Here is a 41,564-nt window from a genome sequence, read left to right as displayed (position 1 = left end):
GGCGCTGGACTAAACAAAGGCCCCCTTTTAGGGGGCTCACACAAAGCCACCTTCTTTAGAAGGTGGTAATTTACTTTCGCTACTTAATTAGTGAATGTTATAAGCGATCACAAAGTCAATAAAGAGGCGAACTTTCTCTGGCAGGTGGTCTTTGTGGTTGTAAAGCATATAAATGTCGCGCGGGTTTGCACTCCAATCTGGCAGTACGCGTACCAAATCGCCGCTCTCGATGTACTCTTTGATCATGACATCTGGCATTAGTGTGATGCCTAAACCTTCGGAACAAGCGCTGCGCACCACATTGAGCGCGTTTGCTTGAAAACGACCACGATCAACATTCACCACAGACTCGCCTTTGCTATTAATCAAGGTCCACTTAATAAGTGGGTACCCTTTTAGCAATGAATGGTTAGAGAGCTCTTCTGCATGATGTGGCGCAGGATTCGAGGTTAGATAGTCAGGGCTTGCAACGAGAATATCCTTCACTTCGCCAATCTTACGCGCGATGAGGCTAGAGTCGCGTTGCGGTCCCACTCGAAAAATTACATCCCATTCAGTAGGGTCAAGCTTGTCCGCATTATTCTCTGTCGTTAGCTCAATGTTGATGTCCGGGTACTGCTTCATAAAGCTGTTGAACATCGGCATCATCATTCGTTTAGTTAAGTTATAAGGCGCGGATATCTTAATCTTGCCGGATGCTCCTCGGCAGTCGTCAGTGATTTCCTCTGCTGCGGTTGTTAGCCTTTGTAGTAAAGGAGAGCACTCATGGTAAAAACGTTCCCCTGCTTCAGTGAGCGAGAGTTTGCGAGCATGACGGTTCAATAGTCGAAGATTGACAGAGTCTTCTAGCGCTTGAATGCGTCGGGTGATGGTCGCAACCGGGATCATGGTTTTTCGCGAAGTTGCGGTGTAGCTCCCATTTTCGACAACCAGTCGAAACAGGTTTAAGTCATCTAATTTCATATTTCCAGACACATTAAATTACCGATTACGGTTAATTTATAATTAACTTTGTGATCAAAGCTTGCTTTAAGTCAACATGTTGCATCATTTGAACACAGCAACCCTGTTTGAGTAAATACTGTTATACGCCGTAATATTTGTATTAATGCAGTTTCCGAGCTAAGTTTTATAACAAGGCAAAGCGGCCTCAGGTCTTGCTGTGACACGTTTTGCTGGAAGTAAACACAACAAAAATAATGACTTAATAATAAATCTGTTTTTTTGACTGAGCTTTGTGAGGGATAAAGGTATGTTTAAGACTCACAGTCAAACGGCAATGGTCTCGGCACAGGAAGTGATTAATCAAAAACTAATAATGTTGGTGGACGATGATCCAATATTTCGTAAAGTAACCAATGCCTATTTAGAAAGTCAGGGTTTTAAAGTAGTAGAAGCAGAAAACGGCCTAGAAGCGCTTCAACAACTCAGGGAATGCCAACCCGATCTTATCTTATGTGATTTATCGATGCCGGTCTTAGATGGTATCGAGTTCGTCGAAGAAGTTAGTCTCGAATACCCATATATGCCGCTTATCGTGGTATCAGGCACGGATGAAATGTCCGATGTCGCGAAAGCGTTGCGATTTGGTATTAAAGATTTTCTTCCTAAACCGATAGGTAATTATGAGCACCTATCTCAGGCGATAGAGAATACGCTAGAAGATACCGATAGCCACTTCTCAGAACAACGTGACTTTTCAAGTCAGTGGTTCAGGGTTGATGATGGTGGTGAAATCCCAGATGAACAAGAGCTATATTGGCATCTGGAATATTTACAACAGAATCCGAGTGCGGCAAGAGATTTACTGCAAGCGCTATTGCCAGAGAAGGATGCTGCTCAGGGAGATTGGCGCTGCTCGTACCGTTTATTGCAATCAACGGATGTGATGCCCTTGGTTTTCGATTATCGTTGGTTAATGAATGGTCAATTTGCGTTTTATCTAGTTGATTCTGCTTCTCAAGCTAATGATGGAGTTGCGACGACATTGCTCGTTAGGGCATTGTTTGACGACTATCTCCGTAACTTGAAAAGTTTCAGTGCTGATCTCAAGGACATGGTAGGGATCATTGAAAAAGGAATTGAGTGTTCGGAGTGTGCGGGTGCAGTCAATGCTGTGTTTGGTGTCGCCGACCTCGCTTCATCCTCGGTCTCTATATTGCCTGCGGGTTTAGATAGCCATTGGTCTGACGGAAATACGAATCAACACATCGCAGCAGGTAACCGTTTAGGGGGAGGAAGTATGAAAAACTTCATCACCCGCGATTTACCGCTTAGTGTTGCAGGACAGTTATCTATCGGGTGTTTAGGTTCTTCAAGTTTTAGTTTAAGTATTACCCGGAAATCCCGACTAGTATAATTATGACTTGCAAACCAATAAGCAGCGTCCTTACGCTGCTTATTATCTTTTTAGAACCACCAACACAACATACGTTTAGTTTAATAACCTTACTTTTTACTGGTGTTTAGATTTGGCTGTTTAATGTATAGTCAGCGCTTAAAACAATAATGACCCATTTGTGCAACGATAATTTAACGCTGTGCCTTGGGAGAAGCAAAGTCAACTAGTGAGAAGACACATCATGGCAGACAAAGATTTTAAAGAGCCTTATAATATTTTTTACTTTTTAGGTTTTATTGCAGTTCTTTTGATCCCAACACTTCCTGCAACGCTAACCTGGCTTCGTGTAATGAATGGTTACGCAGGCTTTTAATCTAGCTATTTTGTACCGGAGTTCACCATTCGTATTAAGCGTTACTTTTTCAATACTGTTGGTGGACTCTGTATTGTGCTCGGCATAGCCGGCATAGCCGGCATAGCCCTTCCACTGTTACCCACCACACCTTTTATTTTGCTTGCTAGCGCATGTTTTATGCGTGGTAGCCCCGCATTTCATCAATGGTTACATAACCACAAAACGTTTGGACCCATTCTCGACAATTGGCATAAGCATCGGGCTGTTACTTCAAAAGTAAAAAAGCGTGGTGCGATTTTTATTGCGCTTAGTTTCATGGTTTCAATCGTTGTTGTCCCCCTCGTTTGGGTAAAAATTGGTCTTTTAGTGATGCTAATCGTTTTACTCAGCTGGTTTATGCGTCTGCCTGTGATTGAGTTGGTTGCTGACCGAGAAGAAAATCACTAAGATTGTAGAGAATAGTGTGCCCGCTCTTCGAGTGGGCGTTTGTATTTTCAGCGCCTGTGACTTTTACGAAAATAAGCACATAGTGGTGAAAACCTATTGTTCGTTGCCCTCGTGATACTGCGATTAGAGAGGGCGATGAGCCAATCTAAGTAAATCGGTATTATGACTACAGAAACAATTTCACTGATCAAATCTAGCATCAAAAGCATCCAAGACTACCCAAAGCCAGGCATTCTATTTCGTGATGTGACGAGCCTTCTTGAAGACGCAAAAGCATACCAAGCGACGATCAACTTACTTGTTGAACGTTACAAAGATATGGGCTTTACCAAGGTTGTGGGTACGGAAGCTCGTGGCTTTCTATTTGGCGCGCCTTTAGCGCTTGAGCTAGGTGTTGGTTTTGTACCAGTGCGTAAACCAGGCAAGCTACCACGTCCTACTGTTGCTCAATCTTATGAGCTTGAATACGGCGTTGATACACTAGAAATCCATACAGATGCCATCGTTGAAGGCGACAAAGTACTGGTTGTCGACGATTTATTGGCAACGGGCGGTACTATTGAAGCGACGACTAAGCTGATTCGCCAACTGGGTGGTGAAGTTGAGCACGCTGCGTTCGTTATCAACCTACCAGAAATCGGTGGCGATAAACGTTTAGAAGCACTAGGTCTAAACGTGTACAGCATCTGCGATTTTGAAGGACATTAATACATTCAATGAGTTATTTAGCTTTAGCGCGAAAATGGCGTCCTAATCAGTTTGACCAAGTTGTCGGACAAAAACATGTCCTGACGGCGTTGGAAAACGCACTGGCGCAAAACCGTTTACACCATGCTTATCTGTTCAGCGGGACTCGTGGTGTGGGTAAAACGAGTATCGGTAGGCTGTTTGCCAAAGGCTTGAACTGCGAAACCGGCATTACCGCGACACCTTGTGGTAAGTGTGATACTTGTCGTGAAATTGATGAAGGTCGCTTTGTCGATCTTCTTGAAATCGACGCAGCATCACGTACTAAAGTTGAAGACACTCGTGAACTGTTAGACAACGTTCAATACAAACCTGCTCGTGGACGTTTTAAAGTGTACCTCATCGATGAGGTGCACATGCTATCGCGTCACTCTTTCAACGCGTTGTTGAAAACCCTGGAAGAGCCGCCAGAGTATGTGAAGTTCTTACTCGCAACAACTGATCCACAAAAGCTGCCTGTCACTATATTGTCGCGTTGTCTTCAGTTTCATCTGAAACCAATCAGCGTTGATGAGATTCACCAGCAACTTGATTACATCCTAGGTCAAGAGCAAGTTTCAGCAGAGCCAAAAGCGTTGGGTATGATCTCACATGCTGCAGATGGCAGTATGCGTGATGCTCTCAGCTTGACTGATCAAGCAATTGCATTAGGTAACGGTGCGGTGCAAACCGATATTGTCAGCCACATGTTGGGGACGATTGATACCGACCAAGCGATTCACTTACTAGAGTCAATCAGCAGCAAGCAACCTCAACAAGCCATGGATAAAATCCAGCAATTAGCAGCAAATGGTGTTGAGTGGGATGGTTTGTTGCAGCAAGTCGCAACACAGCTTCATCGAATTGCGATGTATCAAGCGCTGCCAGCGTCGCTAGACCGAGCGCAGCCAGATGCAGAAAAAATCGAGTTGTTGAGTAAAGCACTAAGTCCGCAAGACGTTCAGCTTTACTACCAAATTGCATTGAAAGGTCGTGAAGATTTGACTCTCTCGCCAAATGGGCGAGTCGGTCTGGAAATGATTGTGCTGCGTATGATGGCGTTCCGCCCATCAAGTAACAGTGGGGCAAATGTTGTTTCCAGTAACTGCGAATCAGCTTCAGCCCCAGTTCAAAGTGCCAGTCAATCAAAGGCTGCGCCAGCTCAGACCGCCGCTGCCCCTCGAGCTCAACAGCCGAGTCCAGCACAAAGCACACCACAAGTGGCGCCTCAACCTTCATCCAGTTCGCAACCTGAGTATCAAGCGAGTGGATATGAGACGGTTCCACCACAGTATGATATGGCGCCGCCGATGAGTGAAAACCCAGCGCCGCAGCATGAAACGCCACCTCAACAAATGCAAGAGAGCGTTTCAACACCAGCGCGCGGTGGTCTAAGCGGTTTACGTCACCAATTACGTTCTCAGCGTCAAGGCCTACAACAGAATACTCCTCAAAATGGTGGCTCAAAAAAGCCTAAAGCGGCATCTGCACAACCAGAATCGGTTATCGACCGAGTAGCGCAATTGCATGGCAATTCCGCGCAGGTGTCGCCAAACTTAGCTCCGAAGTCGACGGAGCCACAAGTTGAGGAAGCGTATCGCTGGCGTCCAAGCAAGCCTGTTGAGACAAAAGTAAATACAAAACTGACACCTACGCAGCTCAAGCAGGCACTTGAGCATGAGAAAACGCCTGAAATGGCACAAAAGCTCATCGATGAGTCATTAGAACATAATGAATGGGCGAAGCTAATCAGCTTAATGGAGATCCCTAAGCTGGTAGAGCAACTTGCGCTAAACTCTCATTATAGTAAGGAAGGAGCAACCGTTTCGTTACTATTGAGAAGCAGCCAAGCTCATTTGAATACTGATAGAGCTCAAGCCGAATTGCTCAAAGCACTTAATACCGTGTTAGGTGAAGAGTGCCACATGAGCATCGAAATAGGGGAGAGTGGAGAAACACCACTTGAACTGAGAGATAGGCTCTACCAAGAGAAATTACAGCAAGCGCTGAACAGTTTAGAAAACGATCCAAATGTTCAATTTATTGAACGTCGTTTTGCTGCAGAGCTTGATAAAGATAGTGTGCGCCCTATCTAATAATCGAATGGAATGGGGTTGAAAACCCAAAGGTATAACCCCATTAATTGATGCAACACCTCATTAAACCAGAGAGATAAACATGTTTGGTAAAGGCGGTATGGGCAACCTAATGAAGCAAGCCCAGCAAATGCAAGATCGCATGCAAAAGCTTCAAGAAGAAATCGCGAATATGGAAGTAACTGGCGAGTCTGGTGCTGGCCTAGTTAAAGTTACTATCACTGGTAGTCACAGCGTACGTCGTGTTGACATCGATGAAAGTTTGATGGAAGACGACAAAGAAATGCTTGAAGATCTGATCGCTGCGGCGTTCAACGATGCAGCCCGTCGTGTTGAAGAAACTCAAAAAGAGAAAATGGCTTCTGTAACTGGCGGTATGCAACTACCACCAGGCATGAAAATGCCATTCTAATCTGCTGATATTTAATTAAGCGGACTTTTAATGCGTACCAGTCATATGCTGGAGCAATTGATGGAGGCCTTACGTTGTCTACCTGGGGTTGGCCCCAAGTCAGCGCAGCGTATGGCGTTTCATTTGTTACAGCGCGATAGAAAAGGCGGTTTGCAGCTTGCAGATGCGCTGAGTCAGGCAATGACAGAAATAGGTCATTGTACTGAGTGTCGAACCTTCACCGAAGAAGAAGTCTGTCACATTTGTACCAACCCAAAACGCCAAGAAAATGGTCAAATTTGTGTGGTAGAAAGCCCGGCAGACATCGCAGCCGTTGAAGCAACAGGCCAATATTCTGGTCGGTATTTTGTTCTTATGGGGCATTTGTCGCCATTAGATGGTATTGGTCCAAGTGATATTGGATTGGATGTCCTTGATTACCGCTTACGTCGCGGTGATATTACCGAAGTGATTTTGGCGACAAACCCAACAGTTGAAGGTGAAGCCACTGCCCACTACATCGCAGAGCTATGTAAAGAGCACCAAGTTGATGCCAGCCGCATCGCGCATGGTGTGCCTGTCGGTGGGGAGCTAGAGCTTGTTGATGGCACGACGTTGTCACATTCGCTATTAGGTCGACACAGAATTTAATAAAAAGCCGCTGAATTCAGCGGCTTTTTTGATTTTGGGAGTTAGGAACGATTAATCGTTCGATTCTTTACCAAGAAGATTTTTGTAGATAACCGCACCAAACACGCCACCCACAATAGGAGCAATCCAGAACAGCCATAGCTGAGAAACCGCCCAGTCACCCACATATACTGCGACTGCCGTGCTACGAGCAGGGTTTACTGACGTATTGGTGACAGGAATGCTGATCAGGTGAATGAGAGTCAAACACAGGCCAATTGCGATAGGTGCAAAGCCTTGTGGCGCACGTTTGTCTGTTGCACCCATAATGACAATCAGGAACATCATCGTCATGACAACTTCAGTCACAAGTGCAGCGATCATCGAGTATTGGCCTGGAGAGTGTTCACCATAACCATTGGCGGCAAAGCCAGAACCCACAACATCGAATCCTGCTTGTCCAGATGCAATAACGTAAAGCACGCCACCTGCGATAAGCCCGCCGATAACCTGTGAGATGATGTAGGGAGCAACGTCTTTTGTCTCAAAACGACCGCCAGTCCAAAGGCCAACTGTCACTGCAGGGTTCAAGTGACAACCTGAAATATGACCGATAGCAAATGCCATCGTCAGAACGGTTAAACCGAATGCCAAAGAAACGCCCAACAGACCAATACCCACTTCAGGGAAACCCGCAGCCAACACCGCGCTACCACAGCCGCCTAACACTAGCCAGAACGTGCCAAAAGCCTCAGCCAAATACTTATTCATGTTCTTTCCTGATCTTTAATTAAATGACCCGCTGAACATAGTCGAGAATTGTCAATAAATTGTGAGGGAGATCGCGCAAAAACCGCAAATGGAACGCTATGTGGCAAGAGTTCTCAAGGGTGAGATAAAAGGCTGAGGGGGAGTGCTAAATCTTGAGTTTGCTTTGATTACTGCCTCGGAGAGAAACAACCGAGGTACTAACTTTAAACGTGTGGTCTAGAGTCGCGTTACGTCAATTGTTCTAATTCAGTGATGTTGTCGAGTGCTTCTTGATTGGTGTTGCCGCATACAATCGGACACGGTTTAAAATCGTGACAGACTTTGGGGCGTTCAGGCTTACCAAATAGCTTGCACAAATTGTCGTCGTTGAGTTGCACACAACGAACTCCTGCAGGTTTGCCCTTGGGCATTCCAGGTATTGGTGAAGAGATACTTGGCGCAATACAGCACGCTCCACATCCTAATCGACAATCCATAATGTAAACCTCTTAAAAATTAAGGGGGCAATTATGGTCATTTTGACGTGGATTGGAAGAGTGAAGAAAGAAAAAAATAAAAGGGCGCGCTTAACATTACGCTCCCTTTTTGGTTTTTTGCTTTTAAATCATCGTGATTATTTTAAGAAACGGTTATAAACAAACAACAGAATAAATGCGCCTAGTGTTGCGGTAATGATACTACCAATGTTGACGCCAGTTGCTCCGCCGAAACCGAGAATGCCGCCAAGGAAGCCACCTACAAATGCCCCAGCAATACCAAGTAACATTGTTGCAATCCAACCGCCCCCATCTTTTCCTGGCATGAGCCATTTAGCAAGTGCGCCGGCGATTAAGCCCAAAATAATCCAAGAAATAATACCCATGAAAACTCCTTAATGCCTTCTTGATCAATTGAGTAATGGAAACTTGTTTAAGGATAGAACAGTAAAACGAAAGTAGTTGAATATCTCCACCGTTATGTGGGAAGGATGCAAGATCTTCTCAAAACTTGAACTTTTGCGTTGAGAAGAGTATAAATCGCCCCCTAAATTCCCTTGGTGAGACTTGAAGTATGAGCACTCCATTTTGGCAAAGTAAATCGTTAGAGCAGATGACAGAAGAGGAATGGGAATCTCTCTGTGATGGTTGTGGCAAATGTTGTTTGCATAAGCTTATGGATGAAGATACCGATGAAATCTACTATACCAATGTGGCTTGTAGCTGGCTGAACAGTAAAACGTGTTCGTGTAAGGATTACCCAAACCGTTTCACTTCGGGTGAAGAGTGCACCAAGCTGACCCGAGAAGACATTGACGATTTTACTTGGCTGCCACACACGTGCGCTTACCGTCTGTTGGCTGAAAAGCAGCCTTTACCAGAATGGCATCCGTTGATTACCGGCTCTAAGTCCGCAATGCATGCGGCAGGGGAAAGTGTCCGTAACAAAGTTGTTTACGAGATTGATGTGGTGGATTGGGAAGACCATATTTTAAATCATCCCAACCGTCCTTAGTCGAATAAAAACAAGCCTTTCATTGATTAAATGAAAGGCTTGTTTGCTATTGGGGCTCCCAACTTTGACGTCTCGCTAACGAAATGCTGCTCAGTTTATTATTTAGTGTTGTAAACTTAGGAGTATGATTTCAACGCTTTACACTTCTATTTCTGATTGTTTTGATCAGGATTGTTCCCTATGAGGTAAACATGACGTTTCATTTCCCCCAGAAACTGCGCCTGACATCTTGGGTGACATTATTCGCACTTGCCGTCATTATGTTCTCCCCAATGGCTGTTCATGCGACTGCTACTGACGATATCCAAGAGCCTTCTGCTGCCGAAATCTCGATTGACAACTTGAACCGAGAGATTGTGGGTTTATCCCAAAGCCTCTCGCAAGCGAGTGGCGACGAGCGTGATGCCCTTCAACTGCAACTATTCCAAAAGAATGAAGAATTAAGAAGCCAGTTAGCGTCAGCGATTGAACGTGAAACTATCTCTCGCGACAAGCTGATCTTGCTAGTTAAAAAACAAGAACAATACTCTGAGGACGCGACGAACTATCTATCGGAAAAAATAAAGAAAGTCGTCGAGGATTTAAATAAGGCTAAGGATGAAGAGAAGCTTGCTCTTGTTAATGATTATCGAGAGCTACAGCGTTATCTTGATGTTAGCTTCGATTCGAGCTGGCAAAATCTCGCTTGGTTGAAGGAGCTAGGGGCCCAAAACGAGCGCGCAGAAGCGGAACTAAAAGATAAAATTGATAAACGTATGCGCTTACTGTCTGCTTCAATTGAGTACTTGAGTCAGCAAAGTGAGATCATTGGCTCCCAACTTTCGTCTAGCCCAGAGTCGGAAAAAGCGTCGTTGCAACTTAGTCAGCTCATTACTAAACAAAGGCTAAATATTGCGACAGAAAGCTTACGCAACCTGATTTCAATTGGTGATAAAGTCGGTTTAGAAACGTCTGAATACAAACGCCAAATTTTTGAAGTGACGGGTAATATCACCCATGATTTACTGAATACCAAAGTTGTGTGGTCAATACTGAGTCACTGGTCCAACTCGGCACTGGATTGGTTTGCCGAGAATGCACCGCAGCATATCTTCCAGTTGTTTGTTTTTGCGCTGATTTTATTGATCGCTCGCGGACTGGCTAAGTTAACTCGCAAAGTCGTCCGTAAAGCAGTTGCATCGAAAAACTTAAAACTTTCCCACTTGATGCAGGACTTCTTTATCTCGATGTCCGGCAAATTCGTGTGGGTGATCGGTATCATGGTGGGCTTATCTCAGCTTGGTTTGAACCTAGCGCCAATCCTAACCGGTTTCGGTATTGCTGGTGTGATTATTGGTTTCGCGTTGCAAGACACGTTATCCAACTTCGCGGCGGGTATGATGCTGCTTATTTATCGCCCATTTGATGTTGGTGATTTTGTGTATGCTGGCGGTGTGGATGGCAAGGTAAGCCATATGAGTTTGGTGAACACCACAATCCGTACATTTGATAACCAAATTATTATTGTTCCTAACAGCAAAATCTGGGGAGATGTTATTAAGAACGTCACGCATGAACGCATTCGCCGCGTGGATATGGTGTTTGGCATTGGCTATGCGGATGACCTCTTAAAAGCGGAGTCAGTATTGTCTGATATCATTACCTCTCACCCGTCGGTACTTCGCACTCCAGAGCCAATGATCAAAGTTCATACATTAAATACGTCTTCTGTAGATTTTATTGTGCGCCCTTGGGTAAAAACGGATGATTACTGGGATGTATACTGGGATGTGACTAAAGAAGTGAAACTACGCTTCGACCGAGAAGGTATTTCGATTCCTTTCCCACAACAAGATGTGCATTTGCATATGGTGGAGAAGCAAGACGCTTAATCACAGATCCCAACTAGTGAAAGGCACTCTAGATAGAGTGCCTTTTTTGATCTTCGGTTAGCGCTATAGTTACAGTTCGTTAAAGAACACCAGTTTCGGCTCGCATTCTAACAAGTTGTCGATCTGGCTAATCAAAAGAGCAAAGTGTTCTGTTTTACCATGAAGCTCAAATGCTTGTTGGTCTTTAAATTGCTCCTGAAAAACGAAGTGGCATGCATTGTCTTTATCTTGGAACAATTGATAACGAACACAACCTTCTTCATTGCGAGTAGGTTCAAGCGCTCGGGTAAGTACCTCTTTCAACTCTTGTTCTTTTCCCGGTTGTGCATGAAAGGTAGCCGTCAAGTGAATCATAATGTTTACTCTTTTTGTTATAGGTAACGCCCTTGGCGTTGCAGGAACTCAATTTTGTAACCATCAGGGTCGGTTACAAAAAAGAACGTTGCTAAATGCTTTTGTTGATGGTCAAAGGCTTTGATGTCACCAGTTTCAATGCCGAGAGATTTAATGCGTTTGTGGGCTTGTTCAATGTCCTCCACGCTGACGGCAAGGTGGCCGTAACCTGAGCCGTGAGTGTAGGGCTCACTTTGGTCGTGATTGTGCGTCAGTTCCAATTCAAAGCCAGTTTCTTGGTTGGCTAGATAGGTTAGAGAAAAGCCATCAAAGATGTATTGATCAGCGACTTCTAGTTCAAGTACGTCACAGTAAAATTGTAGAGAGCGGTCCAGATCACTTACTCGGATCATGGTGTGAATCATTTTTGTCATAGGTACTCCTTGATAGTCCGCACAGGTTAGCGATTTCAAAAGGAGTCTGGGTAGTACTCTAGTACGACAAATTAGAAGATGCTCAAGGGTTTATAATACGGATGCATAGCCTAGGATGGTTATTGGTCGGTTGGTTGCTATTAACTGTTAAGTTGCGCAAGTGCTTGACGAGTGGTCTCTTGAGGTTGGCGGGCGTAAGTGAGGCAAGCGCATCGAAGTAAGGAGGCAAAGTTGTTCACTTCACCATTGTATTCGAGTGCTTCTTGATAAACAGTGCTTATGAATTTAGGAACCGTCATGTTTTGAGCACTAGCGATTTCCTCAAGAATTGTCCAAAAGCTCGCTTCAAGTTTTACACTGGTCGCGTGACCATCAATACGGATAGAGCGGGTGATGAACTGATAGTTGTCTTGGGGTTGCTTAGCAAAGATTTCGCACATTTTCTTTATTCATATAATTAAAGACCCATAATTATTGTGGTGTACGATTTAAAACGTCAACTGTTTTCATGCATAAAAAAACGCTCCCTTGCGAGAGCGTTGAAACATCACGAGTTGTGAAGTAAGTGCAAGTTGATTATTTAATTTGTTGCTTCAAGTACTCGCCTAGTTGCGAGTGGTGCATGATTTTTGATACTGGAAGGATAGTTTCTGCAGGTCCCCAAGCAAATACGTTGACAGGAGTATGCGTATGAGTACCCGTCCCCCATACTGTGTTTTGCTTTGTTGCATGCTCACGCGCTAGCAAGTTGCCACGGTCGTTGTAAGGAAAGAAAGCATCAAAGTCATTGATTGTCGGTACGTTCTCTTCGCTTAAGTATTTGTGTCCAGCGAGTCGGTATGGATTTGGTTTACTTGCTAATACGCGTTCTGCTTGTTCAGGCGTAATAGAAAAATCGCTATTTGCGTTCACGACTTCCGCAAACTTCTCTGGAGTTTGCTCTTTCTTATCAAGCGCTTGGAATTCACTGATCATGCCGTAGTAACTTTTCTTTTGGTTGTATAAACCATCGAGGATCTCGAACTGACCAAAGTTGAAGTTTGGCGCGTAATCCTGATTTTTGAATGCTTCGCCGTCGCGTTTTTGTGGTTTAGGCAAGTTTGCTGATGAGTAGCTAAAGCCAAAAGAGCCGGTTTCGTGGTCAGCAGTAACAATGATCAGGGTGTCATCACGGCCTTTTGCCCACTCATAAACTGAGTTTACCGCTTCATCGAATTTAAGCATTTCATGCAGCATCGTACCTGCATCGTTACTGTGGCCAGCCCAGTCAATTTGGCCGCCTTCAACCATCAAGAAAAAACCGTCTTTGTCTTTTGAAAGAATGTCGATTGCTTTGGTGGTCATTTCTTTCAGCGATGGCTGCGTGCGTTTTGGATCGTTTTTGCTTTGACTGTAGGCAATACCATCGTTCATGCCCGAGTAAGCAAAAAGTCCAAGTAATTTGTCACCTTTAGCTTGTGTGAGCATATCGCGGCTGAAAGCCAGGTTGTAACCTTGGTCTTGCGCCTCAGTAAGCAAGTTGCGTTCGTCTTTGCGTTTCGATTTTAGGTAGACATTTCCTTCAGTGAGCTTTTCAAGCTGCTCGTATGTCTCTCCCTTGTCGTTTGTCGACTTTGGAATCCAATGACGAAGTCCCCCAGACATCATCACGTCTACGCCTGTTTCGAGCATATCCGCCGCAATACTGTTTTCTAGGGAGCGATGTGGTTGATGAGCGGCAAATGCTGCTGGCGTTGCGTGGGTCATACGCGTATCAGAGACGAGCCCAGTTGCTTTACCTTTACTTTTGGCTTTTTCTAAAATAGTTTCGACATGGTTGCCTTGGCTATCAATGCCAATGACTTCAGAAGCGGTAGGGATTCCTGTCGCTAGCATCGTAGCTGAGCACGCAGAGTCGACGACAATTGCGTCTTCTGGATTGGTCAGTGATGATCCAATCACACCTTCTTGAGCGAGTTTGTATAACGCTGTGCTTTCGCCTTTGTAAACCGAGTTAGGTGCGTGTTTTGCGTAGGTCTCGAGTAAACCAACTTGTTGAGGACCCATGCCGTCGCCGATCATCAAAATGACGTTTTTGATTTCAGCTGAGAGTGCGTTGAAAGAGAGGGTAGATGCAGCCACTGCCGTAACGATTGGAGATACTAAGCGCTTCATTATATTTTCCTTGTTTATTGAAAGCGCAGGCATTAAAGCAATGATTTATGAAGGTTTTGTGTCGGTAATAAAAGTTTAACCAAATTGTCGTTTTTGTTTGGTTTTGCAGAAAAAATGAGTCGCTCTCTAACGTTCGTTAGTTTGGAAAGAAGAAAGCCCACAAACGTGGGCTTGGATTACGCTTAGGAGTTGAAAGCATGGACTAAAGTTATCCATTCAGTGCTTTCACAAGAAACCTAGTTTAGGGAGCAATAAACGAGCATGTATTATCGGGCCACAAGAGCGGTCGAATTCACTTACGTTTGCATCATATCGTTCTTTGGCTTATTAAATTATGGGCTGCAGTAAGTGTTTGGTTCAAATAGGATTTGTTGTCGTGATGATTATCAGACTGGTTATCAGACTAATGCCAGTATGATGCCACCAACGGTAAGTGCCGCAGAAAGGTATTGACCCGCAGAATATGAGCCATCCTCTTCTTTCTCGATTTTATCGGGGTGATCCATGCCAAGCGCACCATGCGTGAAAGATTCGACCTTTTCACCAACAGATTTATCTTCTGCTTCTATTTTCTTGCTGTCGTGCTCGATTTGTTGCAGAGCGGCAAGTAGCGCTTTGCCTTCGGTCGAAAGCGTCACCTTATTGTGTTCGACTTTCAGCGGCGAAGCACTAGTTTCTTCTTGTGCAATACTTGCTTGTTTAGAGACGACAGATTGTTTGGCATAGCTATTAACAGAAGTGCTTCCTACTGGATTCATCGAATACTCCTTGGAACATCGACACTCGGTCACTGAGTGCGGGTAAAAAGCAGTTATATTTTTATCGGCGGCAAAGTTTATTTCTGAAGCTATTTGGATAAAAACAGGTCTGCTTTTGCCGCTTCTAGTTTCTATTGGTGATCATTAGCAAAAAATAGACCAGCAGGAAGCAGACCCTTGTCACTCGATGAACTCGGAGCGGTGTGATGATGCAACGCAACGGCAAGGTAGTAACTTAAATTGAAGACCAGCTACTTACATTGAAGATCGTTATTGCGTTTAGTTAGATGTTGATATGCCGCCATGCGGTGAGCATCTTGTACATACCGTACTGGTGGTGCGAGAACCTCTAACTGATAGTCTGTATTATCAGAAAGCACGTTATCTGTTGGGCTAATTACAACCACTTTTAAGCTCGGGCTGCGGCTTAAGATTGATGCTGCCGTACCCAACCCTTGCTCGGTGTGAAACTTGCCTGCAACATGGACAACCTGAGCGCCTGGGTTGTCGTCTAGGTAGCTAACGATAGATTCCGCCATAGTTTCATCCCAGGTAACTTGAGCTGCAAACTGTTTTTCCGTCTGCTCTGGCTTACCGTGATGCATGGATGCCATGAACTTTTCTTTGTACGGACTACTACCAGTGTTGATGGCTTGTGCAATGAACATCCGCTGATCATCATCGAGCTTGTTAATGTAATCTAACCCTTGTCGACCAATGCATCGGACAATGCTCTTTGGTGCATTTGCTGCAATGACCGGGAGATTTTTCTGCTTAGCAAACTCCACGAGAGGGCGATAGTCGCTTTCATAATTGGGCCAAGCGTTGGCTTGTTTCATTAAGTACTGTTCGCCGATCTCCCCACGTAGGTAAGCGTCAACAACAGGTTGTTTGTCGCGGGTAAATTGTTCCATAGATAACGCGAGTGAGCGGTCGTAGGACGTAAGTTGTTTGAGCATATCGGTTTGAAAGCGATGAACGCCGGCGTGTGTGTGCCATTCACCAATAAGAATGACATCTGCTTGTTGCAGCTCAATTGGCAGTTTGCTTAGAGCGATGTGCTCGCCAGAAGGGGTGTATAGTTGATAGTCGTAAAAACTAGTGACTTCCGCTGAGGTTGCGTGAGAGTTGGTGTGCGTATATGAAGAGCAACCAGTAAGTAAGCCTGCAAAGAGCAAGCTCAAAGTAGAAAAGCGCATTGAAAAGCCTCCAAAAATGTCCGGATGATATTAATGGAGGCTGAGCAATGAATCAATATAAATGATAACTATTTGCGTTTGTTGTTTTTTTTTGACTTATTAATTGAGTGTTTTTTTGCGATATACACGCAACATAAAATCAGCCTCACATTGGAAAAGTGTAGCGGATTTCAACTCTTCACGAAGAGCATCGGTTGCTTTCCATGCGAATGGCGTCATTTGCAATAAATCGATTGCGGCTCCGTTTTTCAAGTCCATAACATAGTTAAGATGCTGCTGGTGCTCTAATTCAAACCCTTCAATATGTTCTGGTTCTTCATTGTGAAGACGAACTTCTTGATAAATGCGCTCACGCAGTTGGTATAAGTGGCGGCTAGCAGGAGTAACCGTGACAACAACGCCGTCGTTTTTTACAACGCGCTGCAGCTCCTCAGCTTTACACGGGGCATAAATGCGCAAAATGGCATCTAAGGATTTATTTGCGAAGGGAAGTCGGTGACTAGAAGCCACACTAAAGTTGCAGTGCGTGTAACGCTTCGCCGCGTAACGAATGGCAACTTTGGAAATGTCTAAGCCATAAATCGTGGCATGGTTCGCTTGTGTTTCTATCGTCTTTTGTACTTGATCTGTGTAGTAACCTTCACCACAACCAATATCTAATAATTGATGGGTGCTCCCCTCAGTGTATGTTGCACACAGCTGCGCCACTTCTTGGCGCATTGGGTTGTAGTAATCTCCTTCAAGGAATCGACGACGAGCTTGCATCATCTCTTTGTTGTCACCAGGATCTTTAGAACGTTTGTGGTGCGCTGGCATCAAGTTAACGTAGCCTTCTTTTGCTAAGTCAAACTGATGATTGTTTTCGCACTTAAACGTTTTTTCATTTAACGCTAGAGCTTGGTGGCATAGAGGGCATTGATAGTTCATGACGATCTCGAACAGAAAGTAGGGCGGCAAATTCTATCAAAAAGCATGGTCTCAAGTGAAACAAAAAGAGCCGACTGGGTCGGCTCTTATTAAGTATTAGTGGAAGAAGTCGACTTGCTCTTTCAAGTTTCGTGCTTGTTGTTGAAGTTCAATGGCACTTTGCGAGGTTTTTGCGCTCGTGTTGCGGCTTTCTCGGTTAAGTTCACTGATAGAATGGGCATTTGCTGCAATTTCTTGTGAAACTTGAGCTTGTTCTTCTGAAGTCGCTGCAATGGCGTCGGCTTGAGAGGCTATCGACTGCACTTGTACTGCGATGGCTTCTAATGCTGTGCCCGCGTCTTGTGCTTTGTCCAAGACCTGGTTTGCACTGCGTTGGCTGTCTGTCATCATATTAACTGCATTATGAGTCGACCCTTTTAGTTTCTCGATAATTTCCACGACATCTTGAACTGAGCTTTGGGTTCGGTGCGCAAGTGTGCGCACTTCATCTGCTACAACTGCGAAGCCACGGCCTTGCTCACCTGCTCGTGCTGCTTCAATGGCGGCATTCAAGGCAAGTAAATTGGTTTGCTCAGCAATTTCATCAATCATTTTAGTGACGGTTTGAATACTCTCGCTATCGCGATTTACTTGCTCGATAGCCGTTGCTGATTGATCCAATTGATCGTTAAGTTGAGCAACGTCGATACATACGCCTTCAACAATCGCGAGACCAGATTGACTATCAGTATTTGCTGAGCGTACGTTTTCCGCAATGCTTTCGACTTGTTGTGCGACAGATTGAGCGGAAGAGGCCATTTCTTCAATCGCTGTCACAACTTGCTCGACTTCTTGTTGTTGTCGGTCGGCTTGGGTCAAATTGCTATGTGCATCGTTGGCAACGCTGGTGGAGTTGCTCTCCACTAAGTCGCTTGTTGAACGGATCTTACCAACGAGTTCATTGAGCTGACTTGCCATACTGGCGACACCCGAGCTCAGGTTCGTAATTTCATTCTTTGATGCTTTACGAGACGCTGGAATGTTCAAGCTGACTTCGCCGCCCGCTAAGCGAGTCATGTATGAGTTTAGAGTCGTGAGAGGTTGTAAGCTGCGATTCAAGAAAAGTGTCAGTACAACAAAAGTAATGATTGCCGCTACCGAAGAAATGATGGCAATGAGTGTGAGAAGCGTGTCGCTACCTTTTGTTACTTCTTTGATAAACGTACCACCTAGCAGTTTCCAGTTCCAACCTGGAACCTCTGTGTAGACAAGATACTTTTCGCCTACGTTACCTTGGTACTCGAAAGGGTAGCGAATTAATCCACTAGATTGTTCGAAAATCTGGCCAAAAGGCTTGTGACCATTGTAGTCGGCGACTTCTAGTATTGACGAATCTGAGCCGCTTTTTGCTGGATGAAGTAGGTATTTACCAAGATTGTTTTCGTCGTTATCAACGATAATGGTGTAACCAGTGTCGCCCCATTTTATCTCTTCGAGTGCATCGAACAAGGTTTGTGTCGCTTGGTCTACTGGTAAGCCAATAAACGATAGGCCTGCTACCTTTCCTGTCGCATCTTTGATTGGGGCATAGTAGGTAATGTAGCGCTCGCCATACAATTTAATTTGAGCGTAATACGGTTGTCCTGCTTTAAGTTGCTGATAACCAGGATGGTTGATGCCTAGCGTGGTTCCGACCGCTCGCTGACCTTGTGGATCTTTTAGGGAGGTGGACACCCGAATAAAGTCGTCACCCAATGGTGCGAATAGCGTTGCTATAGCGCCGGTATCACGTGTGAAACTGTCGACCAACTTGGTGTCATTAATTAAGCTTTCACTGTATTGAGTGATGTTTGGTACTTCATGTCCCATGAAGTCAACCGTGTAATTTTCGACATAGACACCGGCAAGGTAGCCATTGCGAAAAGTAGATTCGAGGACTTTAGCGGTGTGCAGGTAAGCATCGAATTGGCCAGCAATGGTTTTTGCCATTGATTCTACTTTAGATTGGTGTTCTTTCAGTGTGCTTTCCAATAGAACATCGGAAGCGTTGCGGTAAACAAGCGCTGCAATACTGCTGAAAGCAATGAATAGACACAAAGTGATCACCAGTTTCAACTGGAATCCGACACTTTGATTTCGGTATCTCTCTAACATAGACTAATTCCTGATATTTTTATTATTTATGAGTTTTGTATCGGTATGCTATCGGTTTATATGATCAATTTTTTTGATATTTATTAATGAAACCGTCAAAAGTGACCAGTAACCAATAAGTTAGTAAAGATAGGACCATCTAAGCAGAGCTTTTATTACAAAAAAAGCCGGGTATCCCGGCCTTTATATGGTGATTCTTACTGCGCTGAAATGACAGTGACAAGTTCATGTGTCTCACCTGGTTGGAGCGTTTGACCTTGCTCAATACTTGGTGCATGAACAGCAGACTCCACACACAACATGGTTTGATAACCATCGTCAGCCATGTCACCCATGCTTTGCGCACCTTCTGCCCAAGGGTTCCATAATACTGCTGAGTTGTGGCCTTGGTTGTGTACGCTTAGCGTACGATCCAATACCGGGTCTTTTACCAAAATTTTCGCTTCTGGTTGCGTGTAAACGCGATCAATGGTGTCAGTTAGTTGTAGAACATTACCACCTTGGCATACCGCATCAGCTTTCAAGCTATCAATGTACTCGGCACCCATGCCTGTCGTTTGTGCTTGCTTAATGTCTCCAACGTTTAGGTAAGTATGTAATGCGCCAGAGAAGGTCCAAGCCTCGTCATCAATGTTCATGACTTTGAGCGTCACTTTTAGCTCATCGCCCACTTCAATCACCAAACGAGCGTCAAACATATGGGGCCAAATATCGTGGATTTCTTCTGTCGGGAACAGAGCAAGTTCAACAATCACACCGTTATGGTTCTCACGATGTTCAACCAACTCCCATTCTGCGGTGCGGGCAAAGCCGTGAGCTGGAGCAGCAATACGCCCAAACCAAGGCCAACAAACCGGAATACCACCGCGAAGAGCAGCTTTACCATCGAAGACAGCTTTTTCGCTCATCCAGATCAGATCTTCTTGACCTTCAGGCGTGAACGACACGACATGACCACCGTGTAGCGAGATGCCTGCCGTTGCTTTGTCATGAATCACGCGGACGATTTTTATCTGATCAACTTCAACGATAGTGACGTTATCAGATAGCACCGTTAGGGCTGGGAGAGTTTTTAAATCCATGTGTAGTTTCCTATCGCTGGGGGAGAGCTTTTAGACGCGCTTCGCACATTAAATGCAACATCGAGCCTGCATTCTCTCAAATTCCAGATACAAAAAAGGCGACTCTAGAGCCGCCTTTTCTTTAACGAAGTTATTCGCTAATTGCTAACTTTCTAATTACTTAGAGATGTGAGCGATTAGGTCTAGAACTTTGTTTGAGTAACCGATTTCGTTGTCGTACCAAGATACAACCTTAACGAATTTGTCAGTTAGCGCGATACCAGCTTTAGCATCGAATACTGAAGTGCAAACTTCGCCGATGAAGTCTTGAGATACAACTGCATCTTCAGTGTAGCCTAGAACGCCTTTTAGTTCGCCTTCAGAAGCTTCTTTCATCGCTTTACAGATGTCTTCGTAAGAAGCACCGTTAACTAGGTTAACAGTTAGGTCAACTACAGAAACGTTAGCAGTTGGTACGCGGAAAGCCATACCAGTTAGTTTGCCGTTTACTTCTGGAAGTACAACGCCTACAGCTTTAGCAGCACCAGTTGAAGATGGGATGATGTTTTGAGAAGCACCACGACCACCGCGCCAGTCTTTAGCAGAAGGACCATCTACAGTTTTTTGAGTTGCTGTAGTTGCGTGAACTGTAGTCATAAGACCAGATTCGATACCGAACTTGTCGTTAAGAACTTTAGCGATAGGCGCTAGACAGTTAGTAGTACAAGAAGCGTTAGAAACGATGTCTTGACCAGCGTAAGTGTCGAAGTTTACGCCGTTAACGAACATTGGAGTAGCGTCTTTAGAAGGACCAGTTAGTACAACTTTTTTCGCGCCAGCAGTGATGTGCTTACGTGCAGTCTCGTCAGTTAGGAAAAGACCAGTTGCTTCAGCTACAACGTCAACACCGATTTCGTCCCATTTTAGGTCTTCAGGGTTGCGCTCTGCAGTAACACGTACAGTTTTACCGTTAACGATTAGGTTACCGCCTTCAACTTCAACAGTACCGTTGAAACGGCCGTGAGTTGAGTCATACTTAAGCATGTATGCCATGTAATCTACATCGATAAGGTCGTTAATACCTACTACTTCGATGTCGTTGCGCTCTTGCGCTGCACGGAATACGAAACGACCGATACGGCCAAAACCGTTAATACCTACTTTGATAGTCATTATAGTTGCTCCACAACTTAATTTCTGATTAAAGATAACTGGTAGTAAAATTACAGAATCCAGTAAACATCTGCAAGTGATAATCGGACTTAACTTGTTTAAAGTCAAAAAAAAGCGACGCTTTTTTTAACAATTCTTTGCAAATGTACGTTTTTTAAACTTTTAACTGATTCTTCTGTAGCCCAGTTGGCGTAATATAACTGGTGAGATAAGTGCTCTTATCAAATTAATTACTCATGGTGTCCTGGTGAGAAAGTATGTGCTACAAGTGTTAAGAGAAGCAAGTTTTTTGCTAAAAAAGTCAATACCAAGAACAGTAAATAAGGAGCCGAAAGTCGTGGAACAAAGCGGGAAAAAAGTGACGAAGTCAGATGAACAGTGGCGTGAGCAACTGTCTGATGAAGAGTTCCGTATTTGCCGAGAGCAAGGTACAGAGCCTCCTTTCAGCGGTAAGCTACTGCATAATAAGGAAACTGGTGTTTATGCTTGTACTTGTTGTAATGCCCCTCTCTTTGTCTCTGATAACAAGTATGACTCTGGCTGCGGATGGCCAAGTTTTGATGCGCCTATCAACGATCAAGCGGTGCGCTATTTAGAAGATCTAAGTCACGGAATGGTACGTACAGAGATTCGTTGTGCAACGTGTGATAGCCATCTAGGGCACGTTTTTGAAGATGGCCCACAGACCACAGGAGAGCGTTTTTGTGTTAATTCTGTGTCGTTAATTTTCAACAAATCAGAATAATAACGACAAAATTGTGCTCGAGATTGTTTTATCCTTTCAGGATGATTCAAGCTCAACAGTGATCTGAGTGTCGCTCGACTTAAATAAAAACTCCCGCTCATTGCGGGAGTTTTTCGTTTATATCTCACTGGGTATCATTGTTGGGGAATAGATACCTTTCTCTATGGCTTTCGCCACCGATTCGGCTAATTCATCCAACTGCTTATATCGCTCTGGATGACTGAAATTGAACATACGTTGGAGCTGCTTTTCATCAGCAAGCGGTACGTCGAATCTCTTCGCGACCATTGCCCATAGATACGCTTGCTCTTTGTCTCCAAGCCCTTGATGAATACTTGCCATTGACTTGAGAATGACCGGATTGATGTTGTCTTCATCAGATAAAGACAACGCGTTATTAAGAAGCTCCAGGGTTTTCTTGGTATCTCGGTTGGTATAAAAAGTGGCTAATGCATATTGCATCTCAGCATTATTTAATTGGGGAGACCCTTCCATTTGTAAAAATGCGCGCCGAGCTTGAGTATCTCCCGTTTGAGACCATAAGAAATACAAAGTAGCCGGGTCTTCTGAACCTTTTAACTCGTTTACAATGCGCTCTAGCTCATCAATACTGTGTACCAATGCATTAAAGCGTTGTCTTTTGAGAGCACTTTGATCAATAGGGGTGATCTGGGAGGCGAGTTCTAAGCATTTCCTATATTCAGCGACCAGACCGTATTCGATGATTTGGTTTGCTTCCGATGGGTTTTTCAATTGCTCAAACCGATGCCAAACCAAATTTGTTCTTGGAATTCGACATTGGCCGTCATCCATATTGAGCTGCTCGCAACGCAGTTCTGGTGTTTTTTGGCACAACTCTTCGGTTGTCACGTTACCTTCAAAACAGCCCGATAGCACAAAACATGCGAGGCTGAGAAGTAACCAGTTTGTTCTTTTCATGGCTTTGCTTGTGATCCGTTACACCAATTCATTTTCGTATTCTTGACTCAGTTTCTTAACCCGTTATGTTCTGTAAATAGAATGTAATAAGAAGGTACACTATGGACGCAGAACAACTATTACAAGCGATGACTCCAGAAGTTTATGATCGCTTAGTCTATGCAGTAGAAACGGGAAGATGGCCTGAGGGTACAACACTTTCTAAAGAGCAGCGAGATTCGTGTATGCAAGCTGTGATGTTGTATCAATCAAAACATAATACTGATGCGCAGCATATGACGGTTGCAGCCGGTGGTGAAATCAGTTTTAAATCAAAACAAGAGCTTAAAAAACAATTCAGCGGAGAAGAGAGCGATATTGTTCGTGTGAATCCGAACATTGATTAATCCTTACGCCTTATTTCTCAAAATTTTATTATTTTGATTTTGAAAGAAAAAAGCCCAAATTGTATTGGGCTTTTTAGATCGCAGAAAGCTTGAACTTACAGGCTCATTTCACCACGCAGTACTTGTTGCATTCTCTCTTTTACTTCTTCGTAAGAAAGGTTTTGGCTTAGAAGGTAGTGTAGTTTTGCCAGCGCCGCTTCGGGCGTCATGTCAAAGCCACTGATAACACCAGAGTCTGCGAGCGCACAACCTGTGGCATATCCGCCCATATTCACTTTACCTGCCAAACACTGAGTTAGGTTTACGACAATAACGCCGCGCTCAGAGGCTTCTTTCAGGTGACCAAGCAGCTCAGGGTTCTGAGGAGCATTACCGACACCAAAAGTCAGAAGAATCATCGCATTCACGGGCTGACGAAGCGTGTTGCGGATAACTTCGTGTGAAATACCAGGGTACATGGTGATCACACCGATTGGTTGTGGCGTGATGTTGTGAACCTTAAACTCACCTTCTGGTTGTGCACCAACGGTTACGCTGTTGCTAACTTGAATATTGATCCCAGCTTCCAATAGTGGAGGAAGGTTTGGTGAAGTAAAGGCATTAAAACCGTCTGCATGAGATTTTGTACTGCGGTTACCACGCATCAATTGATTATTGAAGAACAAAGTTACTTCGTTGATCGGGTAGTTTGCCGCAATATGTAGCGCGTTTAATAGGTTTGCTTGGCCGTCAGAACGCAGCTCTGCGAGAGGGATTTGTGAACCCGTTACAATCACTGGCTTACCAAGGTTTTCAAGCATGAAAGACAATGCGGACGCTGTGTACGCCATGGTGTCAGTACCATGTAGGATAACGAAACCATCGTATTTGTCATAGTTGTCACGAATATCATTCGCAATCTGCTGCCAGTCAGCAGGTGTCATATCTGATGAGTCAATCAGAGGGTCGTATTCGTGGATGGTGTAATCCGGCATTTCAGGACGATGGAATTCGGGCATGCTTGCTAATTGCTTTTCCATAAAGCCAGCAACAGGCACATAGCCGTGGTCGGATTTTTGCATTCCGATGGTACCACCGGTGTAAGCGATGTAGATGTGTTTTCTAGTCATCGTTTTTTCTTTCGTGTAGGGGAACAGAGGCGGGGATTATATACCTAAATAACCTTGAGATGCGAGGCTATACGCACAGCATCAGAAAGTCATCTGAGGAGATGCAAAGCCTAATAAAAAGGGCACTTCAAGTAGAAGTGCCCTTTGTAATATTGATGGAAAAACTACTGCACTTGGCAGTTCAAACAAAATGCGTATTGACCTTTAGGATCGTTGAAGCTTTGGAGCAAGCTTGCGTCTTGTTCGAATTGTTGAGCTACGGGTTGAAGACTTTTTGGTAGCAAGCTTGTTGCATCAATACCTAGAGAGACTTTCACCTGTTTCATAAACTCTTGTAGAAATAGTTCAGTAGGTGAAAGAGGCTCTTCTACCCAGTAAATGCCATAATCGGTCACGTTCGCTAGTTTCGCCGCTAGCTCTACAGCATCATCAAAGTCACCCATTTGATCGACAAGACCAAAGGATAGTGCATCTTGGCCAGTCCAAACTCGACCTTGAGCAACTTTGTCAACTTCCTCTAGAGACATATCGCGATTCTCGCCAACTAGAGAAATAAAGCGCTTGTAACCGTGCTCGATACCTAACTGGAACACTTGAGACGCGCCCTCAGAAAGGCCAGTGGTAATACCGTCACCTGAGAACGGCGATGTGCCAACGCCATCAGTATTAATACCTAACTTGCTAAAGCCTTTTTCAAACGTGGTGATGACACTAAATATACCAATGGAGCCCGTCAGGGTTGTTGGCTGAGCAACGATTTTGTCTGCGCTCATTGAAATCCAATAACCACCAGAAGCGGCCAAACTCGACATGGATACAACAACCGGCTTACCTGCTTGCTTCAGAGCTTCTACTTCGTTACGAATCACTTCAGAAGCAAAGGCACTGCCTCCTGGACTATCTACTCGTAACACGACCGCTTTCACTTTTTCATCATTGCGTGCTTGACGCAGCAAGCTTGCGACCGTGTCACCACCAACAGTTCCGCGAGGTTGTTGACCGTCCATAATCGCGCCACTGGCTAGAACAACGGCGATGTCGTGTTGAGGTAGTGTGTAATCAGGACGAATCGTTGCAAGGTAGTCGTAGTAACCAATCGCGTTGTAGCTGTCTTTGCCGTCGCTACCAAACTGTTTTGCAAATAGAGTGCGAATGTCTTGGCGTGTCGCGAGTTCATCCACTAGCCCCAATTTGACTGCGAGCTGAGCAATATCGCCATTTACAGACTTCATCTCGTTAATCAGCTCATCCATGGTTGGATTAAGCACTTTCGCATCAATGTTTCGGTTTGTTGTTACGTCATCAACAAAAGCACTCCATAATTGAGTAACCCAACGTGTTGCTGACTCTTTCGCCGCATCGGACATGTCATCACGAATAAAAGGTTCGATAGCGGATTTATAAGTACCTACGCGAAAAACATGAGTAGAAACGTCAAGCTTTTCAAGTAACGTTTTGTAGTACATTGAGTAAGCGCTGTAACCTTTAATCAATACACCACCATCAGGTGCCAGATAAACTTTATCGGCGTAACTTGCCAAGTAATATTGGCTTTGGTTGTAGAAATCACCTACGGCGTAAACGGGTTTGCCTGATGCTTTAAATTCGTTCAACGCTTTCGCGATGTAACGTAGTTTCGTGAGATTTGTTTCTGGCATGTCTCGCAGTGCTAGCACTAATCCAGACACTTTAGGATCGTCTTTCGCGTAGCGAATAGTATCAACGATATCGAAAAGGACGTTTTCTTTCGGTAGCTCATTACCCAAAAGGGAACCAGCAAAAGAGTCCATTGGGTTTACATAACGTCTTTGTTCGACAATTGGGCCTGAAAGGTTCATCACCAATGCCGATTCTTTTTCGACGACAGGTTGACCGTCTCCGGTATAAGTAAAGGCAAAGTAGAAAACGGCAATCATCAGCAAGAAAATTAGGTTTGCCAGTGCGAGTCTGATGAAAGTGATACTTTTCCATATCCCTTTAAATATCAAACCAATAAATTTGAAGAGTTTTTTCATCTTGTCTCCATAACGAGATAGTTACGCCGAGTCTAACAAAGTATGGGTTCTTATCTCTAAGATCTCAAAAGATAACATTTTTTTAGCTTATCACGACCACTCAACAATTGGCATATTTTCACACGAGATTGATCGGTGTTACAAAAATGTAAACGCTTGTTTGATTTTTTGGTTGAGCAGGCTTAATCTGGTCAGACCATGATAATAACAATGGATGTTAAGTGATGTCTGCCATGTACCCAAACCTATTAAAGCCACTGGACCTCGGTTTCACACAATTACGAAACCGAGTTCTGATGGGATCAATGCACACTGGCTTAGAAGAGCACAAAGAAGGATTACAGAAGCTCGCGGCTTTTTATGAAGAACGCGCGAAAGGCGGTGTCGGACTGATTGTAACCGGAGGTTTTTCTCCTAACTTACGCGGTCGTTTACACCCGTTGAGTGCTGAATTCAGCAAGCCAAAACATGCTAAAGCCCATAAAGTTGTGACAGAAGCGGTGCACAAGCACGGTGGTAAAATTGCGTTGCAAATTCTCCATGCTGGGCGTTATGCAATGCATCCATTCTCGCAAAGTGCATCTGGCATTAAAGCGCCAATTGCAAAGTTTGCTCCGAGTGAAATGAGCGACCGCCAGATAAAGAAAACCATCGACGCGTTTGCTAATAGTGCGGAGTTAGCACAGCTTGCTGGTTATGATGGCGTCGAGTTAATGGGCTCGGAAGGTTACTTGATAAACCAATTCTTATGTAAACGTACTAATATGCGTTACGACGAATGGGGTGGCAGCTATAAAAAACGTATGCGTTTTCCGCTAGAAATTGTTAAAGCGGTACGCAAGACGGTAGGTGACAAGTTCATCATCATCTTCCGTCTTTCTATGCTGGATCTTGTCGAGCAGGGCAGCACTTTTGAAGACGTTATCGAATTGGCGAAAGCACTTGAAGAGGCTGGCGTCACGATTATTAATACGGGTATCGGTTGGCATGAGGCTCGAATTCCGACAATTGCGACTCAAGTACCACGCGGTGCGTTTACATGGGTTACGGAAAAAGTTAAACCTCACGTTTCGGTTCCTATTATCACTTGCAACCGTATAAATACGCCAGATGAAGCAGAACGTATTTTATCTTCAGGTCATGCCGACATGGTTTCGATGGCGCGCCCATTCTTGGCCGATCCTTACTTTGTTGCTAAAGCCGAACAGGAAAAAGCGCAGCTTATTAATACGTGTATTGGTTGTAATCAGGCGTGTCTAGATAACGTGTTTAAAGGTAAGCGCGCCAGTTGCTTAGTGAACCCTCTAGCGTGCTATGAAACCGAAATTGTTGTTGAACCAGCCTTTAAAAAGAAAAACATTGCAGTTGTTGGTGCTGGACCTGCGGGCTTGGCTTGTGCGACCACACTGGCTGAACGTGGCCATAAGGTTGATTTGTTCGAAAAGAACGACCGCATCGGTGGTCAGTTCCGTCTTGCGATGCAGATCCCTGGTAAGGAAGAGTTTCGAGAGACGATACGATATTTCGCTAACCGTATTGATGAAACAGGCGTGAATCTGCACTTATCGACGGAAGCGAACTATGACTTACTCACAGAATATGATGAGATAGTGATGGCATCGGGTGTTGAGCCACGTAAAGTCAATATTGATGGAATTGATAACCCAGAGAAAGTCGTCGACTATCAAACTCTCATTCGAGACAAAACGCCAGTCGGTGAGAAAGTGGCTATCGTAGGTGCTGGTGGCATTGGCGTAGATGTCGCGACCATGCTCACAGAGCCAGTTGGACAAACGTTGGATGACTGGTTGCATGAATGGGGAATCGACAAGGAGATGTCTCAGCCGGGCGGTTTATACCCTTACCCTGATGCGGTCAGCGATAAAGAAGTCTGGGTACTTCAGCGTCGTAAAGGTCGTGTAGGTAAAGGTCCGGGTAAAACGACAGGTTGGATCCATAAACGTACCCTTGAAAAACGGGGCGTACATTTAGTCGGCGGCGTGTCTTACGATAGAATTGATGATCAAGGTTTGCACATTCATGTAGACGGAAGCGCGCAGGTACTTAATGCAGACAAAGTTATCATTTGTGCTGGGCAAGAGTCTGTACGTCCGTTTGAAGATAAATGGTCTGAACTTGGAGAGAAGATTCATATCATTGGCGGAGCTGACCATGCGGGTGAACTTGATGCTGTGCGTGCGATTCGTCAAGGTGTTAAATTGGCGGTAAAACTCTAGCCTTTTAATGTGTGTTTACCATAAAAGCTGCGCTTTGAGCGCAGCTTTTTTGTATAGAACTAGTCACTGATATCTGGCAGTTGTTTGGCCATTACCACGCCAGCAAAAGTAATAAAAGAGAACACTAACACCACAGCTGAAAGGCTCAAGAAGTTCGACATAACACCAAGAGAGCTCATTAGAAGCAGCATTATCCCAACCACTGTGTTACTCACGGCTACATAGCTCGTCCGTTTGTCACCTTCTGCGATATCAACTAAATAGGTTTTTCGTCCGACTCGTATTCCGTCGTGGGCAATACAAACACAAAAGTAAAGCAGAGGAATCACGAATAGGAAGCTTTGGCTAGCGGTGACCCATGTATCGTAAACAAATAACACAACACCAAGTAGCGCGCTCATCATTGCGCCTATGACCATCACACTGCGGCTAGAGCGATCGGACATTCTTCCCCAGAAAGGACCTGACACAAAGGAGGCTAAGCCACTCGCAAACATAAAGAGAGCTAGCACCCAGAGCTGTCCACCCAGAGATTGCTGTGCCAGCACAACGTAGTACGGTGCACTCAGCGCAGAACATAAAAATAGTGTCCGCGTGATAACGAATCGACGAAAGGTCACGTCTGTCTTAAGTAACGCGAGTTGTTTAAATGCTTCGAGGACGCCATTTCGACCACCGTCTACCTCACCGGCATACTCATTAATTCGCGCATAGACGAATGCCGCGATGAGCCATATGACGCCCGCTAAGCCTAAACTCAGACCGTAAAAGCGCTCTGTCGGCTCTACGTCCCATAACCAGGCTAGTGCCAGAAGGCTAGCGAAAAGCAGCGTAACCAGGCCAGCAGCGCTTGAAGACCAGCCGTTGACTTGACCTCGTTGGTTTTTAGGGATGGTTTTGCCCAATACATCTTTTGATGCGACGGAATTTAAACCGCGTGAGAGGCTGAAGATCACAAGACATGCAATCACACCATAACCCGCAGCTGCTCCTGTTAGAGTTAATGCGACCAATCCGATTGCAAATATGGAAAGAGCCTGCAAGATGCTGCCAATTACCCAGACCCATTTTCTTACTGGAATGCGTCGGATGTAGTGCGCGATGCTAAGTTGTGGGATAAGGGATCCTGACTCACGAATAGGAACCAGCCAACCAATTAAGTAAACCGGAGCCCCGAGACTTTGTAGTATCCACGGCAACGTGACTTTAGGGTTGATTAACGCATCGCCGACCTTCGTTAAAAACTGAGCGAGAATGATTTTAAGAAAGTTGCCGGGAACTTGATGACAAGCTGATTCAGGAATCGCCTTACAGGCACGGGCATCTTCGTCATTAACGATCTTTTCGTAAATGCTGTTTTGTTTGTCCTTGTTCATCAACCTGCCTATGTTCAACTTATTCATTTCGCGAATAAATTAACATTAAACCCAGATTGATGTTAAGTGAAGCACGTTATCAAGCCCACAGAAAACCGGTTGTTATTCGCAGGAGCAGATTGTGCTAAAGTGGCGTAAACAAAATAACAACGATATTCAATAAGGATTCTTTCATGGACGCTCTCGATCTTTTGCTCAATCGCCGATCTATCGCGAAGTTATCCGCGCCTGCTCCAGAAGGTAAAGCACTTGAGAACATCATTCGTGCTGGCCTTCGTGCGCCTGACCATGCGGGATTAACCCCTTGGCGTTTCGTTATCGCACAGGGCGATGGTTTGAAAAAACTGTCAGATATATTGGTAAAAGCGGCAGAAGCTGAAAATAGTGATGAAGCGGTGGTCGAAAAGGTAAAGAATGCCCCATTTCGCGCACCAATGGTGATCACGGTGATTGCTAAAGTAACAGAACATGAGAAAGTACCAGCACTAGAGCAACACTTATCTGCGGGATGCGCTGTACAAGCGATGCAAATGGCAGCCGTAGCGCAAGGCTTTCAAGGGTTTTGGCGCTCAGGTAAGTGGATGTTCCATCCAGAAGTTCATCAAGCATTTGGTTTAGAGGGTGACGATGAGATTGTTGGTTTCTTGTACTTAGGCACGCCTGGTTGTACACCGATGAAAGTTCCTGAGCGTGACCTTTCTCAGTTTGTTGAATTCCTATAACTGAAAACTTAAATAAATTGACTGTTTATTTATACAGTTTTTCTTGATTTATTAGGGCTACATTCGATAATGTGGCCCTAATTATATTTATTTCCAAAACGTTATGTCTCGTCTGTTTATTGCTGAAAAACCAAGTTTAGGCCGTGCGATTGCCGCTGCACTGCCAAACCCTCAAAAGAAAGATCAAGGATTCATCCGCTGTGGGAACGGGGATATCGTTACTTGGTGTATCGGCCATTTGCTCGAACAAGTCGAACCTGACGCTTACGATGAGCGTTATAAAAAGTGGAATATGGCAGATTTACCAATTGTTCCGCAGCAATGGCAGCTCAGACCGAGGAAAAGCGCAAGTAAGCAATTAACAGTGATTCGCAAATTGCTCAAAGAAGCTAACGAAGTCATTCATGCAGGAGACCCTGACCGCGAGGGGCAGCTGTTAGTTGATGAAGTCCTCGACTATTGCAAGTTATCTAAAACCAAGAAGGAATCCACACAGCGTTTGCTGATTTCCGACTTGAACTTACCTGCGGTTAAACGTGCACTCAGTTCTATGCGCAGTAATCGAGAGTTTATCCCACTTTCAGTTTCTGCATTGGCCCGCTCTCGGGCTGATTGGCTGTATGGTATGAACATGTCTCGTGCTTATACCTTGCTTGGTCAAAAAGCAGGGTATCAAGGTGTTCTCTCGGTAGGGCGAGTGCAAACGCCAGTTCTTGGCTTAGTGGTGCGTCGTGATGAAGAAATCGAAAACTTTGTCCCGAAGGACTATTTTACCCTACATGCTCTGATCCCATATCAAGATGCCAATGGTACTTTTGATATTCGTGCTCGTTGGAAGCCAAGTGAGGCATGCAAGCCTTGGCAGGACGAAGAAGGTCGAGTGTTAAACCGTAAGTTGGTGGAAAATGTTGCAAACCGTATCGCAAGTCAACCTGCAAAAGTGACGGAGTCGGAACAAAAGCAAACCAAGCAATCAGCACCATTACCTTATTCGTTATCTGCTTTACAGATCGATGCCGCGAAGCGCTATGGTATGAGTGCGCAACAAGTACTAGATACTTGTCAGGCATTGTATGAAAAGCACAAGCTGATCACTTACCCGCGTTCAGATTGTCGCTATTTACCGATGGAACACTACTCACAAGCAGGGACGGTGACAACTGCTATTGCGAATAACGCAAAAGAGTTGCAAGTTGCCGTTCAGGGAGCAGACTTAACATTAAAGTCCAAAGCCTGGAACGATAAAAAAGTGGATACGCACCATGCGATTATCCCTACACCGAAGCAAGCTAATGTGAATGCGCTTTCCGGCAATGAGATGAAAGTGTATCAATTGATTGCGCGCCAGTACCTCATGCAGTTCTATCCGGCGGCGGTTTACGCAGAAGCGAAATTGGTTTTCGATATCGCTGGTGGTATGTTTGTCGCGAAAGGTCGTCAGTTAGTTTCGCCGGGTTGGAAAGCGCTAATGGGCAAAACTGACAAGGAAGATGAAGGTATTGATGCCGTGCCACCGCTACCCGAAGGCACCGTGTTAACTTGTCGTGAAGGGGAAATAAAAGACCGAAAAACCGAGCCACCAAAGCATTTTACCGAAGCATCGCTGTTGCAAGCGATGACCGGGATCGCCCGTTACGTTGCGGATAAAGAACTGAAAAAAATCCTTCGTGACACTGATGGGCTAGGCACGGAAGCGACTCGCGCTGGTATTTTGGACACGCTGTTCAAACGCCAACTGCTTACGCGTCAAGGTAAGTCAATTCTCAGTTCTCCTGCGGGAAGAGGTCTCATTCATGCCTTGCCAGAAGATTCAACATACCCTGATATGACGGCTCATTGGGAGCACCAGTTACAAGGTATGGCAGAGAGAAATCAAGCATATCAGCCGTTCATGCAAGCACTGGAACAGCGCATTGATAGCTTGATGGCACAAGTAAAAGCAGGGCCTATCCCTGATTCATTACGTCATCTACCCAAGGTGGAACGTCCTGCGTTTAAACGTAAAAAGCGCAGTTATTCAAAGAACGGTGGCGCGACTAAATCTCGTGCAACCAAAGGTAAGCAGGCATAGGACAAGCGCGGCGTAATTAAACTCCGCGCATGCTTGAAAATAGATTACTCGAACAGATCACCGTGGTTTTGGATCGCGCCTCTTACTTCACCTTGAGTTAACACGCGTTTGTCCAGTACCTCTTTCACCTGGTTGCCCAAGTCAACTAATGTATCTCGATTCGCTTGAGTTTGGCGTTTACCAGCACTTCTCAAGCAGTAATTTAGTTCGTGCTCTTCGCTAAAATTAACCAAATCCCTATCTGCTGCCATCGTGCTTTCTCCTTATTTGTTCTACTTTTTCCTAAGTCTGGATTGGATGTAGATAAATTCAAGTTAGATTGCGTGAATTATGCTGGTGGATCACTGATGAACATTATGTTTGCCAACCAAGTCACGATTATGAAGCCTGGCTTTGATGGTATTTGGTTTAGTGATGGTTGTGTCTTAATGCTGCTACCAAGGTAACTCAGTACCATCGTAGTTAATAAATCGACCTGAAAGCTGCGGTGTGCTCAGCTCTATCACGTTCGCTAGGCCTTGCGCGGAGGTTTGCGTATCTATCAAAGCATTTGGCCCGCCCATCGCCGTTTTTACCCAACCAGGGTGAAGCGCTAAAACGGTAAATCCTTCAGGTGTTAAATCATTACTTAAGCTTTTCACAACCGAGTTAAGCGCCGCTTTCGATGAGCGATAAATATAACCGCCACCGGACGTATTTTCGGTCATGCTCCCCACTTTTGATGAGATACAAGCAATCTTTTTTATCTTGCCTTGTTGTAAGCGAGGGTAACAGTGCTCAACCAGTTTTAACGGTGCAATGGTGTTTACTTCGAAGGCTTTACGCCATTCTTCTACGTCAGTGTTTCCAAAGCCATATCCCTTGGGGCCGTAATATCCTGCATTATTGATGAGTAAGTCGATGGCAGGGAGTTTATCGGCAAGCTTAGCGACTTGTTCGTAGTGAGTGACATCCAGTTCGTGCAAAACCAGATTACTGAATTGTGAGGCTAGAGTTTGTAGTTCTGAACTGTTCTCTAAGGAACGGCTAGTAGCATGTACTTGGTGGCCTTGCTTCAGGTACAGCTCAGTTAAGCTAAGGCCAATGCCGCGATTTGCTCCGGTAATAAAGACGGTTTGACTCATACAAATACCTATGTTTTTTTGATTTCAGTTGAAAGTCATTGTGTTAGCTAAGCACAATAAAATCAACCAACCACCACGCACCAACAACGAGAGATGAAAATAGGGACAGAGCACAAAGAGAGCCAAACAGTGCGCCGAGAATAGCAAAGAAAGTAGAATTCATATGTATATTAAATTTAATTGATATTGAAAATCATTATCAATTAAATTGCGTTTTATTCAACCCTTTAAGTTGATACTATTTCGTTACCATTGTTATTAAGAATTTCTCATGCTGCCATTTATCTACCACCCGATTTATTCTCAACTTGAGTTGCCAGAGGGGCATCGTTACCCAATTATGAAATACCAGTACCTCTATGAATCGGTATTGGTGCATATAGAGAAAGATAACTGGAAAGAGCACACGCAGTTTTTCCAGCCCGAAGCATTAACTGTTGGGGAAGTAAAACGTGTTCATGACGAGGAATACGTCGAGTTACTTGTTAGTGGAAACATACCAGCTGCGAAGATGCGCCGAATAGGTTTTCCTTGGAGTGAGTCTCTCATTACCAGAACGCTAACGTCAGCAGCGGGCACGGCTCTGACCGCAAAAAAGGCACTTGAGTACGGTGTGGCCATTCATTTGAGTGGTGGGTATCACCACGCACACAAAGAGTTTGGCAGTGGTTTTTGTTTATTTAATGACTTAGTGATCGCGGCCAGGCAAGCGCTCGAAGTCGAGCATGTCGATAAAGTATTGATCATTGATAGTGATGTTCACCATGGGGATGGAACAGCAACTTTATGTGACGATGAGCCAGATATCATCACGCTTTCTTTCCACTGTGATAAAAACTTCCCAGCGAGGAAGCCTCAGTCTGATCTCGATGTGCCTTTGGTGCGAGGAACAGGTGATGAGGACTTTTTAATGGCGTTTAAAGAAGTGGTCGATATGGCACTTAATCTTCATCGCCCTGATTTAGTTATCTACGATGCTGGTGTCGATATACATCAAGACGATGAGCTTGGATATTTTGATGTGTCGACGCAAGGGATCTTAGAACGTGATAGATTTTTAATGCAAACAGTGAAATCTCGAGGTATCCCTGTCGCAGCTGTCGTTGGAGGTGGATATCGAACGAATCATGCTGACCTCGTCCCAATCCATTTGCAGCTTATCAATGCCGCTAAAGAAGTCTTTATTGATGAGTAGATACAACTAGACGTAAATATCAAATTGATTCAACACTGGAACGAACGAAAAGGGCATTAATTTTTTGTGGGTTCTTTCTGAGTGTGGTGGAGTGCTTAGTTGCGTTCAAGAAGTGATAAGTGATTTGTACAAATCTTTTTAAGTCTGGAGATGCGAAAAAGCCCGCTAATTTCTTAGCGGGCTTTTTCTAAATGTGGCGGAGAGATAGGGATTTGAACCCTAGATACGCTATTAACGTATGCCGGTTTTCAAGACCGGTGCTTTCAACCACTCAGCCATCTCTCCGTTGTTGATGCGCATAATATAAGGCTTTGAAAATGTTGTAAACCCCTAGTTGAACTGATTGGATGTTTACTGCGCAAATTTGTGGTTTGTGTTGTTTAAATAAACAAAAAACTCCCCAAAAAGGGGGAGTTTGAATAGTATATGGATTGCTAAGTATTAATCGTTTTTAGAATAAAAACGCTGTAACTCAGTTAAACCTTGCATCAAAACTGGCAACTTCGGTGCATCATCTCGAAGTCGTTTGTAGTTTTTGTCATACAGCTTGTAGTTGCCAAACTTATCGATCACTGTGGTTTGTGAGCTAGTAATTAAGGCAAGCTCGCGAGTATCGCCCGCCAAGATCCAGCGACGACGACTTTCATCGAATAGGTTGCGACCACTACTGTAATCATATGGGTTGGAAGATACGCCGAGCATATCTTGCAACAGTGTAACTGAGAGGTCCAAGTGACTTGTGCTGTGATTAAATTCGCCAGCCAGCATTCCAGGCCAATGGATCACCATCGGAACTTGTAATTGATAACGGCTGTAGTTGCTGTTTGCTCCCCAGCTGTTCGTATTGGTTTCGTTAAATTCACTACCGTGATTAGAAGTGATGATTACGATGGTGTTTGTCAGTTGTCCCGTCGTTTCTAGTTCATCAATAATACCTGCGATAGTTCTATCCGCCGACTTCACTGCATATTCATAAGCTTTTTTGAATCGCTCACTTGCGGGCATTTCTTCGTCATTATTTGAAGGAATCGATTCAAAATTATCAACGGTGGTGACTTCGATGTAACTAAACCATGGCTGACTTGCTTTCTCTGCTAACCATGTATTCCAGTTTGCGATAGATTGTTTATCGGTATGAGCTTGTGTGCCATCGAGGTCTTCCGCTAGTTTTAAGTCGCGGAAAATAATCTCAGAGTAGAGATCATCTTCAAACCCGCTGCCACTGAATAGGCCGAAGTTGTAACCCTGATCTTTCAGTACATCGAGTAACACTGGCGAAGCACCTTGCGCCTTGATGCTTGATGCATAACTGGTCGGTAAGCCATAGAACAAACCAAAAGCCCCGTAAGTATCATTACTTGAACTGTAATGATTACGGAAGTTCTGATTGTTTTCAGCAAACTCATAGAGGTTAGGCATCTCTTCTTGGTTAAGCGCATCCGCTCGTAAATTGTTTATGCTGATCATCAACACATTGAGCTTATTAACTCGGCGGTTAAACTCAAGCTTTTCAAGAGGGTAGTTGACTAACTCTACGTTGCCTTCGTTTTCTGCTAAACGTTTTAGGTATTCCTCACGGTCAAGTAGACCATGTTTTTCCATAAAACTCTTCGCCGTCATCGGGTAAGACAAAGGGAAGTTTGAACGCTGGCTAGTAATTGGGTTGTAAAAATACGCATCTGCCCAAATGTAAACCAAATGGCTGGTCATAAAGCTGAGGAAAAAGACGGCCGCGAGAGGGCGTCCTACGTGCTTATGAGATAGTTTGCGCTGTTTTCGCCATACCCATTCGGATAGTGCGAGTTGAATAAGGAAGATCAGCGGCATCACAACAAATAAATGTTGTAGGTCAGTGCTGAGCGCACTTTTGTCTTCGCTGAATAGTAACTCCCAGACAACGGGAGTTAAGTGCAAATTGATCGACTGATACGCTTGGGTATCAATTAATAATATGGTTTGCCCAACGGTTGCGAAAATCACTGCCACCAAACGGAACAATTTCCGCGATGGCAGGATAAACGTCAACGGGAATAGAACAAGCAAGTAAAGTGCGAAAACTAGAAAGCCAAAGTGACCAACCCAAGAAACCGCCAGATAAAACTGACCAAGTAACGTCTCGGGCCAAGGAGACTGAACAATGTAGCGTGTGCCTATCAACATCGATGCAACGATATTGAAGAATGCAAACCAGTGACCCCAACCAACTAGTCGAGATACACGTTCGCCGTATGAGTTTCCGCTGTCTACCATGTATGTGTTCTATTGTCCGTGATTAGTGTGTTTTTGGTGTTTCTAAAGAAGACATCAGCGCCTGAGCAAATTTTTCAGCAATCGCTTTGCGTTGTGAAGCAGCAACACGTTGATTTAAGACATTGGTTGCGATATTTCCGGCAATCATTAGCGTCAACTCAGGAGAAGCAGCGTGTTTTTCAAGAACTGTTGCTACTTCAGCAAGAATTTTTTCTACTTGCTCGTCAGTATATTTAGATGTAATCGGCATAAAGACTCTAATAATGATAGTAAAAGCGGCTTATGATAACCTACAATGCCCATCAACTAAAACCTTGTAGCAAGATAAAATCACTATGAGTCTTCATCTTTCAAACGTTATTCTGCATCAACTGTGCAAAAACGATCAGGACGAGCTGGTTGTAAACTTTCGTCCAGCATCATTAGAGAACGATGCATCTACAGAAAACTTAGTCGCTGAGCTTCACCGAGTATTCCATTCTAAAGCTGGTAAAGGTTTTGGCGCTTTCCAGTCAGACAGCGAATTTCAATTTTGGCTTCAAGAAATGCGCAAAGGAGAGCGAGATTTTTACGACTTCTCACAAATTAGTGCAAATCGCTTGAAAGAAGAGTTGATTAAGTACCCATTTGCGGATGAAGGTATCTTGGTTTTCGCTGAGTATCAGAGTTTAGCAACGGACTACTTGTTCATCGGTATCTTACCAATGAATCAAAGTTTAAAAGTGACCGAAGGTTTGGACATCAGTGCGACAGATTACTTAGATATCACCAAAATGGATATTGCCGCACGCATCGACCTGTCGAGCTACGAGACCGACAAGGAATCCAATCGTTATCTGCAATACATTAAAGGACGCGTTGGCCGTAAAGTGGCGGACTTCTTCCTAGATTTTCTGCAAGCGGATATTGGCTTAGATACTAAACAACAAAACTTAGTGTTGATGCAGGCGGTGGATGATTTTTGTGCTGACTCGAAGCTAGAAAAGCAAGAAGTGAACGAGTACAAGAAACAAGTTTACGACTACTGCAATGAGCAAATTAAATCCGGTGATGAAGTTCAAATCTCAGAACTTTCCGGAGAGCTTCCTCAAAGCCAAGATGGCACGAGCTTTATGGATTTCACCAAAGAGCAAGGGTACGAACTTGAAGAGTCTTTCCCAGGTGATCGTGCGACGGTTCGCAAACTGACTAAATTTGTTGGAGCTGGTGGTGGTTTGAATATTAGCTTCGATAGTCTCTTACTTGGCGAGCGTATTTTTTATGATCCAGAGACGGATACCTTAACGATTAAAGGGACGCCTCCAAATCTAAAAGATCAGTTAAGTCGCAATTAAAATCATATCGTTAAATAAAGAGAGCAAACGGCTCTCTTTTTTTATGTGAATAAGAAACATCCATAGTATATGCTTGTAATTAATGGAGATATGCGAGGGGCAAGTGTTGCTGAAGCTAAAAGAAGGAATACGGCGGTTTGTTTGGTTCTGGTTCGTTTTGTGGTGTGTTTTAGCACTTGGCATTTGGCTGCAAGCCAAACAAACGATTCAAACGATTTCGACTGTAAATGAGTTAGGAAGTAAAGTTGAAGAAGTCAGGCACTTTTTTAACTTCGATCTGCCTTACCGTGTTAAACACGTCGACCAAATTTCACTGAAACTTCAGTTGGCTTATGCAGTTCGCTTACAGCTTGAAAGTGAGTTTTCTGAAGGGAAAATCACACCAGACATCACTCAATTGCTTTATACGACCGACCGATTTTTAGAAAGTGCTCGAGCTTTTGTAAGAAGTGACAGTGAATTGGTTTCGTTAGCTGAACAGTTACGAAGCAGCCGTGCTCGAACAGAAAACTCTGAGCAAATTCAGGCAATGTACTATCGCTTAGGTGCGCTTGTTTTTGAGTCTGTCTTTAGTGACTCTGCAACGAATAGCGATACTTACCGTGACTTAGACCGACTTTTTATTGAATCAGAGGCACTCTCTCCCGAAGAGCGAAGTGCTCTTCAGCGCCAGCTTGCTCAAACCTCAAGCGCACTATCTGCTCAGGCACAGGGCAGTTATTTATCTAATCAACTGCTTAATCCAGATTTCCCGAACCAGTTAACTTCGATAAATGATAAGTTGGAACAGAAGCTAATGACTTTTATTGTTTGGCTGTCTGTAATCAGTGGTTTGCTCCTTTTCCTCATTTCATTGGGAGCCTTCTCCCCAAAAACGATTCAACCGATACCACTACCCAGAACCGATGATAAAAAGTCAGAGCAAGTTGGCGATGATGAAAATGGAGCTAACACTGTTCCCTCAGCTCAGTCAGAAAATTTTCAAAACGTCCAAATGAACGAAAAAAGTTGTAATGAGGTGAATTCATCACAAGTGGAAGTAGTGGAACGTGAGCCGTACATAGATATCAATAAAATGTTAGATTCTCTGTCTGGTGACGAGGGCGCTGTGCGGATGTTACTGGAGGTCTTTATTCAGGACCACTCTGGCGATGGCACTAAAATGTATCAGCTGTTAGAAGAGGATAAAGAGCAAGCGCAAAGAGCCGCACACAGTCTTAAAGGGGTCTCAGGGAGTTTAGGTGCAATGCCATTGCACTGTATTTCGGGTGATATTGAACTGTTGATTAAACAAGGGCAAAAAGTGCCGGAAGAGAAGTTGGCATGTTTAGATGATGTCCTAAAACAAACCATACTTTTTGCTAATAATGTTCTCAATAGTGAAAAGATAACAGAAGCGCTAACAGATTGATATTGCTCTGACTTAATGTCATAAGAGTTGAGGTAATAAAGGCTCGAACTATATGACTTAGTTCGCTTTATTCCTGTTCTATACAATTTGTTAAAGGTGTTTTCATGTCCGTTCGCCGAATGTCTTCAATGATGTTGATAGGGCTGGTTATGATGCTTTCAGGGTGCTCCCTGCTCGAAGTCAAGATCGAGAGTCAAACCGTCCCTCTTACCAAACAAGAGCTCAATATGCGTCTTTTGACTCGTGAGTATGCGCAGCAGTTTTTTGCTCAGGTTGAGCAAGCAGCAGACGCACTACACGAACAATATGAGCCTCATGATGAAGTTCATCAATCTTATATTTTACTTTGGAAGATAAATGCTGAAGAAGGCATCCAAGCTTCTGCATACCAAGTGTCCCCAATGGCTGCACTGATTGATACATGGACTTTCACGCTACAAATGGAACAGTTTTTTACTACCGCTTCTGGTAATGAGCTCTTTGCGTCCGATGAGGCCAAGTTAGTTTCCGTTTATTTAGCGAAAGAGGTAGATAAACTGGCTCAATCTTTATTGAAGAAAGAAGCATACATCAAGACACAAACGTTTGTTGCAGAGTTCGCCAAGCAGCATCCCTTCGCTGATTTAAGCATGATTAGGACTCCGGCTTACCGTAGGTGGTTAGATGCAAACCAAATTAGCGAAGAGGAAGCCGTTACAACGCTAGGCACGATGCCAGAAGCACTCGGGGATGTCTCTGATCGTCTAAGTCTGGTATCAGAACAGACACCAAAAATTATGACGTGGAAAGCGCAGTTGTTGGCCTTGAATAGCTCTGCCAGTATCGAAAAAGTCAATGCGGCGCTCAATAGTTTGCAAGTTACCGCTGATTCGGTGAGGGATTTTATCGATAACAACCCAGAGTACATGCGTTATTTGGCAGAGCAAATGGCGCTGGAGTTACAACCTTTGGTTGACGATATCGATCAAAGGACGGAGGCGCGTTTATCTCAGTTGGGTGAAGAACGCCAAGCTATAGAGCTGATGGTTGCCAGAGAGCGCCAAGAAATCGCACAGATCATTACCCATGAGCGCGAGAAGTTTGCTCAAGATATGGATCGAGTGTCGCAAGAGGTTGTGAATCTCGCAATGACTAAGCTGATTGAACTTGTCAAAAGTACCATCATCTACTTTATTCTGTTCATTGCCGTTATATTCTTTGCACCGCTTGGCTTGGGCTATTGGTTTGGGAAGCGTTCAGCCGTGAAAACGCCAGTCAAACAAAGCTAACGATTTGTTTTGGATGACCCGTCCTGATATGGGTTGACACTTTTTAACTAAAACGCTCGATGTACTTCATCGGGCGTTTTGTATTTTAAAG

40 protein-coding genes and 1 tRNA gene are annotated in these 41,564 nt (G+C 44.3%); 18 read left to right on the top strand and 23 right to left on the bottom strand.

What is annotated here, in order from left to right; translation table 11 throughout:
- Positions 1-87: 87 nt before the first annotated feature.
- Positions 88-963: a LysR family transcriptional regulator gene (locus R7070_RS22595; protein ID WP_005384959.1), complete on the bottom strand. Its 876-nt coding sequence runs from the start codon at positions 961-963 to the stop codon at positions 88-90.
- 289 nt (positions 964-1,252) lie between these two features.
- On the opposite strand from R7070_RS22595, the gene R7070_RS22590 reads away from it, so the two are divergent.
- The 7 genes from R7070_RS22590 to recR all read left to right on the top strand — a co-directional run bounded on the left by R7070_RS22590 (position 1,253) and on the right by recR (position 7,007).
- The gene (locus R7070_RS22590; RefSeq protein WP_005380606.1) at positions 1,253-2,359 is read left to right on the top strand and encodes a response regulator; all 1,107 of its coding nucleotides are present in this window, start codon (positions 1,253-1,255) and stop codon (positions 2,357-2,359) included.
- Positions 2,360-2,582: 223 nt separating this feature from the next.
- A complete protein-coding gene (locus tag R7070_RS22585) occupies positions 2,583-2,714 on the top strand; it encodes a hypothetical protein (RefSeq protein WP_005380608.1) in 132 nt (43 codons plus the stop codon).
- Between the two features lie 33 nt (positions 2,715-2,747).
- Entirely contained in the window at positions 2,748-3,143 is a 396-nt protein-coding gene (locus R7070_RS22580) for a YbaN family protein (RefSeq protein ID WP_318141304.1), read from the top strand.
- Between the two features lie 162 nt (positions 3,144-3,305).
- Entirely contained in the window at positions 3,306-3,851 is a 546-nt protein-coding gene (gene apt, locus R7070_RS22575; RefSeq protein WP_005380615.1) for an adenine phosphoribosyltransferase, read from the top strand.
- Positions 3,852-3,859: 8 nt separating this feature from the next.
- Positions 3,860-5,965, top strand: a complete 2,106-nt coding sequence (gene dnaX / locus R7070_RS22570) for a DNA polymerase III subunit gamma/tau (protein ID WP_256900703.1) — start codon at positions 3,860-3,862, stop codon at positions 5,963-5,965.
- Positions 5,966-6,047: 82 nt separating this feature from the next.
- Complete coding sequence (locus R7070_RS22565) at positions 6,048-6,377, top strand: YbaB/EbfC family nucleoid-associated protein (RefSeq protein WP_005380618.1); 330 nt, start codon at positions 6,048-6,050, stop codon at positions 6,375-6,377.
- 30 nt (positions 6,378-6,407) lie between these two features.
- Complete coding sequence (gene recR, locus R7070_RS22560; protein WP_005380619.1) at positions 6,408-7,007, top strand: recombination mediator RecR; 600 nt, start codon at positions 6,408-6,410, stop codon at positions 7,005-7,007.
- A gap of 51 nt (positions 7,008-7,058) precedes the next feature.
- On the opposite strand, the gene aqpZ is transcribed toward recR, so the two are convergent.
- The 3 genes from aqpZ to R7070_RS22545 all read right to left on the bottom strand — a co-directional run bounded on the left by aqpZ (position 7,059) and on the right by R7070_RS22545 (position 8,619).
- The gene (gene aqpZ / locus R7070_RS22555) at positions 7,059-7,757 is read right to left on the bottom strand and encodes an aquaporin Z (protein ID WP_115386218.1); all 699 of its coding nucleotides are present in this window, start codon (positions 7,755-7,757) and stop codon (positions 7,059-7,061) included.
- 227 nt (positions 7,758-7,984) lie between these two features.
- A complete protein-coding gene (locus R7070_RS22550; RefSeq protein WP_017820793.1) occupies positions 7,985-8,233 on the bottom strand; it encodes a YkgJ family cysteine cluster protein in 249 nt (82 codons plus the stop codon).
- 137 nt (positions 8,234-8,370) lie between these two features.
- Positions 8,371-8,619, bottom strand: a complete 249-nt coding sequence (locus R7070_RS22545; RefSeq protein WP_005380625.1) for a GlsB/YeaQ/YmgE family stress response membrane protein — start codon at positions 8,617-8,619, stop codon at positions 8,371-8,373.
- Between the two features lie 188 nt (positions 8,620-8,807).
- On the opposite strand from R7070_RS22545, the gene R7070_RS22540 reads away from it, so the two are divergent.
- Positions 8,808-9,248, top strand: coding sequence for a YcgN family cysteine cluster protein (locus R7070_RS22540; RefSeq protein ID WP_005384948.1), 441 nt, complete (start codon positions 8,808-8,810; stop codon positions 9,246-9,248).
- 191 nt (positions 9,249-9,439) lie between these two features.
- Positions 9,440-11,119: a mechanosensitive ion channel domain-containing protein gene (locus tag R7070_RS22535; RefSeq protein WP_256900702.1), complete on the top strand. Its 1,680-nt coding sequence runs from the start codon at positions 9,440-9,442 to the stop codon at positions 11,117-11,119.
- Positions 11,120-11,188: 69 nt separating this feature from the next.
- On the opposite strand, the gene R7070_RS22530 is transcribed toward R7070_RS22535, so the two are convergent.
- The 10 genes from R7070_RS22530 to gap form a co-directional block, all read right to left on the bottom strand.
- The gene (locus R7070_RS22530; RefSeq protein ID WP_025767189.1) at positions 11,189-11,473 is read right to left on the bottom strand and encodes a putative quinol monooxygenase; all 285 of its coding nucleotides are present in this window, start codon (positions 11,471-11,473) and stop codon (positions 11,189-11,191) included.
- Between the two features lie 17 nt (positions 11,474-11,490).
- Positions 11,491-11,886 carry a VOC family protein gene (locus R7070_RS22525; RefSeq protein WP_005380685.1) on the bottom strand — a complete coding sequence of 132 codons (396 nt, stop codon included), beginning with the start codon at positions 11,884-11,886 and terminating at the stop codon, positions 11,491-11,493.
- Positions 11,887-12,026: 140 nt separating this feature from the next.
- Entirely contained in the window at positions 12,027-12,326 is a 300-nt protein-coding gene (locus tag R7070_RS22520) for a ribbon-helix-helix domain-containing protein (protein WP_005384938.1), read from the bottom strand.
- Between the two features lie 136 nt (positions 12,327-12,462).
- Positions 12,463-14,040 (bottom strand): alkaline phosphatase, encoded by a 1,578-nt coding sequence (locus R7070_RS22515; protein WP_025767190.1) that lies wholly within the window; start codon positions 14,038-14,040, stop codon positions 12,463-12,465.
- Positions 14,041-14,438: 398 nt separating this feature from the next.
- Positions 14,439-14,798, bottom strand: coding sequence for a hypothetical protein (locus tag R7070_RS22510; protein ID WP_213866413.1), 360 nt, complete (start codon positions 14,796-14,798; stop codon positions 14,439-14,441).
- Positions 14,799-15,049: 251 nt separating this feature from the next.
- Complete coding sequence (locus R7070_RS22505; protein WP_186584757.1) at positions 15,050-15,997, bottom strand: ChaN family lipoprotein; 948 nt, start codon at positions 15,995-15,997, stop codon at positions 15,050-15,052.
- A 99-nt stretch (positions 15,998-16,096) separates the two neighbouring features.
- On the bottom strand, positions 16,097-16,924 hold the full coding sequence (rlmA, locus tag R7070_RS22500) for a 23S rRNA (guanine(745)-N(1))-methyltransferase (RefSeq protein WP_186584759.1): 828 nt from the start codon (positions 16,922-16,924) through the stop codon (positions 16,097-16,099).
- A gap of 96 nt (positions 16,925-17,020) precedes the next feature.
- Positions 17,021-19,057 carry a methyl-accepting chemotaxis protein gene (locus R7070_RS22495; protein ID WP_025767192.1) on the bottom strand — a complete coding sequence of 679 codons (2,037 nt, stop codon included), beginning with the start codon at positions 19,055-19,057 and terminating at the stop codon, positions 17,021-17,023.
- A gap of 197 nt (positions 19,058-19,254) precedes the next feature.
- Positions 19,255-20,139, bottom strand: coding sequence for a D-hexose-6-phosphate mutarotase (locus R7070_RS22490; RefSeq protein ID WP_033907352.1), 885 nt, complete (start codon positions 20,137-20,139; stop codon positions 19,255-19,257).
- Positions 20,140-20,295: 156 nt separating this feature from the next.
- Positions 20,296-21,291, bottom strand: a complete 996-nt coding sequence (gap, locus tag R7070_RS22485) for a type I glyceraldehyde-3-phosphate dehydrogenase (RefSeq protein WP_005380697.1) — start codon at positions 21,289-21,291, stop codon at positions 20,296-20,298.
- Between the two features lie 337 nt (positions 21,292-21,628).
- Here gap and msrB point away from each other — a divergent pair, with 337 nt between their 5' ends.
- On the top strand, positions 21,629-22,036 hold the full coding sequence (msrB, locus tag R7070_RS22480; protein ID WP_042522504.1) for a peptide-methionine (R)-S-oxide reductase MsrB: 408 nt from the start codon (positions 21,629-21,631) through the stop codon (positions 22,034-22,036).
- A 117-nt stretch (positions 22,037-22,153) separates the two neighbouring features.
- Here the strand turns inward: msrB and R7070_RS22475 are convergent, their stop codons facing one another.
- Positions 22,154-22,975: a DUF2989 domain-containing protein gene (locus R7070_RS22475; protein ID WP_042522503.1), complete on the bottom strand. Its 822-nt coding sequence runs from the start codon at positions 22,973-22,975 to the stop codon at positions 22,154-22,156.
- Between the two features lie 101 nt (positions 22,976-23,076).
- Between R7070_RS22475 and R7070_RS22470 the strand changes: the two genes are divergently transcribed.
- Positions 23,077-23,361, top strand: a complete 285-nt coding sequence (locus R7070_RS22470; RefSeq protein ID WP_005380700.1) for a YeaC family protein — start codon at positions 23,077-23,079, stop codon at positions 23,359-23,361.
- A 95-nt stretch (positions 23,362-23,456) separates the two neighbouring features.
- Here R7070_RS22470 and ansA read toward each other — a convergent pair whose 3' ends face one another.
- Positions 23,457-24,470 carry an asparaginase gene (gene ansA, locus R7070_RS22465; protein WP_017635822.1) on the bottom strand — a complete coding sequence of 338 codons (1,014 nt, stop codon included), beginning with the start codon at positions 24,468-24,470 and terminating at the stop codon, positions 23,457-23,459.
- Positions 24,471-24,634: 164 nt separating this feature from the next.
- A complete protein-coding gene (gene sppA / locus R7070_RS22460) occupies positions 24,635-26,485 on the bottom strand; it encodes a signal peptide peptidase SppA (protein WP_005380705.1) in 1,851 nt (616 codons plus the stop codon).
- Positions 26,486-26,709: 224 nt separating this feature from the next.
- On the opposite strand from sppA, the gene R7070_RS22455 reads away from it, so the two are divergent.
- Positions 26,710-28,722, top strand: coding sequence for an NADPH-dependent 2,4-dienoyl-CoA reductase (locus tag R7070_RS22455; RefSeq protein WP_170890467.1), 2,013 nt, complete (start codon positions 26,710-26,712; stop codon positions 28,720-28,722).
- A 59-nt stretch (positions 28,723-28,781) separates the two neighbouring features.
- Here R7070_RS22455 and R7070_RS22450 read toward each other — a convergent pair whose 3' ends face one another.
- Positions 28,782-30,098, bottom strand: coding sequence for an MFS transporter (locus tag R7070_RS22450; RefSeq protein WP_025767195.1), 1,317 nt, complete (start codon positions 30,096-30,098; stop codon positions 28,782-28,784).
- Between the two features lie 173 nt (positions 30,099-30,271).
- On the opposite strand from R7070_RS22450, the gene R7070_RS22445 reads away from it, so the two are divergent.
- The gene (locus R7070_RS22445) at positions 30,272-30,820 is read left to right on the top strand and encodes an NAD(P)H nitroreductase (protein ID WP_005380711.1); all 549 of its coding nucleotides are present in this window, start codon (positions 30,272-30,274) and stop codon (positions 30,818-30,820) included.
- 103 nt (positions 30,821-30,923) lie between these two features.
- Entirely contained in the window at positions 30,924-32,891 is a 1,968-nt protein-coding gene (locus R7070_RS22440; protein ID WP_225466458.1) for a DNA topoisomerase III, read from the top strand.
- A 44-nt stretch (positions 32,892-32,935) separates the two neighbouring features.
- Here the strand turns inward: R7070_RS22440 and R7070_RS22435 are convergent, their stop codons facing one another.
- Both R7070_RS22435 and R7070_RS22430 read right to left on the bottom strand, forming a co-directional pair.
- Positions 32,936-33,142, bottom strand: a complete 207-nt coding sequence (locus R7070_RS22435; protein WP_005380717.1) for a hypothetical protein — start codon at positions 33,140-33,142, stop codon at positions 32,936-32,938.
- Positions 33,143-33,325: 183 nt separating this feature from the next.
- Positions 33,326-34,015, bottom strand: a complete 690-nt coding sequence (locus R7070_RS22430) for an SDR family oxidoreductase (protein ID WP_017635826.1) — start codon at positions 34,013-34,015, stop codon at positions 33,326-33,328.
- A gap of 271 nt (positions 34,016-34,286) precedes the next feature.
- Here R7070_RS22430 and R7070_RS22425 point away from each other — a divergent pair, with 271 nt between their 5' ends.
- Complete coding sequence (locus R7070_RS22425; protein ID WP_104975508.1) at positions 34,287-35,210, top strand: histone deacetylase; 924 nt, start codon at positions 34,287-34,289, stop codon at positions 35,208-35,210.
- A gap of 194 nt (positions 35,211-35,404) precedes the next feature.
- On the opposite strand, the gene R7070_RS22420 is transcribed toward R7070_RS22425, so the two are convergent.
- The 3 genes from R7070_RS22420 to R7070_RS22410 all read right to left on the bottom strand — a co-directional run bounded on the left by R7070_RS22420 (position 35,405) and on the right by R7070_RS22410 (position 37,710).
- Positions 35,405-35,495 (bottom strand) — tRNA-Ser (locus R7070_RS22420).
- 156 nt (positions 35,496-35,651) lie between these two features.
- Complete coding sequence (locus R7070_RS22415; RefSeq protein WP_213886596.1) at positions 35,652-37,460, bottom strand: DUF3413 domain-containing protein; 1,809 nt, start codon at positions 37,458-37,460, stop codon at positions 35,652-35,654.
- A gap of 22 nt (positions 37,461-37,482) precedes the next feature.
- Positions 37,483-37,710, bottom strand: a complete 228-nt coding sequence (locus R7070_RS22410; RefSeq protein WP_005380722.1) for a YejL family protein — start codon at positions 37,708-37,710, stop codon at positions 37,483-37,485.
- Between the two features lie 85 nt (positions 37,711-37,795).
- Here R7070_RS22410 and yejK point away from each other — a divergent pair, with 85 nt between their 5' ends.
- The 3 genes from yejK to R7070_RS22395 all read left to right on the top strand — a co-directional run bounded on the left by yejK (position 37,796) and on the right by R7070_RS22395 (position 41,473).
- On the top strand, positions 37,796-38,794 hold the full coding sequence (gene yejK / locus R7070_RS22405; RefSeq protein ID WP_005380723.1) for a nucleoid-associated protein YejK: 999 nt from the start codon (positions 37,796-37,798) through the stop codon (positions 38,792-38,794).
- An 82-nt stretch (positions 38,795-38,876) separates the two neighbouring features.
- The gene (locus R7070_RS22400; RefSeq protein ID WP_053349606.1) at positions 38,877-40,205 is read left to right on the top strand and encodes an Hpt domain-containing protein; all 1,329 of its coding nucleotides are present in this window, start codon (positions 38,877-38,879) and stop codon (positions 40,203-40,205) included.
- Positions 40,206-40,309: 104 nt separating this feature from the next.
- Positions 40,310-41,473, top strand: coding sequence for a chemotaxis protein (locus tag R7070_RS22395; RefSeq protein WP_206954223.1), 1,164 nt, complete (start codon positions 40,310-40,312; stop codon positions 41,471-41,473).
- Positions 41,474-41,564 lie beyond the last annotated feature (91 nt).

The organism is Vibrio sp. 1557, from assembly GCF_033340175.1.
Taxonomy (GTDB): domain Bacteria; phylum Pseudomonadota; class Gammaproteobacteria; order Enterobacterales; family Vibrionaceae; genus Vibrio; species Vibrio alginolyticus.
The sequence above is the reverse complement of the archived record's forward strand: the minus strand, read 5'-3'. Positions and strand labels throughout refer to the sequence as shown.

Coding starts and splice junctions, on each gene's coding strand:
- R7070_RS22595 (WP_005384959.1), bottom strand. CDS start 963: ATGAAATTAGATGACTTAAACCTGTTTCGACTGGTTGTCGAAAATGGG.
- R7070_RS22590 (WP_005380606.1), top strand. CDS start 1,253: ATGTTTAAGACTCACAGTCAAACGGCAATGGTCTCGGCACAGGAAGTG.
- R7070_RS22585 (WP_005380608.1), top strand. CDS start 2,583: ATGGCAGACAAAGATTTTAAAGAGCCTTATAATATTTTTTACTTTTTA.
- apt (WP_005380615.1), top strand. CDS start 3,306: ATGACTACAGAAACAATTTCACTGATCAAATCTAGCATCAAAAGCATC.
- dnaX (WP_256900703.1), top strand. CDS start 3,860: ATGAGTTATTTAGCTTTAGCGCGAAAATGGCGTCCTAATCAGTTTGAC.
- R7070_RS22565 (WP_005380618.1), top strand. CDS start 6,048: ATGTTTGGTAAAGGCGGTATGGGCAACCTAATGAAGCAAGCCCAGCAA.
- recR (WP_005380619.1), top strand. CDS start 6,408: ATGCGTACCAGTCATATGCTGGAGCAATTGATGGAGGCCTTACGTTGT.
- aqpZ (WP_115386218.1), bottom strand. CDS start 7,757: ATGAATAAGTATTTGGCTGAGGCTTTTGGCACGTTCTGGCTAGTGTTA.
- R7070_RS22550 (WP_017820793.1), bottom strand. CDS start 8,233: ATGGATTGTCGATTAGGATGTGGAGCGTGCTGTATTGCGCCAAGTATC.
- R7070_RS22545 (WP_005380625.1), bottom strand. CDS start 8,619: ATGGGTATTATTTCTTGGATTATTTTGGGCTTAATCGCCGGCGCACTT.
- R7070_RS22540 (WP_005384948.1), top strand. CDS start 8,808: ATGAGCACTCCATTTTGGCAAAGTAAATCGTTAGAGCAGATGACAGAA.
- R7070_RS22535 (WP_256900702.1), top strand. CDS start 9,440: ATGACGTTTCATTTCCCCCAGAAACTGCGCCTGACATCTTGGGTGACA.
- R7070_RS22530 (WP_025767189.1), bottom strand. CDS start 11,473: ATGATTCACTTGACGGCTACCTTTCATGCACAACCGGGAAAAGAACAA.
- R7070_RS22525 (WP_005380685.1), bottom strand. CDS start 11,886: ATGACAAAAATGATTCACACCATGATCCGAGTAAGTGATCTGGACCGC.
- R7070_RS22520 (WP_005384938.1), bottom strand. CDS start 12,326: ATGTGCGAAATCTTTGCTAAGCAACCCCAAGACAACTATCAGTTCATC.
- R7070_RS22515 (WP_025767190.1), bottom strand. CDS start 14,040: ATGAAGCGCTTAGTATCTCCAATCGTTACGGCAGTGGCTGCATCTACC.
- R7070_RS22510 (WP_213866413.1), bottom strand. CDS start 14,798: ATGAATCCAGTAGGAAGCACTTCTGTTAATAGCTATGCCAAACAATCT.
- R7070_RS22505 (WP_186584757.1), bottom strand. CDS start 15,997: ATGCGCTTTTCTACTTTGAGCTTGCTCTTTGCAGGCTTACTTACTGGT.
- rlmA (WP_186584759.1), bottom strand. CDS start 16,924: ATGAACTATCAATGCCCTCTATGCCACCAAGCTCTAGCGTTAAATGAA.
- R7070_RS22495 (WP_025767192.1), bottom strand. CDS start 19,057: ATGTTAGAGAGATACCGAAATCAAAGTGTCGGATTCCAGTTGAAACTG.
- R7070_RS22490 (WP_033907352.1), bottom strand. CDS start 20,139: ATGGATTTAAAAACTCTCCCAGCCCTAACGGTGCTATCTGATAACGTC.
- gap (WP_005380697.1), bottom strand. CDS start 21,291: ATGACTATCAAAGTAGGTATTAACGGTTTTGGCCGTATCGGTCGTTTC.
- R7070_RS22475 (WP_042522503.1), bottom strand. CDS start 22,975: ATGAAAAGAACAAACTGGTTACTTCTCAGCCTCGCATGTTTTGTGCTA.
- R7070_RS22470 (WP_005380700.1), top strand. CDS start 23,077: ATGGACGCAGAACAACTATTACAAGCGATGACTCCAGAAGTTTATGAT.
- ansA (WP_017635822.1), bottom strand. CDS start 24,470: ATGACTAGAAAACACATCTACATCGCTTACACCGGTGGTACCATCGGA.
- sppA (WP_005380705.1), bottom strand. CDS start 26,485: ATGAAAAAACTCTTCAAATTTATTGGTTTGATATTTAAAGGGATATGG.
- R7070_RS22455 (WP_170890467.1), top strand. CDS start 26,710: ATGTCTGCCATGTACCCAAACCTATTAAAGCCACTGGACCTCGGTTTC.
- R7070_RS22450 (WP_025767195.1), bottom strand. CDS start 30,098: ATGAACAAGGACAAACAAAACAGCATTTACGAAAAGATCGTTAATGAC.
- R7070_RS22445 (WP_005380711.1), top strand. CDS start 30,272: ATGGACGCTCTCGATCTTTTGCTCAATCGCCGATCTATCGCGAAGTTA.
- R7070_RS22440 (WP_225466458.1), top strand. CDS start 30,924: ATGTCTCGTCTGTTTATTGCTGAAAAACCAAGTTTAGGCCGTGCGATT.
- R7070_RS22435 (WP_005380717.1), bottom strand. CDS start 33,142: ATGGCAGCAGATAGGGATTTGGTTAATTTTAGCGAAGAGCACGAACTA.
- R7070_RS22430 (WP_017635826.1), bottom strand. CDS start 34,015: ATGAGTCAAACCGTCTTTATTACCGGAGCAAATCGCGGCATTGGCCTT.
- R7070_RS22425 (WP_104975508.1), top strand. CDS start 34,287: ATGCTGCCATTTATCTACCACCCGATTTATTCTCAACTTGAGTTGCCA.
- R7070_RS22415 (WP_213886596.1), bottom strand. CDS start 37,460: ATGGTAGACAGCGGAAACTCATACGGCGAACGTGTATCTCGACTAGTT.
- R7070_RS22410 (WP_005380722.1), bottom strand. CDS start 37,710: ATGCCGATTACATCTAAATATACTGACGAGCAAGTAGAAAAAATTCTT.
- yejK (WP_005380723.1), top strand. CDS start 37,796: ATGAGTCTTCATCTTTCAAACGTTATTCTGCATCAACTGTGCAAAAAC.
- R7070_RS22400 (WP_053349606.1), top strand. CDS start 38,877: ATGGAGATATGCGAGGGGCAAGTGTTGCTGAAGCTAAAAGAAGGAATA.
- R7070_RS22395 (WP_206954223.1), top strand. CDS start 40,310: ATGTCCGTTCGCCGAATGTCTTCAATGATGTTGATAGGGCTGGTTATG.